The sequence below is a fragment of the Streptomyces sp. SD31 genome (genome assembly GCF_052068475.1).
In the GTDB taxonomy this organism is placed as follows: domain Bacteria; phylum Actinomycetota; class Actinomycetes; order Streptomycetales; family Streptomycetaceae; genus Streptomyces.
On record NZ_JBQHCX010000022.1, the window covers coordinates 1 to 55398 of the forward strand.

Annotated in this window: 53 protein-coding genes and 1 pseudogene (1 of these 54 only partly in view); 16 read left to right on the forward strand and 38 right to left on the reverse strand. The window is 69.5% G+C overall.

Going from position 1 to position 55398, the window contains the following annotated elements; translation table 11 throughout:
- Positions 1 to 120, forward strand: a pseudogene (locus tag ACTMVF_RS36695) (aspartate ammonia-lyase); the annotation flags it as partial.
- 287 nt (positions 121 to 407) lie between these two features.
- A complete protein-coding gene (locus ACTMVF_RS36700; RefSeq protein WP_441275400.1) occupies positions 408 to 770 on the forward strand; it encodes a hypothetical protein in 363 nt (120 codons plus the stop codon).
- Between the two features lie 25 nt (positions 771 to 795).
- Here ACTMVF_RS36700 and ACTMVF_RS36705 read toward each other — a convergent pair whose 3' ends face one another.
- The 4 genes from ACTMVF_RS36705 to ACTMVF_RS36720 form a co-directional block, all read right to left on the reverse strand.
- Positions 796 to 2412, reverse strand: coding sequence for a tripartite tricarboxylate transporter permease (locus ACTMVF_RS36705; protein ID WP_441275401.1), 1617 nt, complete (start codon positions 2410 to 2412; stop codon positions 796 to 798).
- A gap of 24 nt (positions 2413 to 2436) precedes the next feature.
- Entirely contained in the window at positions 2437 to 2874 is a 438-nt protein-coding gene (locus tag ACTMVF_RS36710) for a tripartite tricarboxylate transporter TctB family protein (RefSeq protein WP_302003140.1), read from the reverse strand.
- Positions 2875 to 2877: 3 nt separating this feature from the next.
- Entirely contained in the window at positions 2878 to 3897 is a 1020-nt protein-coding gene (locus ACTMVF_RS36715; RefSeq protein WP_441275402.1) for a tripartite tricarboxylate transporter substrate binding protein, read from the reverse strand.
- Between the two features lie 273 nt (positions 3898 to 4170).
- Positions 4171 to 5124: a 5-dehydro-4-deoxyglucarate dehydratase gene (locus ACTMVF_RS36720; protein ID WP_441275403.1), complete on the reverse strand. Its 954-nt coding sequence runs from the start codon at positions 5122 to 5124 to the stop codon at positions 4171 to 4173.
- A gap of 118 nt (positions 5125 to 5242) precedes the next feature.
- Between ACTMVF_RS36720 and ACTMVF_RS36725 the strand changes: the two genes are divergently transcribed.
- Entirely contained in the window at positions 5243 to 6034 is a 792-nt protein-coding gene (locus tag ACTMVF_RS36725) for an IclR family transcriptional regulator (protein WP_441275404.1), read from the forward strand.
- 49 nt (positions 6035 to 6083) lie between these two features.
- Here ACTMVF_RS36725 and ACTMVF_RS36730 read toward each other — a convergent pair whose 3' ends face one another.
- Positions 6084 to 6398 carry an enoyl-CoA hydratase/isomerase family protein gene (locus tag ACTMVF_RS36730; RefSeq protein WP_441275405.1) on the reverse strand — a complete coding sequence of 105 codons (315 nt, stop codon included), beginning with the start codon at positions 6396 to 6398 and terminating at the stop codon, positions 6084 to 6086.
- Between the two features lie 99 nt (positions 6399 to 6497).
- Between ACTMVF_RS36730 and ACTMVF_RS36735 the strand changes: the two genes are divergently transcribed.
- Entirely contained in the window at positions 6498 to 6698 is a 201-nt protein-coding gene (locus tag ACTMVF_RS36735) for a hypothetical protein (RefSeq protein WP_441275406.1), read from the forward strand.
- 165 nt (positions 6699 to 6863) lie between these two features.
- On the opposite strand, the gene ACTMVF_RS36740 is transcribed toward ACTMVF_RS36735, so the two are convergent.
- The 3 genes from ACTMVF_RS36740 to ACTMVF_RS36750 form a co-directional block, all read right to left on the reverse strand.
- Positions 6864 to 8540: a CocE/NonD family hydrolase gene (locus ACTMVF_RS36740; protein ID WP_441275407.1), complete on the reverse strand. Its 1677-nt coding sequence runs from the start codon at positions 8538 to 8540 to the stop codon at positions 6864 to 6866.
- Positions 8541 to 8645: 105 nt separating this feature from the next.
- Entirely contained in the window at positions 8646 to 9524 is an 879-nt protein-coding gene (locus ACTMVF_RS36745; RefSeq protein ID WP_441275408.1) for an alpha/beta fold hydrolase, read from the reverse strand.
- A 280-nt stretch (positions 9525 to 9804) separates the two neighbouring features.
- Positions 9805 to 10374, reverse strand: a complete 570-nt coding sequence (locus ACTMVF_RS36750) for a TetR/AcrR family transcriptional regulator (RefSeq protein ID WP_441275409.1) — start codon at positions 10372 to 10374, stop codon at positions 9805 to 9807.
- Positions 10375 to 10859: 485 nt separating this feature from the next.
- Here ACTMVF_RS36750 and ACTMVF_RS36755 point away from each other — a divergent pair, with 485 nt between their 5' ends.
- From ACTMVF_RS36755 to ACTMVF_RS36765, 3 genes are all read left to right on the forward strand, one after another.
- Entirely contained in the window at positions 10860 to 11429 is a 570-nt protein-coding gene (locus tag ACTMVF_RS36755; RefSeq protein WP_441275410.1) for an RNA polymerase sigma factor, read from the forward strand.
- Entirely contained in the window at positions 11426 to 12034 is a 609-nt protein-coding gene (locus ACTMVF_RS36760) for a hypothetical protein (RefSeq protein WP_441275411.1), read from the forward strand. The genes ACTMVF_RS36755 and ACTMVF_RS36760 overlap by 4 nt, the downstream gene beginning before the upstream one ends.
- A 404-nt stretch (positions 12035 to 12438) precedes the next feature.
- Positions 12439 to 12630, forward strand: coding sequence for a hypothetical protein (locus tag ACTMVF_RS36765; RefSeq protein ID WP_441275412.1), 192 nt, complete (start codon positions 12439 to 12441; stop codon positions 12628 to 12630).
- Positions 12631 to 12708: 78 nt separating this feature from the next.
- Here ACTMVF_RS36765 and ACTMVF_RS36770 read toward each other — a convergent pair whose 3' ends face one another.
- Both ACTMVF_RS36770 and ACTMVF_RS36775 read right to left on the reverse strand, forming a co-directional pair.
- Positions 12709 to 13536: an SDR family NAD(P)-dependent oxidoreductase gene (locus ACTMVF_RS36770; protein ID WP_441275413.1), complete on the reverse strand. Its 828-nt coding sequence runs from the start codon at positions 13534 to 13536 to the stop codon at positions 12709 to 12711.
- 41 nt (positions 13537 to 13577) lie between these two features.
- Positions 13578 to 14423 carry an LLM class F420-dependent oxidoreductase gene (locus ACTMVF_RS36775; RefSeq protein WP_441275414.1) on the reverse strand — a complete coding sequence of 282 codons (846 nt, stop codon included), beginning with the start codon at positions 14421 to 14423 and terminating at the stop codon, positions 13578 to 13580.
- Positions 14424 to 14620: 197 nt separating this feature from the next.
- On the opposite strand from ACTMVF_RS36775, the gene ACTMVF_RS36780 reads away from it, so the two are divergent.
- On the forward strand, positions 14621 to 15559 hold the full coding sequence (locus ACTMVF_RS36780) for an AraC family transcriptional regulator (protein WP_441275415.1): 939 nt from the start codon (positions 14621 to 14623) through the stop codon (positions 15557 to 15559).
- Here the strand turns inward: ACTMVF_RS36780 and ACTMVF_RS36785 are convergent.
- The 8 genes from ACTMVF_RS36785 to ACTMVF_RS36820 form a co-directional block, all read right to left on the reverse strand.
- Positions 15545 to 16375, reverse strand: a complete 831-nt coding sequence (locus ACTMVF_RS36785) for a citryl-CoA lyase (protein WP_441275416.1) — start codon at positions 16373 to 16375, stop codon at positions 15545 to 15547. The genes ACTMVF_RS36780 and ACTMVF_RS36785 overlap by 15 nt on opposite strands.
- Positions 16368 to 17546: a CaiB/BaiF CoA transferase family protein gene (locus ACTMVF_RS36790; RefSeq protein WP_441275417.1), complete on the reverse strand. Its 1179-nt coding sequence runs from the start codon at positions 17544 to 17546 to the stop codon at positions 16368 to 16370. Before ACTMVF_RS36790 ends, ACTMVF_RS36785 begins: the two co-directional genes overlap by 8 nt.
- Positions 17547 to 17549: 3 nt before the next feature.
- Complete coding sequence (locus ACTMVF_RS36795) at positions 17550 to 19025, reverse strand: amidohydrolase family protein (protein WP_441275418.1); 1476 nt, start codon at positions 19023 to 19025, stop codon at positions 17550 to 17552.
- Positions 19026 to 19029: 4 nt separating this feature from the next.
- The gene (locus tag ACTMVF_RS36800; protein ID WP_441275419.1) at positions 19030 to 19548 is read right to left on the reverse strand and encodes a DoxX family protein; all 519 of its coding nucleotides are present in this window, start codon (positions 19546 to 19548) and stop codon (positions 19030 to 19032) included.
- On the reverse strand, positions 19545 to 20426 hold the full coding sequence (locus tag ACTMVF_RS36805) for a dioxygenase family protein (protein WP_441275420.1): 882 nt from the start codon (positions 20424 to 20426) through the stop codon (positions 19545 to 19547). Before ACTMVF_RS36805 ends, ACTMVF_RS36800 begins: the two co-directional genes overlap by 4 nt.
- Positions 20427 to 20642: 216 nt before the next feature.
- A complete protein-coding gene (locus ACTMVF_RS36810; RefSeq protein ID WP_441275421.1) occupies positions 20643 to 21623 on the reverse strand; it encodes a nuclear transport factor 2 family protein in 981 nt (326 codons plus the stop codon).
- Positions 21624 to 21716: 93 nt separating this feature from the next.
- Complete coding sequence (locus tag ACTMVF_RS36815) at positions 21717 to 22424, reverse strand: YceI family protein (RefSeq protein WP_441275422.1); 708 nt, start codon at positions 22422 to 22424, stop codon at positions 21717 to 21719.
- A gap of 127 nt (positions 22425 to 22551) precedes the next feature.
- Positions 22552 to 23517, reverse strand: a complete 966-nt coding sequence (locus tag ACTMVF_RS36820; protein ID WP_441275423.1) for an SDR family NAD(P)-dependent oxidoreductase — start codon at positions 23515 to 23517, stop codon at positions 22552 to 22554.
- 101 nt (positions 23518 to 23618) lie between these two features.
- Between ACTMVF_RS36820 and ACTMVF_RS36825 the strand changes: the two genes are divergently transcribed.
- A complete protein-coding gene (locus tag ACTMVF_RS36825; protein ID WP_441275424.1) occupies positions 23619 to 24194 on the forward strand; it encodes a TetR/AcrR family transcriptional regulator in 576 nt (191 codons plus the stop codon).
- Positions 24195 to 24724: 530 nt separating this feature from the next.
- Here the strand turns inward: ACTMVF_RS36825 and ACTMVF_RS36830 are convergent.
- From ACTMVF_RS36830 to ACTMVF_RS36875, 10 genes are all read right to left on the reverse strand, one after another.
- Positions 24725 to 25564, reverse strand: a complete 840-nt coding sequence (locus tag ACTMVF_RS36830; protein ID WP_441275570.1) for a class III extradiol dioxygenase subunit beta — start codon at positions 25562 to 25564, stop codon at positions 24725 to 24727.
- A 1-nt stretch (position 25565) separates the two neighbouring features.
- Positions 25566 to 25922, reverse strand: coding sequence for a protocatechuate 4,5-dioxygenase subunit alpha (ligA, locus tag ACTMVF_RS36835; RefSeq protein ID WP_441275425.1), 357 nt, complete (start codon positions 25920 to 25922; stop codon positions 25566 to 25568).
- 32 nt (positions 25923 to 25954) lie between these two features.
- Positions 25955 to 26707 carry an SDR family NAD(P)-dependent oxidoreductase gene (locus ACTMVF_RS36840; RefSeq protein WP_441275426.1) on the reverse strand — a complete coding sequence of 251 codons (753 nt, stop codon included), beginning with the start codon at positions 26705 to 26707 and terminating at the stop codon, positions 25955 to 25957.
- Positions 26704 to 26985, reverse strand: coding sequence for a muconolactone Delta-isomerase family protein (locus tag ACTMVF_RS36845; RefSeq protein WP_441275427.1), 282 nt, complete (start codon positions 26983 to 26985; stop codon positions 26704 to 26706). Before ACTMVF_RS36845 ends, ACTMVF_RS36840 begins: the two co-directional genes overlap by 4 nt.
- Before the next feature lie 18 nt (positions 26986 to 27003).
- Positions 27004 to 27720 carry an alpha/beta fold hydrolase gene (locus ACTMVF_RS36850; protein ID WP_441275428.1) on the reverse strand — a complete coding sequence of 239 codons (717 nt, stop codon included), beginning with the start codon at positions 27718 to 27720 and terminating at the stop codon, positions 27004 to 27006.
- The gene (locus ACTMVF_RS36855; protein WP_441275429.1) at positions 27717 to 28775 is read right to left on the reverse strand and encodes a Rieske 2Fe-2S domain-containing protein; all 1059 of its coding nucleotides are present in this window, start codon (positions 28773 to 28775) and stop codon (positions 27717 to 27719) included. Before ACTMVF_RS36855 ends, ACTMVF_RS36850 begins: the two co-directional genes overlap by 4 nt.
- Before the next feature lie 121 nt (positions 28776 to 28896).
- Complete coding sequence (locus ACTMVF_RS36860) at positions 28897 to 29934, reverse strand: PDR/VanB family oxidoreductase (protein WP_441275430.1); 1038 nt, start codon at positions 29932 to 29934, stop codon at positions 28897 to 28899.
- Positions 29935 to 30076: 142 nt separating this feature from the next.
- Positions 30077 to 30415 carry a hypothetical protein gene (locus ACTMVF_RS36865; RefSeq protein WP_441275431.1) on the reverse strand — a complete coding sequence of 113 codons (339 nt, stop codon included), beginning with the start codon at positions 30413 to 30415 and terminating at the stop codon, positions 30077 to 30079.
- Positions 30412 to 31161, reverse strand: coding sequence for a PIG-L deacetylase family protein (locus ACTMVF_RS36870; protein ID WP_441275432.1), 750 nt, complete (start codon positions 31159 to 31161; stop codon positions 30412 to 30414). Before ACTMVF_RS36870 ends, ACTMVF_RS36865 begins: the two co-directional genes overlap by 4 nt.
- 461 nt (positions 31162 to 31622) lie before the next feature.
- The gene (locus ACTMVF_RS36875; protein WP_441275433.1) at positions 31623 to 33263 is read right to left on the reverse strand and encodes an AMP-binding protein; all 1641 of its coding nucleotides are present in this window, start codon (positions 33261 to 33263) and stop codon (positions 31623 to 31625) included.
- A gap of 371 nt (positions 33264 to 33634) precedes the next feature.
- Between ACTMVF_RS36875 and ACTMVF_RS36880 the strand changes: the two genes are divergently transcribed.
- The 3 genes from ACTMVF_RS36880 to ACTMVF_RS36890 all read left to right on the forward strand — a co-directional run bounded on the left by ACTMVF_RS36880 (position 33635) and on the right by ACTMVF_RS36890 (position 36977).
- Positions 33635 to 35290: an ATP-binding protein gene (locus ACTMVF_RS36880; RefSeq protein WP_441275434.1), complete on the forward strand. Its 1656-nt coding sequence runs from the start codon at positions 33635 to 33637 to the stop codon at positions 35288 to 35290.
- A gap of 17 nt (positions 35291 to 35307) precedes the next feature.
- Positions 35308 to 35925 carry a response regulator gene (locus ACTMVF_RS36885; protein ID WP_441275435.1) on the forward strand — a complete coding sequence of 206 codons (618 nt, stop codon included), beginning with the start codon at positions 35308 to 35310 and terminating at the stop codon, positions 35923 to 35925.
- Positions 35926 to 36065: 140 nt separating this feature from the next.
- Positions 36066 to 36977, forward strand: coding sequence for an SDR family NAD(P)-dependent oxidoreductase (locus ACTMVF_RS36890; protein WP_441275436.1), 912 nt, complete (start codon positions 36066 to 36068; stop codon positions 36975 to 36977).
- 53 nt (positions 36978 to 37030) lie between these two features.
- Here ACTMVF_RS36890 and ACTMVF_RS36895 read toward each other — a convergent pair whose 3' ends face one another.
- On the reverse strand, positions 37031 to 37822 hold the full coding sequence (locus ACTMVF_RS36895) for an IclR family transcriptional regulator domain-containing protein (RefSeq protein WP_441275437.1): 792 nt from the start codon (positions 37820 to 37822) through the stop codon (positions 37031 to 37033).
- A gap of 285 nt (positions 37823 to 38107) precedes the next feature.
- On the opposite strand from ACTMVF_RS36895, the gene ACTMVF_RS36900 reads away from it, so the two are divergent.
- Positions 38108 to 39589, forward strand: coding sequence for an aldehyde dehydrogenase family protein (locus tag ACTMVF_RS36900; RefSeq protein ID WP_441275438.1), 1482 nt, complete (start codon positions 38108 to 38110; stop codon positions 39587 to 39589).
- A 129-nt stretch (positions 39590 to 39718) separates the two neighbouring features.
- On the opposite strand, the gene ACTMVF_RS36905 is transcribed toward ACTMVF_RS36900, so the two are convergent.
- Positions 39719 to 40663: a superoxide dismutase gene (locus ACTMVF_RS36905; protein WP_441275439.1), complete on the reverse strand. Its 945-nt coding sequence runs from the start codon at positions 40661 to 40663 to the stop codon at positions 39719 to 39721.
- Positions 40664 to 41041: 378 nt separating this feature from the next.
- Here ACTMVF_RS36905 and ACTMVF_RS36910 point away from each other — a divergent pair, with 378 nt between their 5' ends.
- Together ACTMVF_RS36910 and ACTMVF_RS36915 are read left to right on the forward strand one after the other, a co-directional pair.
- On the forward strand, positions 41042 to 42502 hold the full coding sequence (locus tag ACTMVF_RS36910) for an aldehyde dehydrogenase family protein (protein ID WP_441275440.1): 1461 nt from the start codon (positions 41042 to 41044) through the stop codon (positions 42500 to 42502).
- A gap of 223 nt (positions 42503 to 42725) precedes the next feature.
- Positions 42726 to 43532, forward strand: a complete 807-nt coding sequence (locus ACTMVF_RS36915) for an SGNH/GDSL hydrolase family protein (RefSeq protein WP_441275441.1) — start codon at positions 42726 to 42728, stop codon at positions 43530 to 43532.
- A 268-nt stretch (positions 43533 to 43800) separates the two neighbouring features.
- On the opposite strand, the gene ACTMVF_RS36920 is transcribed toward ACTMVF_RS36915, so the two are convergent.
- The 8 genes from ACTMVF_RS36920 to ACTMVF_RS36955 form a co-directional block, all read right to left on the reverse strand.
- Positions 43801 to 44376 carry a PadR family transcriptional regulator gene (locus ACTMVF_RS36920; RefSeq protein ID WP_441275442.1) on the reverse strand — a complete coding sequence of 192 codons (576 nt, stop codon included), beginning with the start codon at positions 44374 to 44376 and terminating at the stop codon, positions 43801 to 43803.
- 224 nt (positions 44377 to 44600) lie between these two features.
- The gene (locus ACTMVF_RS36925; protein ID WP_441275443.1) at positions 44601 to 47510 is read right to left on the reverse strand and encodes a glycoside hydrolase family 3 C-terminal domain-containing protein; all 2910 of its coding nucleotides are present in this window, start codon (positions 47508 to 47510) and stop codon (positions 44601 to 44603) included.
- A 112-nt stretch (positions 47511 to 47622) separates the two neighbouring features.
- Positions 47623 to 48627: a LacI family DNA-binding transcriptional regulator gene (locus ACTMVF_RS36930; RefSeq protein ID WP_441275444.1), complete on the reverse strand. Its 1005-nt coding sequence runs from the start codon at positions 48625 to 48627 to the stop codon at positions 47623 to 47625.
- Positions 48627 to 50879, reverse strand: a complete 2253-nt coding sequence (gene yicI / locus ACTMVF_RS36935; protein WP_441275445.1) for an alpha-xylosidase — start codon at positions 50877 to 50879, stop codon at positions 48627 to 48629. The genes ACTMVF_RS36930 and yicI overlap by 1 nt, the downstream gene beginning before the upstream one ends.
- A 13-nt stretch (positions 50880 to 50892) precedes the next feature.
- Positions 50893 to 51657 (reverse strand): carbohydrate ABC transporter permease, encoded by a 765-nt coding sequence (locus ACTMVF_RS36940; RefSeq protein ID WP_441275571.1) that lies wholly within the window; start codon positions 51655 to 51657, stop codon positions 50893 to 50895.
- A 107-nt stretch (positions 51658 to 51764) separates the two neighbouring features.
- Positions 51765 to 52739, reverse strand: coding sequence for a carbohydrate ABC transporter permease (locus ACTMVF_RS36945; protein ID WP_441275446.1), 975 nt, complete (start codon positions 52737 to 52739; stop codon positions 51765 to 51767).
- Positions 52736 to 54031, reverse strand: coding sequence for an ABC transporter substrate-binding protein (locus tag ACTMVF_RS36950; protein WP_441275447.1), 1296 nt, complete (start codon positions 54029 to 54031; stop codon positions 52736 to 52738). The genes ACTMVF_RS36945 and ACTMVF_RS36950 overlap by 4 nt, the downstream gene beginning before the upstream one ends.
- Positions 54032 to 54501: 470 nt before the next feature.
- Positions 54502 to 54975 (reverse strand): cupredoxin domain-containing protein, encoded by a 474-nt coding sequence (locus ACTMVF_RS36955; protein WP_441275448.1) that lies wholly within the window; start codon positions 54973 to 54975, stop codon positions 54502 to 54504.
- Positions 54976 to 55129: 154 nt separating this feature from the next.
- Here ACTMVF_RS36955 and ACTMVF_RS36960 point away from each other — a divergent pair, with 154 nt between their 5' ends.
- Positions 55130 to 55398, forward strand: the 5' portion of a protein-coding gene (locus ACTMVF_RS36960; protein WP_441275449.1) for an RNA polymerase sigma factor. The gene runs 313 nt beyond the window's last position; the window shows 269 of its 582 coding nt (coding positions 1-269); it begins with the start codon at positions 55130 to 55132; its stop codon lies off the right edge, out of view.

The following is a 55398-nucleotide window of genomic DNA, read 5'->3' on the forward strand; positions in this document are numbered from 1 at the left end:
CTCGTCACCGGCCGCGGCGTCGCCGAACTCGTCCTGGAGAAGGGCCTGTTGCCCGCCGAGACCCTCGCCGACCTGCTCCGCCCCGAGGTCGTGGCAGGTAGAGGCCAAGCCCTGGCCTGACATGCCCGGCGCACCGGCGTACCGACTCGGCGGGCAACGGACGCGCGCCAAGGCGGCTTCGTTGGGTCGGGCCGTGCAGCGTGGGTGGCGAAGGCGCCCCGACCGTTGACCGATCTGCGGCGTCACCGCGCCGGGCTCGATCCAATCGGGCTCCTCGCCCGGTGCCGCAGCCAGGGCCCGTCGATGAATTGGTAGTGCGTGTCGTGTCAACTCGTGCCTGACGTCGCGTTCATGACGTATCTGGCCAGTGCGGTGGGGTCGATGAGCCGGACTGGGAGCGGCTCGCTGTGGTGGCCGTGCCGTTGGAGCACGGGGCGGGTCTGCTGGATGAGGGTGCGCATCTGGTTTTCGCCGATATGGAAGAAGTGGGCGAGAAGCGAGGGGGGCAGGCCGCGCTGGTCCAGAACGGCGGCCCAGATGATGTTCTCGACAGCCAGTTTCCGGTGCCGGGGCCGTTGGGCCGGCGGCATCGCGTCGATCATGTCGCGGAGCTCGGCGACGAGGCGGTCCAGCGCCTGGCGGGTGATGCCGGTGAGGGCGGCGTGGGTGGTCAGGGCCGTGTCGAAGGTGTGGGCCGTGCGGGGGTGAGCGCGGCGGTGTCGTGGTCGGTGCCGACTACGACGAAGCCGGCGTTGCGTCCCACGTCGTAGATGCCTGGCCCGGTCCAGGGCGGGCTCAGCCCGGATGCTGTGGCTCCTCGCTGTGGCCGCCGGGTTCGGCCGCCGTACGGGGGTGGTCCGGGGTTCGCTCCGGGGTGGTCGTGGTGGCGGGGTGGGGGACGGTCGCGGCGGTGTCGGGAGGTCCGGGCTGCCGGAGCTTCTTGCGGAGGCTGAGGAGGGGTACGGCGACCGTGAAGACGACGACGAAGGCGAGCAGCGTGGCGGAGACGGGGCGGCCCAGGAAGCCGGTCACGTCGCCGTCGAACATCCGCATCGAGCGCCGGAAGTCCGTCTCCAGCAGGTTGCCGAGCACGAAGGCGAGGACGAGCGGGCCGGGCGGCAGACCGACCTTCTTCATCAGGTAGCCGACGACGCCGAGCACGATCACGGCGAGCATGTCGAACATGCTGGAGCGGATCGTGTAGACGCCGATCATGGTGATGAGCACGGTCAGCGGCGCCAGGATGCTGGCCCGGACGCGCAGCACGCGGACGAACAGCCCGATCAGCGGCATGCTGAGGATGATCAGGAACAGGTTCCCGATGTACATGGAGTCGATGACGCCCCAGAACACCTCGGGATGTTCGTCGATCATCTGCGGGCCCGGGGTCACGCCCGCCAGCAGCAGGGCGCCGAACATGACGGCCATGGTCGCGTTGGCCGGGATGCCGAGGGTGAGCAGCGGGATGAACGAGGAGGTGGCGGCGGTGTTGTTGGCCGCCTCCGGGCCCGCGACCCCCTCGATCGCGCCCTTGCCGAACCGCTCGGGCGTCCTGGAGGAGCGTTTCTCGACCGTGTACGCGACCATCGAGGACATCGTGGCGCCGCCGCCGGGAAGGATGCCGAGGAAGAAGCCCACCACCGTCCCCCTGGCGATCGCCCACCTGGACTGCACGAACTCCGCCCGGCTGGGCCGGGCCCGGCCGACGCGGGGCTTCGGCGGGGCGCCCTGGCGGAGGCGTTCGAGGCTGTGCAGGATCTCGCCGATGCCGAACAGGCCCATGGCGAGGATGACGAAGTCGAGCCCGTCGGCGAGTTGGTCGCTGCCGAAGGTGTAGCGAGCGCTGCCCAGGAGCGGGTCGCGGCCCACGGTGGCGAGCAGCAGCCCGATGCTGCCCGCAAGGAGGCTGCGGCGCAGGGATCCGGTACTCAGGGTGGAGATCATCAGGATGCCGAGCAGCGCGAGCGCGGCGTACTCCGGCGGGCCGAAGGCCAGAGCCCAGCCCGCCACCAACGGGGCTGCCACGGTCAGTGCGACGATGCCTACGGTGCCGCCGATGAAGGAGGCGATCGCGGCGATGCCGAGCGCGGATCCGGCCCGGCCCGTGCGGGCCATCTCGTAGCCGTCGATGGCGGTCACCACCGTCGAGGCCTCTCCGGGCAGGCGGAGCAGCACCGAGGTGACCGTGCCGCCGTACTGGGCGCCGTAGAAGATGCCGGCGAGCAGGATGATCGCCGAGGCCGGTTCGAGGGTGTAGGTGACCGGCAGCAGGATGGCGATGGTGGCGGCCGGGCCGAGGCCGGGCAGCACGCCGACCAGCATGCCGAGGGTCACCCCGATCAGGCAGTACAGCAGGTTCTGTGGCTCGAAGACCACGCCGAAGCCGTCGAGAGCGGGAGCGAGGAAGTCCATCGGGTTCTCACAGGTGTCGAGGGATCAGAACGCGACGAGATGAGGCAGCGAGACGCCCAGCGCGACGATGAAGAGCAGATAGGACGCCGCACACGCGGCCAGCGCCACGGCCAGGCTGAGCCGCCAGCTGTCCCGGCCGAAGCCGCGCATCCACAGCACCAGCAGGAGCACCGTCATGACCTCGAAGCCCACCTGCTCGATGAGCAGGGTGTACGCGACCAGCGACAGGGCGCCCAGGGCCACCACGGCGGTTTGCCGGCTGAACGGTTCCTGCTCGGTGTCTGCGCCGGGATTGAGGAGCAGCGAGGCGGACAGCGTCACCATGGTGAGGCTCACGATCAGGGGCCACAGCCCGGGGCCGGGGTCGGCAGGCGATCCCAGCCCCATCGATACGGCCGCCAGGGCGGCGAGGGCGCCGATACCGAGCGGCACCAGCGCCCCCAGTCGTGCCTGGGTCCTCATGCCTCAGCCCTCGCTCTTCAGGTCCAGACCGAACTTGTCGATGAGCTCGCCGTAGCCCTTCTTGGCGGTCTCGACCTGCTTGACGACGGCGTCCGGCGAGGCCTCCCAGCGGCCGATGTAGTTGTTCTCCAGGAACTTGCCGTACTCCGGGTCCTTGACGGCCTTCTTCAGCGCCGCTCGCAGCTCGGAGACGACGTTGTCCGGCAGTCCTGCCGGGCCGGCGACCCAGCGGCGCTGGTCCACGACGACGTCGTGGCCGGACTCGACAGCGGTGGGCACGTCGGGCAGGAAGTCGATGCGCTCCTTGGCGAAAACCGCCAGTGGACGCAGCTTTTCGGACGTGAGATGGGGAGCGGCCTCGGCCACATGGACGGCGCCGACGTCCACCTGGCTGCCCAGCAGCGCGGTCACTGTGGGCGCGCCGCCGTCGAACGGGATGCCGCTGGCCTTGACGCCGGCGTCGCCGAAGAGGAGGGCCTGGGCCAGCTCGCTGCCGGTGCCGGCGCCTGTGGTGCCGTACTTGACCGACTTCTTCGCGAGCAGGTCGTCGAGGGTCTCGATGTCCGACTGCGCCGGGACGACGAGGACGTAGTCCTCCACGGTCAGCCCGGAGATGACGTCCATGTCGGACATCTTGATCGGGTCATCGTCGACGACGGTGTGCGGGCCGATCGACATGAGCGACTGGGAGAGCATGACCAGGCTGTAGCCGTCGGGCTTGCGGCCCAGGATCTCCTTGCCGCCCACGGCGCCGTTGGCGCCGGCCTTGTTCTCCACGACAACGGACTGCCCCAGGGGGTCCTCCAACGCCTTGGCGGCGGCGCGCGATATCAGGTCGGTGCTGCCGCCCGGGTCGGAAGGCGCGGTCCACTCCACGGTCTTGGTGGGATAGTTCTCGGCGTCTTCGCCGTTGCCCCCGCCGCCCTGGACCCCTCCGCACGAGGTCAGGGTGAGAAGAGCGGCGGCGCAGACAGCCGCGCCGGCGAGGTGCCGGCCCTGGCGCAGTCGGGCCTGGAACATCATTGTTCTCCTTCATGGGTGGGGTTCTGGCCGGCCGGGGTCACCATCGCGGGAGCGGTGGCTGCGTCCAGTCGGTGTGCTCGCCGCCGCATGGCCGCGACGTCGTCGCGGTTGTGGCACTGCGGCGTCCGGTTGAACCGTTCGTGCAGGCGGGCTGGCACTAGGGCAGGGCGTGGACGGCCGCGATCTCCTCGTCGGGGTCACTGGTGAGGATGGGGGTGACGGTCACCTTGACGATGCGAGGCGCGCTGCTGAGCACGACGGTCCCTCACTTCCTCACCTGTCCGTTGCGAGCGCCAGGCCGGTGTGCAGGAGGGCCTCGAGTTGCTCCAGGTGGTCAGGGGCCGGTTCCATCAGGGGCGCGCGGACCGGGCCGACCGGGGCTCCGCGGAGCCGGGCCGCCGCCTTGACCAGGGACACCGCATATCCCGTGCCCTGGTCGCGCAGTTCGACGAGGGGCAGGTAGAACTCCCTCAGCAGGTGTTCCATTCTTGGGTGGTCTCCGGCCCGGTGCGCCGCGTAGAAGGCGCCCGCGATCTCGGGTGCGAAGGCGTGAACCGCCGAGGAGTAGGCCGGGATGCCGATGCTCGAGTACGCCCGTGCCTGCATCTCGGCGGTGGCCACGCCGTTGAAGAACAGCCAGTCGTCGGGCGCCACCAGCCGCAGCCGCTGCATCTGGTCGAGGTCGCCGTGCCCGTCCTTGAGGCCGACGACGCCGTCGACCGTGGCCAGTTCCCTGGCCGCGGCGGTGCTCAGCTTGACCTGCCCGCGCTGGTAGACGATCAGGGGAAGGGGCGAGCCGCCCGCCACCGCCCGGACATGGTCCACATATCCGCGCTGCGGGGCGGAGACGAGGTAGTGCGGCATGAGCAGCCCGGCGTCCGCGCCGGCCCCCTCCGCGAGCCGGGCGAACTGCAGCCCGAGCGACCAGCCGTACCCGACGCCGGCCACCACCGGGACCTGTCCCGCCACCACCTCGACGGCGGTGCGTACGACGGCGTGGTACTCCTCGGCGGACAGCGAGAAGAACTCACCGGTTCCGCAGGCGACGAAGACGGCACCCGGACCGGCGGCGAGCTGCGCAGCCAGGTGGGTGCGGAAGCCGTCGAGGTCGAGGCCGCCTTCGGTGTCGAAGGATGTCAGCGGGAAGGACAGGACACCCTGCGCCATCCCTTTGCGCAGCCGATCCGCCGTCTCGCGGTCGCGCTCGATATCCCGAGTCGTCTCCATGCATGCCCCCTGTCTCCGTATGTAGACAGTCGTCTCGTGATGGAGAGCATGGCTACATGGCTGATAACCGTCAAGCATCGGTGCAAGAATTCTTCGAGTGCGTTCGGAAGGGGTGGCGATGAGTGAGCCTGAGGCGGTCAGTGGCGTACGGGGCGTGAAGTCGGCAGCCCGTACGGTCGAGTTGCTCGAGCTCCTGGCCGCGCGGCAGAACCGGCCCGCTCGGCTGCGAGAACTCAGCGAGGCCCTCGGCGCCCCACGCAGCAGCGTCTACGCTCTGCTGCGCACCCTGACGGAGCACGGCTGGGTCCGCACCGATCCCTCCGGCACGCTCTACAGCGTCGGCATCCGCGCCCTCCTCGCGGGGACGACCTACCTGGACGCGGACCCTTATCTGCGCATCGTCCAGCCGCTGATCAACGACCTGAGCGCCAGACTCGACGAGACCATCCACTACGGGCGACTGGACCGCACGGACATCGTCTATCTGGCGACGCACGAATCCAGCCAGTACCTCCGCCCTTTCAGCCGGGTCGGCCGCCGGCTCCCGGCCTTCAGCACGGCACTGGGCAAGGCGCTGCTCGCCGAGCGGCTGGACACCGACCTTGCCGACCATGTCCCCGACACGCTGAAGCCCCTCACGCCGAACACCCACGCCGACCACGACGCTCTGATCAAGGACCTGCGGGCCACCGCCGAGCGTGGATACGCCATCGACAACGGGGAGAACTTCGTCGGCGTCGTCTGCTACGGATTCGCACTCCGGTTCACCACACCCCCGATCGACGCGATCAGCTGCTCGATCCCCATCGACCGGCTGAGCCCCGCGAGGACCGAGGAACTCATCGAGGCCATGCGACTCACCCGGCTGTCGATCGAGCGGATGGCGCCGATCGACCACACAATGCCGTAGGGCGTTCGCCCGACGGGACAGCCACGAGTCGCCCTCATCGACATCGCCGTCACCCCCAGCTCGAAAAGGGGCTGCTTCGATCCATCCGGACCGCCCCTGACCAGACGATGAGGGTGGTGTCGGCGGCGGCGACGACATCGCAGGCCAGCGCCAGTTCGAGGCCCCTGGCGACAGCGTGACCATGCACTACGGCGACCCATGGTTTCGGGCTGGCCGCGATGCGGCTGAAGCGGGCCGACACGTCGGCCAGGAAGTCGACCGGGTTGTCGCCCCGCTCGTGCAGCTCCAGGAACTGGCGGAAGTTTCCGCCGGCACAGAAGCTCGGTCGCCGGCCTGCCACGGCGATGACGAGGAGAGGTTCCATGCCGGTCAACGTGGCTCCGGGCCGACGAGTTCGGTGCGCCGGCGGTTGCGCAGCAGGTAGCGCTGGGTCTTGCCGCTGGGGGTCTTGGGCAGGGCGTCGATGAAGTGGATCGTGGGCGGCGTAGCGGGCCTTGACCAGCAGTTGGAGTTCGGTGGCCAACTCTGGCATCAGATCGAGCAGGCGGGCCACTCGTGCCCCCTTGGCCAGGCCCTCGGTGCCGTACTCGACCGGATGGCCGCCGCCTCCGGATCCGGCCCCGTCATCGCAGGCCGGTCGAGCGGAACCTGGTCGGTCTGCTGACCGAGGAATCTTCACCGCGGCGTTTGCCGAGGGGCAGGCGCCCGTGGGAGGGCATCGCCTCCGCCACAGGATGCCTGCCGCCCTTCGACCGAGCCGACATGGCTACTTCGGCGCCCTTGCCCACCGGAGCAACGGATCGGCGGGCTCTTCCATTGCTCCTCCCGGTCAGGCTGGAGGCACCACGGGCAGGACGATGCGGGACGGCCGGGCGGGGTCGTGGAAGACCTGCTGGCGGGCCACTCGGGCCGTGGTCGCGTTCTCCTCGGGTTCGCCCGTGTTGAGGTTGCGGTCCCAGCGGGGGAAGTTGCTGGAGGTGACCTGGACCCGTATCCGGTGACCCGCCCGGAAGACGATGCTGGTCGACCACAGGTCCACGACGTGTTCGGCCGCCTCGCCCGGTGTCGCCGCGCGCACCCGCACGATGCCGTCGGCCACATTGCGGGAGACACCGTTCTCGTCGACGTCACACAGGCGTGCCACCCAGTCGGTCGAGGGTCCGTCCGTGGCGGCGAAGAGCACAGCCCGGACGCGGCCGGTCACCTCGACGTCCTCGGCGAGCGGTTCGGTGGTGAAGACCAGGACGTCCTCGCGCGCCTCCACGTCCCTCTGGTCGAGAGGCCCGGGACGGAACTCGTCGGTCATCAGCAACGCGCCGCCGGTGGTGGGCACCGGGTCCATGGGGTCGTAGGTGAACTCCTCGGCCTGCTCGGCGACAGCGGGCGGCTCCTGCGTCAGGCGTCCGTCGGCGCGCAGGTGGAAGTCCGTGTCCACGGCCCGCGACAGGGGCCACTCCGTCTCCTCGCGCCACTGGTTGATGCCCATGACGAACAGCAGCACCTTGCCCGTGTCCGGCTCCAGCGCCTCACCGTCGCCGATCGTGCGCTGGAACCAGTCGAGCTGGAGGCCGTGCAGGGGTCCGCGCATGCCCATGAAGGCGGAGTTCGCGCCGAACCCGAAGTTGACGTCGCCGATGACGTGCTGCTGGTTGGCGTGGCTCCACGGGCCCATGATCAGCGTGGCGGACCGGCCGGCGCCGCGCATGGCGGTGAAGTTGTCGAGGGTGCCCTGGCAGAAGATGTCGTACCAGCCGCCGACCTGGAAGGTGGGCAGGTCGACCTCGTCGTGCCGGCCCGCGACACGGGAGGAACGCGCCCAGTCGGGCTCCCGTCGGGAACGCTCGTAGCCCAGCTCGGGCAGGTCGTGCCGGGCGAACGCGGGAAACCGCCCGGCGGGCAGTTCGCCGTAGCCGCCGTCGGTCAGGCCGTCGAGATCCTGCACGAGCCTGCCGAGGCTGCCGCCGAGCGTGGCCGGGTCGGTGCTGTGACGGCGCATCAGCGCGTCGGCGCCCATCATGAGGGACCAGGGCGCGGTGATGCCGAGTTCGATCGCGCCGCCGCGCGTCCACAGTCCGTCGTCCGGGTCGGACCACGTGACCATCGGCGCGATCGCCTTCAGCTCCGGCGGCTTGGACAGCGCCGCCATCCACTGGGTGTTGCCGAAGTAGCTGGCGCCGATCATGCCGACGGAGCCGTTCGCTCCGGGAAGGGCGGCGGCCCACCGTACGGTGTCGTACCCGTCGCTCTCCTCGTACGTCCACGGCTCCCACTCCCCATCGGAGGCGAACCGGCCGCGGGTGTCCTGGAGGACCACCATGAAGCCACGCCGAGCCGCCGCCAGGGGATCGAGGAGACTGATCGCCAGGGCCATCTGCTTGCCGTACGGCAGTCGGCTCAGCAGCACCGGCCACGGCCCCGTGCCCCCGGGCCGGTAGACATCGGCGCGCAGCACCGTGCCGTCACGCATCTCCGCCGGAACATCGAACTCGATCTGAACCTCTGCCACGCGCTGCTCCTCTGCATGCCACGACGCTGTCAGGCACATGGTCGAACCTGGTCCCCGTCCCGCACTACACCCGAACGGGGGTGACTACGGCGCTCTCGGGGGCGGTCACGCCACCGCGTTCAGCAGGTCGGCCAACAGGTCGGGCCGTTCCAGGGCGATGAAGTGGCCTGCTCCCGGCACCTGCGTGAAATCGGCGGCCGGCAGCAGCTCCTTGTCGGCTTGCCGGTCCGATGGCCGCGACCAGTCCTTCTCCCCGTAGACGAGGTGGACGGGTGCCTTGACCTCGGGGTAACGCGAGCGGGCGGCGATGAGACTGGGCAGGCTCTGGTACACGGCCCTGGCGACGGTCGAGTAGCCGGGGCGGCTGCCCACCTGGAGGAGTTCGTCAAGGTAGTCCTCCCGCAGCGCGGTCTTGTCGACCAGCCCGCCCTGCAGGATCCTGCGGACGACGGCCTTGGGCTCCACCCCGGCGACCACCGGGCCCACCCCCGGAGTGAGGACACCGCTGACCACCACACGGGCGAGAAGACTGGACCGGGCGATACCGCCGGGGAAGTCGTACGTGTTCACCGCGACGACGCGTCGGACCCGCTCGGGCAGGTCGGCCGCGGTGGTCAGGGCGAGCACCGCCCCCATGGACTCCCCGACCAGGGTCACGTCGTGGAGGTCGAGTTCGGTCAGGAGCCGTTCGACGCCCGCGCGCATGGCCGGCTCGTCGTACGACGCGCCGGGCACGATCTCGGAGTAGCCCATCCCCGGCAGGTCGAGGGCGTACACGGTGTACTGGTCCGCGATCAGGGGGATGAGGTGGCGGAAGTGCTCGGCCTGGGTGCGCACGGTGTGCAGCAGGACCACCGGAGCGCCGGTGCCCGCTCTGAGGTAGCGCAGGGTCCCCTCGTCGCTGCGGTGTCCTGCGCGCGGGGCGATGGTGTGGCTGGTGGTTCCCGGGATCTGAATCGTGGGACGTGGCTCTGTGCTGGGCATCTCGCTGGCTTCCCTTTGTGTGAACTGCTGCGGACGGGTGATTCGGACAGGGTCCGCCCGAAGGGGGCGTGACCACGGACCAGCCCTCGGATTCATTGAGAAACCGACCGGTTTCCATCATCGTAAACCGATCGGTTTCCGAGCGCAAGGCTGAGGTTGCCATCCGCAGCAATAGGGTCAGCGCACAGGGGGGGCGCGAGAGTGTCACGCACAGTGGTCGCCGATTCCTCCATCGGCCTGGCGAGGGCACGGTCACGGCGCCTGCTCGAAAGGGGATGCGTCAGTGCATGCCTGCCGCATCGAGCAAGGTGGCCACTGTGGGCGTGACGAGCCCTGTCAGCTTGTCGGCTCCGATCCCCGCGCGGGCGCTGGCGCCGTCGAAGACCAGACTGAGCTGCCGGGCCAGCAGATCGGGATGGCTTGCCCCGCCCCGTTCGGCCTCGGCACGGAAGAAGGCGGTCAGATTCTCTTTGACCCGGTGGGCCACCTGGCTCGCAGGGTGGCTCTGGTCTTTGAGCTCGATCTGAGCAGCCAGGTGCCGACAGCCTTGGAAGTCGGGCGCACCCGCCTGCCCCTCCAGCTGGTCGAAGACGTGCAGGATCCGCTCGCGGGGTGAACGGCCGTCGTTCGCCGCCGGCAGGAGCCCGGCCGTGAAGGCGGAGGCGCGTTCCCCCAGGCTCGCCGCCAGCAGTTCGTCCTTGCTCTCGAACAGCTGGTACAGGGAACGCTTCGACACCCCCGCCGCCTTGCACAGCGCCTCGACGCCGATGCCGACACCGTCTCGGTAGGTGAGGAGGGCTGCCGCCTCCAGCAGCCGCTCTCTGGTACTTGGCTTCACTTCGGTGGTCATGCCGCGAGGTTAACTCGATGTGGAGGAAATGAAAACCGATCGGTTTACGGTGCTTCACCGGGGCGATCTCGCGCCGCCCACGGGCCGGGCGGGCATGTGAGTACGGTTCCGCTGCGCCGGGGCGGCGGTCTTCTGAGGCTCCGTCAGGGCGCGGGGACGCGGTGCAGCCCCTGGCGGCCGCCCGTCACCCCGACGCCGGAGAGTGCGGCCGCGATGAGGCCGACGGTCATCCTCACCCAGACCCTGGCCAGGCCCGCGCCCGCTGGGCGCCGTTGTAGAGGATCTCTGCCGCAGCGGCTTCCAACTCTGGGAGGACGCGCGCGAAGGGTTGTGGCCGACCTACCCGTGCCGGACCTCGCAGGCCGGGACAGCCGGAAAGCGGCCGTCGCCTCGGCCGGCGCGACGGACCTCACTGGGGCCGGGTAAGTACAGTGCCCGCGATGAAAGGAACAGTCCCCGGCCGGACAGGTGGGGGTGTGGAATCCATGCTGGAGCAGGAACTTGCCCGGGCCCGAGAAGCCCGCTTCGAATCGCTGGCCCGCGCCGTGGCGGAGCCGCTGCACCGGTATCTGCTGCGCCGGGCGGACGCCGACGCGGTAGACGACATCCTCTCGGAGACGATGCTCGTGCTCTGGCGCCGCCTCGAGGACGTGCCCGGGCTCGGGAAGGGCCCCGTGATCGACCCCGACAGCGTGCTGCCCTGGTGTTACGGCGTCGCACGCGGCTGCCTGTCCAACGCCCGCCGGGCGGACGGGCGTCGGCTCCGGCTGGTGGAGCGGCTGACCCGTACCGCACCGCCGCCCATGCCCGGGGAAGCCGACCCCCCCGAACTTCAGGCCGCACTCGGCACACTCGGTGCCCTGGACCGTGAGGTGGTGCTGCTCTGGGCATGGGAGGGGCTGACCCCGCGCGAGATAGCGGAAGTGACCGGACTGACCGCCAACGCCGTCAGCATCCGCCTGCACAGGGCAAAGAAGAAACTCGCCGCTCTGCTTGACCGAAAGAATGACGACAAGGCCGGACATGAGATGGGTGAAGGAAGGAGCAACCGGTGAACGACGAGGAACTGCTGGCCCGGCTGAGGGCCATCGACCCGGCGCGGACCTCTGATGCTCCCCAGCCCGACATCAACCGTCTCCTGGAGGCCACCATGACCGCCGACACCACAGTCCGCACCTCCCCCCGCACAGCGAACCGCCCCCGCCGCCCCCTGCTGCTGGCCGCAGCCGCCGCCGCTGTGCTCACGGTGGGAGCCGGCATCACCTGGGGAGTCACGGCGACCCGCGACACTCCTCCGGCCGCGGCCGCCCCGCTGGTCCTGACCGTCCAGCAAGACACCGGCGGCGGCCCTGCCACATCGTGCGCCGAGCTCGACGTCACCACCCTGCGCCAGTACACGACCGCCTTCGAGGGCACCGCGACCTCCATCGACGGCGACCAGGTCACTCTCCGAGTGGACCACTGGTACCGCGGCGAAGACGCCTCCACCGTCCGGATCGACAACACCCACGAAGGACAACTGGAGTCATTCGGCCAGGAGTTCTCTGTCGGCCAGACCTACCTCGTCTACGCCAAGGACGGCAAGGTCCCGGTGTGCTTCGGCGATGCCGAGGCCACCCCGAAGCTGCGGAGCCTCTACGACCGAGCGTTCGGGCAGTGAGCGCACCAGCTCGGCGGCTGTTCCGTCGCGCAAGGTCTGCCGTTGCCTCGTTGCGAGGTTCAGCGGGAGCCGGTCGGTAAACGCGTCACCGCTCGCATCGCCCCTGCCCGACGACCTGGGCGGGGAGGTCACCGGACGCCGCCCCCCCTGTAGCAGCCAGCGCTCGCCCTCGGCCCCCGCCTTCACTGGCGGTCTGATGAGAAGCGGGCGCGCTACAGGGGGGGCGATGTCGGTGGGGGAGAGGTCGGGGCGGGCGCGGTGCCGGCGTGCGGGGTGGCGCCACCGGCCGGAGGCGTCGCGGGCGACGTCGACGCCGAGTTCCCCACCAGTTCAGGTTCCACCAGCGTGACGTTCAGCGTCTCCCGGCCGCCCCACCCGGCGGAGAACGACCAGCCTGTCCACGGATGACCGCGCCGCCCCGCAGCGAGCAGGCCGGCGACCGCAGCACCTGCCGCCTGGGTGAGGGTGGTGCGGCCGACGTACGGAAAGCGGCCTTCGGTGTCGTACCTGCCGAGCAGCAGCGTGCGGGAAACGGCCAGAGAGCCGGTGATCGCGCCGACGGTCGCCTCGCTCGTCTCGCGGACCTCACGACCTGAACGGCGATCTTCCCTCAGCGGGAGCTACATCCGATTCCTATGGTGTGCGGGAAGGAGGGCCGGAGAGGTCCGGCTCGGTCACGCGGCCTGTCCGCCCTGCGCCCGGATCGACAGGTCGCCCCAGTCGGCCCAGGTCTTGAGCCGGTCGGCGTAGACCTGCGGGAGCATTTGGTTGCCCTGGGTGCCGAAGAAGACGCGCAGCGGCGGGTTGTCGGAGTCGACGATCTCCAGCAGCGCCTCGCTTGCGGCGGTGGGGTCGCCGAAGTCGAGGCTCTGGACGAACGCGTCGAGTTGTTCGCGAACGCCGTCGTAGGCGGGGTTGGCGGAGACGTGAACGGCGGAAGGACCGCCCCAGTCGGTGGCATAGGCGCCGGGCTCGACCAGTGTCACCTTGATGCCGAGGCCGGAGACTTCCTGGGCGAGCGATTCGGTCAGGCCCTCCAGGGCCCACTTGGAGGCGTGGTAGCCGCCGAGCAGTGGCCAGGCCGCCACACCGCCGGTGGAGGAGATCTGCACGACGTGGCCGGAGCCCTGCTCCCGCAGGTGGGGCAGCGCCGCCTGGGTGACCCACAGAGCGCCGAAGAGGTTGGTTTCCAGTTGGTCGCGCAGTTGCTGTTCGGGCAGTTCCTCCACGGCGCCGAACAGGCCGTAGCCCGCGTTGTTGACGATCACGTCGAGGCGGCCGAAGTGTGCGTGGGCCCGCTCGACGCTCGCGAAGACCGCGGCCTTGTCGGTCACGTCCAGTTTCAGGGGCAGGATTGCCTCCCCGTGGGCCGTGAAGAGGTCGGTCAGCGTGGTGGTGTCGCGTGCGGTGGCGGCCACTTTGTCACCGCGGGACAGGGCGGCTTCGACGAAGCGGCGGCCGAAGCCGCGGGAGGCGCCGGTGACGAACCAGACCTTGCTCATGGGGTATTTCCTGTTCGGTTTCAGTGTCTCGTGGTGTTCGGTCAGTGGGAGAACGCGGCGGTCAGTGGAGCCACCTGGTCCAGGAAGCGGTGTACGGCCTCGGCGTCGGCCGGGGGCGCGTAGAGCACCGCCCGGTTCACGCCGATGTCCCGCAGCTCCGCCAGGTGCGCGGGCTCCGGCTCGGCCCCGAAGACGGTCACCGGCACGTCATCGGCGCGTCCGGCCGCACGTCCCGCGGCACGCAACTTCGCGACGCGCTCGGCCAGTTCGGCCACGGGCATGCCGGCGTGCGGCATCCACTCGTCGCCGAAGTCGAGCACCCGACTCGCCACGAGGGGCCCGGAACCGCCCACCAGAACCGGCGGGCCGGACGGCCGGTGGGGCTTGGGCCAGGACCACAGGGGTCCGAAGCGCACGTGCTCGCCGTGGAACTCGGCGACGTCGTCCTCCCAGATCCGGCGCATCGCCTTCACCCGCTCGGCCATGACACTCCAGCGGCGCCCCGGATCGGTGCCGTGGTGGGCGATCTCCTCGCTGATCCATCCGGCGCCCACCCCGAACAGCACACGTCCGCCCGACAGGGCGTCCAGGCTGGCCACCGCCTTGGCGGTGACGATCGGGTCGCGCTGGGGCACCAGACAGATGCCGGTGCCCACCCGCAGGGACCGGGTGGCGGCCGCGGCATAGGTGAGAGCGACGAACAGATCGTGGGTGCGGGAGAAGTGCGCGGGCAGCTCCCCCACCTCGGCACGCGTGCGCTCGGTGGCGGGCATGTGGGTGTGCTCGGGAAGGAACAGCGACTCGAAGCCGCGGTCCTCGACCGCACGCGCGAGTTCGTCGGGGCGGACGGCGAAGTCCGCGGGGAACATGGCAATGCCCAGTTTCATGTCTTCCGTCCTCGGTGGCAGGCGGCGCGCGCTCTTCCGGAGGTCGCGCAGGGCCGTCCTGCGCCGTCGCTCGTCGGCAACCCTAGGCATCGGCACCGAGAGCATCCATGACGGAGACGCTCAGCAATTTGCCTCAGAGTCTCACTCGTCGATCCTCTGCATCATTCCGGCGTTAGGTCGACGTTAGGGTGTGGGGCATGGACGTGCTCGCCGACGTACTCGCCGCCACCGGCTTCAGGGGCGTACTGCTCGCCCAGCTGCGGTCGTCCGGATCCGGCTGGGGCTGTGCCGTGGACCGGCTGGGCACCGCGGGGTTCCATCTCATCGCCGAGGGCGTCTGCTGGCTGCGGACCGCCGAGGCGCCACCGGTGCAGCTGGTGTCCGGGGACGTGGTGCTGTTGCCGCGCGGCGCGCCGCACCGGCTGCTCGGGGCCCCCGACGAAGAGGCCCTCCCGTACGCGGAGTTGGAGGCCGCTCACCCGCCGGGCGCGGAGGGCGTCGTCGACCTCGGCGGGGCCGGGCCTGTCGTGCGGGTGGTGTGCGGCAAGTTCCACTACGCCGGCAACACCGACGGGCATCCGGTGCTGTCGGCGCTGCCGGAGGTCATCCATGTGCCCGGCATGAGCGCCGACCCCCAGTTGCGGGATGTCGTCCGGATCCTCGCCACCGAGACCGCGGGCGGGCAGCCCGGCTCCCGGGCAGTGGCCACCCGTCTGACCGAGGTGCTCTTCGTGCTCGCGATCCGCGCCTGGATCGAACGGGCCGACACCGCCACCGAGACGGGACCGTCCTGGCTGACCGCCCTGCGCGACCCGCGCATCGGAACCGCCCTGTCACTGATGCACGAAGAGCCGCACCGCGACTGGACGGTGGAGAGCCTGGCCCGCACCGTCACGATGTCCCGCCCGGCCTTCGCCCGCCAGTTCAAGGAGGTGGTGGGCCTCACCCCGCTGGCCTACCTCTCTCGCGTGCGGATCGACCTGGCCGCCCGCCTGCTGCGCGACACCGACGATCCGGTCGGCGACATCGCGCAAGCCGTCGGATACCGCTCCGAGTTCGCCTTCTCGCGGGCGTTCTCCCGGGAACAGGGCATCGCGCCCGGCCGCTACCGTCGTACGGCATCAGTCCCTTCCTGATCTGCCGCTCGCTGAGGCTTCGCCTCCGTCGGCAGGGTGCGGCGGTACGGCGCGGTTGTTGAGGTCCACCGAGAGGAAGATGTCGTTCGCGACGGGGTTGCGGATCTCCTCGGCGAGCTGGCCGATGAGTCCGGCCGTGCGGGCGAGCAGGGCGAAGGCGCGCAGCAGTTCCAGCGGGAGGCCGAGGTCGGCGAGCGCGGCGCCGCAGACGCCGGCGCCGTTCAACGGCAGTGTTCTGCCCAGGACTTGAGGGTGTATTCGGCCGATGGCCGCGAAGAGCGACAGGTGCGGACCGACCAGCTCTTCCTCGGCGGCGATGTGGAACAGCCTCGGTGTGCGGGGGTCGCCCTCTTTGTGAACGTGGTGCCCGAGACCGGGGATCACCCTGCCCTCCGCTCGTGCCGAGCGCACGGAGGCGAGGGCCAGTTCGTCCCAGCCCGCCTCGTCGGTCGGGGGGCCACCCCGCGCTGTCGACAGGGCGTCGTGGAGGAACCTGCCGCAGTCCTCGGTCACGCCGAGGAAGCGTGAGCCGCCGCCCAGGAGCCCGGCGGCGAGGGCGCCCTGGACCGAGTCGGGGGCCGACAGGTACGTCAGCCTGGTCGTGATCGCGGTCGGGGTGAAGCCGTGGTCGGCCAGAGCGGCGAGCACGGCCTCGAACACCCGTGTCTCCCCGGGGGTGGGGCGGCGCTGCGTGGCCAGCCAGAACGCCAGCTCGCCGAAGCCCACCTCGCCCATCACATCGGCCGCGAGGTCCTGGCCGAGCAGGGTGATCTTGTCCAGGGAGGACGCACCGAGCGCGGTCGGGTACTCAGGCATCGTCGTCCTCCAGAAAGTCCTGCAGCCACTTGCGCAGTTCGGCCCCGTGTTCGTCCAGCTCGGGCGGGGGCAGCCGGTAGGCGGCGGGCGTCTCGGAGAAGCGGATCGGGTGCCGTGTCGTGGGTACGGCCCGGTCGCCCTCGCCGACCTCGACGACCGGGTCGAGTCCGAAGCGTTCGGCCATCGCGAATCCGCCGTCGATGGTGTTGATCGGTCCGCAGGGGACCCCGGCGTCGACGAGCAGATCGAACCACTCCAGGGCGGTCCTCGTCTTCAGCCGTTCGAGCAGGAGGGGCCGGAGTTCCTCCCGTCGCTCGGTACGGTCGGCGTTGTGCCGGAAGCGGGGATCGTCGGCGGTCTCGGGGATCTCGAGTACTTCGCACAGTCTGCGGAACTGCCCGTCGTTGGCCGCGGTGACGATCAGGTCCTGGTCGGCCGTCGGCAGCGGTTCGTAGGGGAAGACGCTGGGGTGCGCGTTGCCCATCCGGTAGGGGACTGTGCCGCCGGCGACATAGGAGGAGCTGTGGTTGACCAGCCCGGTCAGTGCCGAGGACAGCAGGTTCACCTCGACGAGCTGGCCCTGGCCGGTCGCGTCGCGGTGCCGCAGCGCGGCGAGGATGCCGATGGCGGCGTGGTTGCCCGCCATCACGTCGAAGACCGAGATGCCCGCCCGGTACGGCGGCCCGTCCGGATCACCGGTGAGGCTCATCAGCCCGGAGATCGCCTGCACCATCAGGTCGTAGCCGGGTACGTTCCGGCCGGGTCCGGCTCCGAAACCGCTGATCGACGCGTACACCACGCCCGGGTTGACGGCGCTCACCGAGGCGTGGTCGAGGCCGTACCGTGCCAGTCCACCCGGCTTGAAGTTCTCGATCACCACGTCCGCGCGCCGAGCGAGCTCCCTCGCCAGCCGCGCGTCCGCCTCGTCGCGGAAGTCGAGCGCGATCGACCGCTTCCCGCGGTTGATCCCCAGGTAGTAGGTCGACACACCGTTGCGCACCGGCGGCGTCCACGTGCGAGTGTCGTCCCCCTGGGGGCCCTCTACCTTCACCACGTCGGCCCCGAGATCGGCGAGCAGCATCGTCGCGTACGGACCGGCGAGGATGCGGGAGAAGTCCGCCACCAGTAGCCCGTCGAGCGGTCCGCGTGAGCCGCCTGAACCGCCGCTCATGGGCTACGCCCCCTCGTTCTGCACGGCGACGCCTTCGCCGCGGTACTCGCTGTAGGTGTAGGGGTTGGAGATCACCTCGGTTGTCGGGATCTCCGGCTCCACGGCCTGACGCCACGCGTCCTCGCCCATGGTGGTCCGCGCGTAGTCCACGGTCGCGGCGACGGCGGTGCGGGCCCGCTCCAGGTCGACGCCGACCAGTTCGTGCGCGTACTTCACCACTGTTCCGTTGACCAGCACGGTGTGCACGTCGGCGCGGGTGGCCTGGTAGACCACGTGCCCGTAGGGGTGCAGGATCGGGTACATCGCCGGGCTGCGGTCGTTCTTGAGCAGGACGAGGTCGGCCTTCTTGCCCGGCGTCAACGAGCCGATGGTGTCGGCGAGCCCGAGCACTCCCGCGCCGCCGATCGTCGCCCACTCCACGACGTCCCGCGCCCGCAGGCGGTGATGCACCACCGTCTCCCCGGCCGCGTGGGCCGCCATGTGCTCGCGCGTGCGGTCGGCCGACAGGGTGGCGCGCATCGCCGAGAACAGATCGGCGCTGAACCACACACTGGTGTCCATCGACAGCGACACGGGGATGCCGTGGCGCCTCAGCCGCCAGGTGGGAGGGTAGCCCTGGCCGGCGTTGTGCTCGCTCTCCGCCGACACCGAGACCGTGCCGCCCGAGGCGGCGATCCGGTGGTACGAGTCCTCGCTGAGCGTCGCCGAGTGGACATAGGTGACGTCGGGCGTCATGAACCCGTGGTCCCACATCAGGCGTATGCCGTTGTCGTTCGTCGCGCCCCAGACTCCGGCGTGAGTGGTGACCGGCAGGCCGAGTTCGCGGGCCGCCTCGAACGCCGCCTTCTCGGGGAAGGCGTCGTCACCGGTGACGTCGAAGGCGAGTTGCAGGCCGAGCATGTCGTCACGGCCGGAGAAGTGGCGGTCGACGAAGGACCGGAACTCCGGTGACTTGGTCCACTCCCAGGGGGCGCCGAGCAGGTTGCCGTAGGCCAGTACGAAGCGGCCCGGCACCGCGCGCAGCGATTCGACGGCCGCGTCCCCGTGCTCGGGCGTCTGCAGCCCGTGCGACCAGTCCACCGTGGTGGTCACACCCGCGTCGAGCGCCTCGATGCCGGACAGCAGGTTGCCGGCGTGGATGTCCTCGGGGCGGAAGATCTTGCCCCAGTTGAGGTAGTAGAAGACGAAGTACTGCGACAGGGTCCAGTCGGCTCCGAGGCCGCGCAGCGCGGTCTGCCACATGTGCCGGTGGGTGTCGACCATGCCGGGCATGAGGATGCCGCCGGCGCAGTCCACCACCACGGCATCGGCGGGTGCCTGAAGGTCCCTTCCGACCTGTTCGATCCGTTCGCCGCGGACCAGCACGTCGCCGCGGTCGAGCAGGCCGATCGCGGGGTCCATGGACAGTACGGTCGCGTCGCGGAACAGCACGGGGCGTCCGGGGGTGAAGTCTTCTCGGCGTGGTTGTTCGATCGTCATGTGGTCACCTCGTTGTGGAGTCTGTGGTCCGGGCCCGCAGAACACGGGAGCGGGCGGTCAGTAGTACGGCCGCGGTGGCCAGGCCAAGGGCCAGTGCCGCGCATCCCCATGCGTAGCCGTCGAGTTCCGTCAGCCCGAGGGCGTGGTCGAGTGACCAGGCGCCGGGGCCGGTGAAGGCGAGGACCGCGGCCACCGCGCCGTAGCAGAAGGGCACTTCACAGCCGCCCTTCTGGGCCCAGAAGCCATTAGGCGCGGTCGCCGCCGCCGCGACCGCCATGGTGCCGACGATCACCGCGCAGCCGCCGGGAGTCAGCAGGCCGGCCGCGACCGAGACCGCTCCGGCGAGTTCGGCCGCCCCGGCGACGAGCACCATCCGCCGGCCGGGCACGAAGCCCCATCGGTCGAAGACCGCGGCGGTTACGGCGCGCCCGGCGCCGCCGAACCAGCCGCACAGTTTCTGGGTGCCGTGGCCGAACAGCAGCGCGGCGAGTAGCAGTCGCAGCAGGAGCAGCCCGAGATTCACGGCTGCGGCTCGTCCGTCGTCCGGGGCTGCAGCACGAAGTCGAACTCGGCGCGCAGGTATGGCTCGTCGATGGTGCCGCCGTCGGGGGAGGAGCCGGCCGGTTCCTCGGTGAAGCGCACGATCAGCTCGTCCTTCGTGCCGAACACGACATCGGTGTCGAGGAATTCGGAACCCTCCCGGAACAGGTGGGTGATGAGCTTTTCGTGGCCGGGGTGGTCGATCAGGAAGTGGATGTGCGCGGGACGGAAGTGGCTGATGTCGGTCCTGCCGATCAGGTCACCGACCGGACCGTCCATCGGGATCGCGTAGCCGCGTGGCGCGATGGTGCGCACGCAGTACGTGCCGTCCGCTCGCGTCCGGTACAGCGCGCGCAGCCGGGCCTCGTCGATCTCCGGCAGCTGCGCCTCGTAGGCGCCGTCGGCGTCGGCCTGCCATACGTCCAGGACGACGTCGGGCAGAGGCGTGCCGTCGAGGTCGAGGACCCGACCCGTGATGAACACCGGCGTGCCCGGGATGCCGTCCGACATGTCGGCTCCGAATCCGGCCGTCGGAGAGCCGTCGATGTGAAAGGGACCGAGCACCGTCGCCGGAGTGGCCTTCGCCGAGAAGTGATGGTTCAGCTGGACGACGAGCGTGCTCAGACCGAGGACGTCGGAGGCGAGGATGAACTCCTGGCGCTTGTCGTCACTGATCCGGCCGGTCGCCGTGAGCCAGTCGACGGCCGCCGCCCACTCCTCCTCCGTCAGCCGGACCTCGCGGGCGTACGCGTGCAGGTGCCGCACCAGCGCCGTCATCAGCTCGGCGAGCCGGGGCGAGTGAGCGGTGGCCCACCGCTTCACCGCCAGGTCGCTGAGGTTGTCCTCCGTCACGAAGGCCATGGAATCCTCCTCGATTCATTCCGGGCTCGACCGCTGTACGGACGATCATCCGCACAGCGGACACAGTGGTGCATGAGTGACTTGTAAATCAAGCCCTTGGATGGCTACATCCAAAGCTGCAATGGGGTGACTCGGTCGGACTCATGTCCGCTGCCGAGAAATGAGTGGCCCGTCACCGACCGGTGACGGGCCACGGGACCGCGAGGATCGAAGAGGTCAGAACATCGTGTTGTCGTTGGCGGAGGTGGCCGGGACATCCTGTAGGACGTCCCAGTGCTCGATGATCTTGAGCTCGCCATTCTTCTGCTTCTTGACCCGGAAGATGTCCACGACGGACTGCCCACGGTCCTCGGGGTTGAGGCGGTAGTGCGCGTGGATGGCGACGTAGTCCTTGTCGGCGATGACGCGCTTGCGTTCCACGATCAGGTTCGGGAACTGGCGGAAGAAATTGGTGAACTGCTCACGCAGGCCGGCCGAGCCGTTGGGGATGGTGGGGTTGTGCTGGTAGTACTCCGGCGCGAGGTACCTGACGGCGTCGGGGTTCTTGTCGACGAGGAGGGTGTCGAAGTAGCTGGTGGCGATCTTCTCGCTGAAGGGCGTCTGCCAGCGGGGGCCGCTGGGCTGGTTCGTGTGCGGGTTGCTGACCGTGCCGAACATGTCATTGCCGTTGACCGTGGTCGCCGGCACGTCCTGGACCGTGTCCCAGTGCTCGGCGATCATGCCGCTCTTGGGGTCGAAGCGGAAGATGTCGACCACGGCCGAGCCACGGGTGCCGGGCTCGTAGACGGGGTTGGAGTGCACCAGGACCAGGTTGCCCTGGGCGAGGACCCGCTTGACGTTGTACTGGTGGTCCGGGAAGCGCGCGGTCCAGTCGCGGATGAAGTTCTTGATCGCTTCCCGGCCGTTGGGCGCGGCGGGGTTGTGCTGGATGTAGTCCTCGCGGATGTACCGGTCGGCGACCGCGAGGTTGCCCTCCTCGAAGAGCTGGGTGAGGACGTGGACGGCGACGCGCTTGTTGCGCTCCTGCGTGGCGGGGCTTGTGTACGGGGCGTCGAGGCCGAGGTCCAGGCCGCTGTGGGACGGCGCGGAGGCGGTGGCCGTGGCGGCGGGTGCGAAGCCGGCCACAGCTCCTACGGTCGCCGCAGCCAGGAGGGTGGCTATGGCCTTACGGGGCAGCCGACTGGTGCTGTGCGACATGCGGGTTCTCCAATGCTGTGCGGACGGCGGTGAACGCGCCGGTGGGTGTCTGGTGGGAGATCGGGAGTAAAGGGCGAGGGTGCCCGTGTGGGCTCAGGCGCGGTCGAAGGCGAGGAGGAACTCGATGTTTCCCTCGTCCTCCACCGTGATCCCGCCGAAGTTGGGTGCGTCGACGCCGTAGTCGGCGAAGGTGACCGGGATGGAGCCGTTGACCCGGAAGCCGTCGGCGGTGCGCTGGGCGTCGAGCTCGAAGGAGACCGTGTTGGTCTCACCGTGGACGGTCAGCTCGCCTGTGGCCTTGGCGCTGACCTGCTCGCCCACCGCCGGCGCAGAGCCGAAGTCGACGGGCTCGGTGAGCTCGAAGGTGGCCTCCGGGTACCGCTCGGTGTTCATGATCCGGCCGCGGAACTGGCCGTCGCGCTGGTCGGAGTCGCTCTTCACCGAAGCGAGATCGACGGTGAAGGATCCGCTGACCGCCCGGTTGCCTTCGATCTCCAGCTCTCCGGTGACCTTTTCGGTACGGCCCACTGCCGTGACGTTCTGGCCGAAGAGGACTTCGTCGACCCGGTAACCGGCCTGCGAACCGCTGCCCACCCGCCAGGCACCTTCGACATCCTCCCCCGAACCCGAGGGACTGCCCGAGGAGTCCGAGCCTGGCGGGTCGTCGAGCGAGAGGGCGGCCGGTGGTTTGTCCTGGACGTAGTTGATGTAGATGTAGGGGCCCGCCGTGCACAGCACGGCGACGGTGGCCACACCGGCGATGAGCCAGCGCTTCCAGTGCCTGCGGATGCTGCCTGCCATGGTGTCCTCCTATATGCTTTCGTAATTCAACTGAAGTTTCAAGTATTTGGTCGCGGGTTGTCCTGGTACGTGAGGGGTCCCTACGGGGCGTGCGCGGGCTCAGCCGTGGCCGGCGAGCGGCATGAGGTCAGTCCAGGAGCTGCTCGGAGACCTGCCAGAGTCGCTCGGCCGCCTCCGGGTCCAGGGCGTGCGGCGCGACTCCGGTGTTGGTGCCCGGCTGGTGCAGTGGGGCCTCATTGCAGTCCTCGAAGTACCGGCCGCTGATGCCGTCGAGCAAGGGTGAGGCGGCCAGCAGGACGGAGGTCGCGGCGCCCTGTTCGACCGATTTGAAGGACATCTCGGGCAGGGGCGTTCCTTCGCCGAGGACGGCTTGCAGGTGAGTCATGAACAGGCCCATCCGGGCGTCGTCCATGTAGCGCCCCAGGTTGGTCTGGATCCCCCCGGGCATCAATGCGTTGGCCGTGATCCCGTCTGCGGCCCATCGCCGGCCGGCCTCGACCGCGAACAGCACGTTTGCGGTCTTGGACTGGCCGTACGCCAGCCACGGGTCGTAGGGCCGCTCGGTGAAGTGGAGGTCGTCGAAGACGACGGGTGAGAACAGGTGCCCGCTGGAACTCACCGACACCACCCGGGCGCCGCCGGCCGCCGCGAGTGCCTCGTGCAGCCCGGTGGTCAGGGCGAAGTGCCCCAGGTGGTTGGTGGCGAACTGCAACTCCCAGCCCTGGGGTGTGCGGCTCTCCGGGGCCGCCATGATCCCGGCGTTGTTGACGAGGATGTGCAGCGGACCCTGCCACGCGGCCGTGAACGCGCGGACGGATGCCGGATCGGTCAGGTCCAGCGCGGCGACCCGTACGCCTTCGTTGCCGGTGGTGGCCCGGATGGCCTCGGCGGTGCGGTGGCCGGCCTCTGTGTCTCGTACGGCGAGCGTGACCTCCGCGCCGGCGCCGGCGAGCGCCCGGGCGGTCTCCACGCCGATGCCGGACGCGGCCCCGGTGACGACGGCGCGGCGGCCCGTGAGGTCGATGCCCGCGATGACGTCGGAAGCCGTGGACCGGCTGGTGAACGGAGTGGTGATGCCTGTCCTCGTGGCCATTCTCGCAATGCTCCCTGTTTGCTACGCTCGAAGCGGAGGTGCCTCCGTTTGCTTGAACTTTAAACGGAGGGTCCTCCGGTTGTCCAGAAGGAAGGAAAGCTGTGACCAGCACCACACGTGGACTGCGTGCCGACGCGAGACGCAACCGGGAACGCCTGCTCGAAGTCGCGGGGCGCGCGTTCTCCGAGGTCGGCACGGACGCGTCCCTCGAGGCCATCGCGAAGGACGCCGGCGTGGGCATCGGCACGCTCTACCGGCACTTCCCCACCCGCGAGGCCCTGCTCGAGGCCGTCTACCGCAACGAACTCGCCCGGGTCTGCGACAGCGCCACGGAACTGCTCGCAAAGCTCCCTCCCGACCAGGCCATGCGGCAGTGGATGGACCTGTTCATCGACTACCTGGCCACCAAGCAGGGCATGGGCGACGCGCTGAAGGCAGTCATCGCCTCCGGCGACGAGGATCCGTTCGCCGAAAGTCTGGAACGGATCAGCACCGCCATCAGCACCCTGCTGCACGCCGGGGCCGAAGTGGGAGTCCTGCGCTCGGACGTGGACCCCCTGGACGTCGGCTTCAGCCTCGGCGGTGTTCTGCTGATCACCAGCGACAAAGGGCTGCGCGACCGCGCGGGCCGCATGCTCGACCTCCTGCTCGACGGGCTCCGCTACCGCTCCGGCTGACGCGCCCCGGTGCGAAGGATGTCCAGGACAGGCCTTGTCGCGCGGCACACGCGTGCCGGGAGCGGTAGGGCCGTCGGGCTCCGTTCGGTCGCGAGACCCACACCGGAGGAAACCCGGCCCGCGGTCCACGCCGGACCGGGTCACACGCGTCTTCCGCCACAGCGCCGAGCGACCTGCGTTCTTCCCTCGTCGGAAGGGGCTCGGCGTGCGCTCCCGCAGGGGCGGAACCGACTCCGGACGCGTCCGACAGCGCACCAACCACTCAGGAAACGGCGAACCGGAGAACACCGAGCGGCTGGGCGTACACAGCAAGCACCGCGAGATCGCCTCCATGGACGCGGGGGCAGTTGCCCATCGTCGTGAACCGCGCCGGTCATCCACGAGGCCGTCGTCACGCCGCCGTTCGGGGCTCCGACCAGCGGATCGAGCGTCATGTCGATCACGCCGGGCGAAACCCCGAGCAGTGGATCCAGCACCCTGTCGCTCCCACGTCACCAGCGTCGGCGTCGGCCGGTCGGGACTGCGGTGAATCACCGGCTCAGGTTCTCGAACAACACCATGCCGGCCGCCGTGTTGGACGCGGGTACGTGGTAAGTCTCGTGCACACGTCGGATCCGTGGCCCCAACGCACCGCGCATGATCAGCCACATGATGAGCTCGATGCCCTCGGAGCCGGCCTCGCGGATGTACTCCTCGCGCGTCAGTGCGGCGAGCTTCTCCGGCTCGTGCTCGATCGCGTCGAGGAACATCCGGTCGAAGTCCTGGTTGATCAGTCCCGCGCGGGCGCCCGCGAGTTGGTGGGACATGCCGCCCGTACCGAAGACGGCGACCTTGAGGTCCTCGGGGAAGGACCGGATCGCCTCGCCGAGCGCGCGGCCGAGGGCCAGGCACCGTGCGGCGGTCGGCTGCGGGTACTGGATGACGTTCACCAGGAGGGGCACCACCGCGCAGGGCCAGCGTTCGCCGGGATCGGGGCAGTACACCGACAGGGGAACGGTCAGGCCGTGGTCGACGTCGAGTTCCTGATAGACGGTGAGGTCGAAGGAGGCGTCGATCAGGCTGTTGACGAGGTGGTCGGAGAACTCGGGAGCGCCCGTGACCGCGGGCACCGGGCGGCTGCCCCATCCCTCGTCCGCCACCCGGTACGACTCCGCCGTTCCGAGCGCGAAGGTCGGCGTGACGCTCATGTCCACGGCGTTGGCGTGGTCGTTGTAGACGACGACCGCGACGTCAGGGGTGTGCCGGGTCATCCACTCCCGCGCGGGCGTGTACCCGTCGAACAGCGGCTTCCAGTACGGGTCTTCGGTCTTCCCGTGGTCCATGGCCGCACCGATCGACGGCACGTGCGAGGTGGCCAGACCCCATATCACCTCAGCCAAAGCTCCGCCCTCCCGCTTTCAGCGCCTGCGCGAACTCCTCGGTGGTCATGCCGGTGAACACCCCGCCGAGGTACTGCATGGATCTCTGGTCGACCATGGCGAGCTTGAAGACGTAGAAGATGGAACCGCCCAGCTCCATCATCCGGTTCCAGTCCCGTCGCAGGACGGCGTCCCGCTGCTGGACCGTGAGTCCGTACGTCTCGCAGTACGCCGCTTCGTCGGCTTTGAACTTCTCCCGGTTCTCGGCCTCCTTGAGGGACCCGCAGAGCCGGTTGAGGGCCCGGGCGCGGCGGCTTTCCGCGGCGTCGAAGACGTAGGTGCCGGGGACCTGGGGCGTGGTACTGGACATGCCGTTCCTCTCCTCTCCCGTGTTGTTGCCGGTCAGTGCAGGAGTCCGCCGCCGTCGCAGACGAGTGTCTGGCCGGTGACCATGGCCGCGTCGGGGGACGCGAGATAGGAGACGAGTCCCGCGAAGTGCTCCGGGGTGACGAACTCCTTGATCGCCTGTTGGCTCATGGTCGCGGCGAACACCTCGTCGTCGGAGTGCGCCCGGGTGCCCGGAGTGGCCACCTGCGCGGGTGCCACCGCGTTGACGGTGATCCGGTGCTCGCCCAGTTCGCGGGCCATCACCCGGGTCATGCCGATGAGTGCGCCCTTGCTGGCCACGTAGGCGATCTGGCCCGGCGCTCCCGTGAAGAAGGTGCGGGACGCGACATTGATCACCCGCCCGCGGTGTGGGCTGCCGCGCAGCCAGGGCACGCACGCCTGCACCATGAGCAGCGGGCCGACGGCGTTGACGGCGAAGAAGCGGTGCAGTTCCTCCGGGGTCGTCTCCAGCAGTGGTGCCCGGCCGGAGAGCAATCCCGCGTTGTTGACGAGTACGTCGATCCGGCCACCGCCGTACGTTTCGGCGATCTCGGTCACGGCCTGGCGGGTCGCGGCCGGATCCGTGACGTCGCAACGCCAGGCCCGGACACCCGGAGTCGGTTCCGTGTCGTCGGGCTCGGCGATGTCGAGGGCGGCGACCGTGAATCCGTCCGCGGCCAGTCTGCGGGCGACGGCGAGCCCCAGGCCGCCGGCGGCGCCCGTGACCACCGCGACCCGTGGCCTCCGGCCGTCGGGGCCGGCGGTCACGGCGCCTTCTCCTGCGGATGGGTGGCGAGCGCCTCGACGGTGATGTCCATCCACTTCCACATCGGAAGGGAGACCAGCGCGTCGTGCAGCTCCGCCGGATCGGCCGCCTCGTACAGGCCTATGGTCGCGTTGCGGCCCGGGACCCGCCACAGCCGCTTGAGGATTCCCGACTCCCTGAGCTGCAGGGCCCGTTCGCGCTCGCCCTTGCGCAGGGCTTCGCGTACGTCGTCAGGCGTGTCCGGGGGCAGCGTGTTCTCGGTACGGACGAGGAATTCCATGGGGCGTTCCTTCACGGGTCAGGCTGCCGCGATCTCCAGCAGCAGTTCGGCCAGTCGGCCCGGGGCGGTGACCATGGCCTCGTGGCCGGTGGCGATCTCGTGGACCGGCCAGCCACGGGCGGCGGCACGTTCGGCGTGCGGGGTGAACACCCGCATCCAGTCGGTGCACTCGATGAAGGCGCCGGGTACCTGGTCGGCCTTCCCGGTGAGACGGAGGGGTTCGGTGTAGGTCAGCCAGGGGTGTGGGGTCAGCCGGGGGCCGAGCCAGTCCAGGTCCGACTGTTCCTCGACACCCAGCACACTCAGCGAGCGCACCGGGATGAGCCAGCCGAAGCCGGGGCCGGCCACGGACTCCCGGTAGTGCCCGGCGATGCGTTCGGGAAGGAGGTCGATCGCCGCCTCTTTGTCGTCGCCGACGAAGGCGTCGAGGTGCACGCGCTGGGCCAGCCGGTCGGGGATCCGGTCCGCGACCCCGGTGACGACCTGGCCGGCGTAGCTGTGCCCGACGAGGACGACGTCCCGGGCGTCATGGGCCTCGATCAGCGACACGACGTCCTGGATGTGGGTGCTGAGCCCGACCTGCGGGCTGAGCAGATGGGCACGGTCGCTCACCCCGGTCAGCGTGGGGGAGTGCACTTCGTGCCCGGCCGCACGCAGCAGCGGTGTGACGTGCTGCCATACCCATCCGCCGTGCCAGGCTCCGTGGAGCAGTACGAAGACACGGCGGCCGCTCATACGGACGCCCTGCTGTGAGGGATGCGGGCGTCCTGCTGTGCGCGCTGTTCACGGGCGAGCATCTTCGCCACCGCACGGCGTCCGCGGAGTGCGGCGAGGTCGGACTTGATGCTGGACTCGGCGGTGCCGCCCGGATCGGTGGCGTACATGATCTCCTGCGCCTCCAGGGCGTCGACGTCCTCCTGCATCACGGCGAGTTGCTGCTCGTGCTGGAACTTCGTGAGCTCCTGGTCGTCGATGAGGTAGTCGCGGCCCAGTGCGTAGAAGTCGTGCGTCTCGTTGCCGCGCCCCGGTGTCATCCCGTAGAGCACCTTCATGTGGAAGCCGTCCGGCTCCTCGGTGCCGGTGGCCGCGACGCGGATGTTGAGGACGAAGATGCCCGGCGGGTAGAAGTCGCCGTCCTGCCAACGGTCCACAGGAGAGGTCAGCCCGCAGGACTTCTCGTAGAACGGAGGGGCCTCGATGCCGATCATGCGTCGGCTGAAGCCGACCCGGTCGCCGTCCACGGTCACGTCGATCGGGGTCGCGGCGACGGCGGCGTTGCCGATGCTCGTCGGATGCAGGAACGTCTCATGGGTGAGGTCGAGCAGGTTCTCCAGGAGCAGCATGTGCCGTGCCTTCAGCGGGACGACGCCGTGCACATGGGTCCAGCTCGGGTCGGTCAGCCACGAGGTGTCGGGCAGCAGGCTCTCGTCGGCCAGTTCGGGGTCTCCGGGCCAGATCCATATGGCACCGTCCCGCTCGACCAGGGGAAACCGGCGCAGTGCCGCCTTGGGCCGGTCGGCCTGCTCGGCGACCCCGACGCACACGCCCTGGCCGTCGAAGCGGTAGCCGTGGTAGTCGCACTGGAGAGTGCCGTCGTCGTCGAGATGGCCCAGGGACAGCGGGTACTTGCGGTGGGGGCAGCGGTCCTCGACGGCCGTGACGGTCTGGTCGGGCAGCCGGTAGAAGCAGACGGGGATGTCCGTGATCCAGCGCTGCTTGAGTGTTCGGCCGATCTCGTCGGACCAGGCTCCCAGGTACCAGCCGTTGCGCACATGCTGTGTCAATGTCATCGCGGGTCCTTTCTTCGGCGTCGGCCGTCCGGCTCGGGCGTGTGCCGGGTCGGTGATGGGTACTGAGGTGTACCGGTCCGCTTGCGACCGACAGGGCGCTGTCCGGACCGAGTCGGGGGTGTCAGAGATCCAGGACGAGGCGTCCGCCGCGCGCCCGGGAGACGCAGATCAGCATCGTGTCGTTCGCGGCGCGCTCGTCCTCGGTGAGCAGTGAGTCGCGGTGGTCGACCTCGCCCTCCAGGACGGAGGTCTCGCACGAGCCGCAGATGCCTTCCTCGCACGAGGTCAGGACAGGGACGCCCGCCTGCTCCACGGCCTTGAGGACCGACAGGCCGGGCGGCACGGTCACTGTGGTCCCGGACGCCCGCAGTTCCACCTCGATCGGCTGCTCGGCCGTGTCGTCGGCGGGCTGTCGGACGGCCGCCGCGGCGAACCGCTCGATGTTCAGCGCACCGGTCGGCCAGTCGGCGCAGTGCGCTTCGACCGCGTCGATGAGCCCTGCGGGGCCGCAGCAGTACACCAGGGTGGACGGGTCGGGATCACCGAGGAAGCCGGCGAGGTCGAGCAGTCCGTGCTTGTCCTGCGGCCGCACTGTCACGCGCTCGCCGTGGCCCTCCAGTTCGGGCAGGAACGCCATGGAGGAGCGTGTGCGGCCACCGTAGAGCAGGGACCACTCGGCCATGGCGGCATCGGCCTCGGCGATCATCGGGAGCAAGGGGGTGATGCCGATGCCGCCGCCGACGAACAGGTATCGGGTGGCGGGCCGCAGCGGGAAGTTGTTGCGCGGGCCGCGCACCCGAAGTTCGCCGCCCGCCTCGACGTGGTCGTGGATCCACTGCGATCCGCCGCGCCCGTCGGGCTCCCGGAGCACCGCGACACGCCAGTGAGCCGTGTCTCCCACCGGGCCGCACAGCGAGTACTGCCGGGTGGCGCCCGTGGGCAGGACGACGTCGATGTGCGCGCCCGGCTGCCAGACCGGCAGCGGTTCGCCCGAGCTCGCCGCGAGCTCCAGCGACACGACGTCGTCCGCCACCGCATGCCGGGCCAGCACCGTGACGGTGCCTTCGAACTCGGTGCCGCGCCGGGTCCCGGTCGGCGTTCCGGCCGCGGCGGAACCGAGAGGGTGCGTGTCCGGGGCGGTGGCTGATGGGCTCGTCACGTTCGTCATCTCCTCGGTACGGTCGGCAGGGCGGGCCGCCCGGTGTCGGTGGCGGCACGATCGACGCTAGCCATCGCAGGATGCCCAGGTCATCGCTCGAATGACCGGACCGGGGCGGCGTATGGTCGTGGCCCGGACTACGTCATCCGTCGCGCGGGCCGGGCATGTCGTCGGCCCTGCCTGCCTGCGGGGCCTGGTCGAGGTGGATCCGCACCTGGCGGTCGTCCTCGTTCCAGAGGGCTTCCACGACGGCGTGCAGCCGTTCGACGTCGGTGCGCCACATCACTACGCCGTAACGGTCGTCGCGTGTGAGTGCGTCCTCGGGGACGGCCTCGGCCAACAGACTCCGGGGGTCGTACGTTCTGGCCGTTCCGTGCACCCTGTCGGTTTCGTCCGTGAACTGCACGTACAGGGACGTGTCGAGGAAGGGAACCCAGACGTGTGTGGCCTCGCGGGCACCCGTCGCGTTGTGCGCCGTCATGCCAGGACATCCGTCGTTTGCGGGTAGAGCCGCACGTACGCCTCTGCCATGGTTCCGTGCGCGAGGCCGAGGTTGGGGCCGGCGTTGCGCTTCAGCTGGACGCCGCGCCGCTTGGCGAGGTCGGTGTAGTAGTCCCACATGTGCTGCTGGGCGGCCAGGCACTCCATGGCCTTGCGTTTCTTGTCGAAGACGGGGGTGATGTCCAGCAGGACGTTCGGCTTGAAGTCGCACTGCTCCGGCTGGTGCGGCTCGAAGAAGAACACCGGGGGAGCGCCGAGCGGTTCACCGGGCGCGTCGTAACCGACCGCCTGGGCGAGCACGCGTGCCTGGAGCGCCATGCGGGCGGCGGCCGGATGGTCGCCGTTGTAGGGGTCCGTGAGGGTGTGGGTGAGGACGACCGCGGGATCCACCTCCCGGTACACGCGCACGACGCGGTCCACCAACTCCTGGGTCTCCAGCAGCGGGTAGTCCCCGGCGTCCAGGAACTCGATCTCCGCACCCAGCGCGGCCGCGGCGTTCGTGGCCTCGGTGCGGCGGAGTTCCTTGATCTCGTCCAGGCGCAGGCCGTCCCGCCAGGCACGGGCGGACTCGCCGCGCTCGCCGAAGCTCAGGCACAGCACCTTCGCGCGCTGACCGCGTTCGGCGGCCAGGGCAATGGCGCCGCCGGCCCGCCAGACGAAGTCGCCCGCGTGCGCACTGATCACCAGCAGCGCGCCTTCGGACGTAGTGGAGGCGTCGTGGCTCATCAGGACTCCCTGGGTCGAGTGGGGTGGGTGGGTGAGCAGAGGGAAAGGCACGTGGGCCCCGGATGTGGGCCGGAGACGGCCGGGATCGCTGTCGGCGTGCCGGGGCGGAGAACTCGGATGCCGGCCGAACTCCCATGCCTTCGCACGGACTTGACCGATGTTGCGACGCCGCAGCCGCCGTACGGGACCATGTGGCCGGTGTGGTGGAGGCACCGCGGACGCTCGAAGCCCGACAGGAACGCGCGAGCTGAGCCCGGCCGTGGCAGCAGACCACGGCGGACCCGCGGCACCCCCAGTGCCTTCCGCCTTCCGGGAGCGGGAACGAGGCCCTTCCGTCCATCGGGTCGGGACCGAGGCCGTACGCCTCCTGCGGACCGAAGCTGCCGCTGGAACGCCGCGTGGACCGCCGTACGAGCCGCGCGGCGGCGTGATGGTCGGCCATGGCTGCTCGCACCCGACTGTCACACTCTGTCGCCCGCGTCGGACTCCTGGACGGTCTTCTTGGCCCAGGCGACTTCGAGCTTGCCGGTGGGCGTTCGGGGCAGGACGTCCGTCAGGACCACGGAGCGCGGCACCTTGTAGCCGGCGAGGCTCTGCCGAGCCCAGTCGCGCAGCTCCTCCCCGGTGACGGTCGTGTCCGCCCGGACCGCCACGACGGCGGCGACCCGCTCGCCCCAGGTCTCGTCAGGGACGCCGACGACGACACAGTCGGTCACACCGGGGTGGGAGAGCAGGGCATTCTCCACTTCCTGCGGGTGCACCTTCTCGCCGCCCGTGTTGATCACGCCCGAGCCGCGTCCGAGGAACCGGATCGCGCCGTCGGCCTCAAGACGGGCGAGGTCACCGGGGATGGCGTACCGGACTCCGTCGATGGTGCGGAACGTCGTCGCGCTCTTCTCGGTGTCCTTGTAGTAACCGAGCGGCATGGGCCCGCAGTAGGCGAGCTTCCCGACGTCGTCACTGCCGGGTTCGACGAACCGGTCGTTGTCGCCGATAACCCTCGTCGCGGGCACGGGGAAGAATCGGGCGGGCAGGTCTCTGAGGGAGGAGGTGATCGCGAAGGCGAAAGGTCCCCCTTCGCTCGACGCGATGGCATCGATGACCGTGATCTCGGCTCGCTCGTGCAGTCGCCGCTTGAGTACGTCGCTGAGAGCCGTGCCGGAGCTGAGGACCCTGCGCACGGAGCCCAGAGCGTGCGGCGTCCCCGCCTGCTCCGCCCGCACGAGCTCGTCGACGAGCGGTCGGCACACGGCATTGCCCGCGACGATGACCGTCGCGACCCGCTGCTCGGCGATCGTGCGCCAGACGTGCTCCGGGTCGAGCCCGCCCTGCCGCGCGGTGACCGCCCTGCCGCCCACCATCAAAGCGCCCATGGTGTTGAACAGTCCGGTGGCGTGCATCAGCGGCACGACGGGCATCGTGGTCGGCGCGCTGCCTTCGCGGTGTGCCTCGACCGCGATGGCCACGGCCTCGTCGAGCGTCGCCGGCAGCTCGGTGACACCGAGCGGATGGAAGATCGGGACCACCAGGGAGTGCAGCAGATCGCTCTGTCGCCACACCACGCCCTTCGGCTTGCCGGTGGTCCCGCCGGTGTACATGAAGAGCCGGTCGGATCCGGGGCGTGGCTGCGGCTTACGCGGTTCATGCGCCGCCAGCAGTTCTTCCAGCTCGGGTACGACAGGCCCGGCCGGGCCGTCGGCAGGCTCAGCGCCGTCCCTCACGAGCAGCTTCAGCGTGCTCACATGGTCGGCGGCATGCGTGACCCGGGCGGCCAGGGCGCCGCTGAAGACGACCACTGCCGCGTCGGCGTCGGTCAGGAGTTCGGAGAGCTCCTCGCCGGTGTAGCGGTAGTTGGCGTTCACCGGTACGGCACCGAGCTTGAAGGCGGCGAAGACCGTCTCCAGGTAGGTGGCGCCGTTGTACAGGTAGCAGGCCACGGTGTCGCCCTCGCCGACCCCGGCCTCTTCCATCGCGGTGGCCAGCCGTGACGCCCGCTCGTCGAACTCACGGTAAGTGATCTCGCGCCCGGGCTCCGTGATGGCGATGGCATGGGGCAGCGCATGGCACACCGCCTCCCAGATCGTGCCGATGGACACGTCCACGTCTCGGACCTCCTCGTCCTCTATGGCTCGCGCGGACCACATGATCGAGCAGGCCGCTCGTGCGGCCCCGTGGACCCTTGGGGGGAGTAACGGTCCACGGGGCGCTCTTCCAACCTAGGCAGCCGCCCTCAGCAGGGGGAACGCGAGCATTGACTGAACCTGATCGGCGCTTCGTCCCGCCGATGAACAGGTCGAATGACGTAGGACCGCCCGGAATCCGCCGGGCTACGATGCTGTGACCGGCCCCGAGTCGGCTTCGTCCCCAGGCCGACCGACGCCTGCCGCGGAGGCACCCGGTTCCACGCCGCGTCCGCCTGGCACAGCGGGCTTCCGGGCAGGTTCATCGTTCGTCGACCATGAGGAGATCGGTCATGTCCGCGTCGCCGCTCGTGGGGTGGGACGACATCGCCGCCGCCGCGCCGGACGGCCTCGCCGTTCTGGACTGCGTGGGCCGCTTCGTACGGCTGAACCCGGCGGCCGCCGCGCTGCTCGAGGCGGACTCGGAGGGTGAGCTGATCGGTGGGCCGTCCCCGTTCACGCCGGCGGAGGGGGTCGGCGCATGCCGGGCCGGGCTGCTGGAAGCTCGATCGGATGAGCAGGTGGCCCACTGGGAGCCCGCATCCGGACCCCGTCGCGAGTTCGCCTACCGGACCCGCAGTCTGCCGACCGACCCGAAGTTCACGGTGGTGTCGTTCCGCGACGTCACCGACGAATGGCATCGGCAGCGCAGGATCGCGGCGATCGCCAGGACGTCGATCGCACTGGCCTCGGAGGGCTCGCTCGGCTCGACACTGGACGCCGTGGCGCAGCAGATCGTCCAAGCGGACGGCCTGGCCGGCGTGCAGATCCTCACCCTCGACAGCACCGGCCGAGAACTGAGGCTGATGGGTTCCGCGGGGCTGCGGCACTGGGACGGGTTCCTCGACCGTCTCCTGGAGTGCCGTGACCGGGGCGCCCGGCTGTGCATGCTGGACACCCTGAAGGAGCGCAAGCCGATCGTCGTGCCGCACCGATGGGCCCAGATCCTCGAAGACCCCGCCTGGGAACCGCTGCATGCGTACCTCGGGGAGCTGAACTGGGACTCTTTCGTCAGTGTGCCGCTGATGGCGCGCGGCCGCCCCGAAGGGGTGCTGAACGCCTACTTCGCCCCCGGCCAGAAGATCGGCAGCCGGACACTGGAGTTCCTCGCCGCCATGGCGGAACAGGCCGCCCTCGCCGTCGACCACGCCACCCTGCTCCAGACGGAGCGTGAGGGTGCCCGCCGCAACGAGCGTCAGCGCCTCGCCCGCGACCTGCACGACTCGATCGTTCAGCAGGTGTTCTCCATCGGGATGCAGGCCAACGCCGTGGGAGTGCTGGGTGCGCGGGGCGAAGCGGTTTCCGCGGTGGCGGTCCGGAACTTCGCCGACGAAGTCGGGTCCCTGTCGCGGACCGTCCTCGCCGATCTCCGGGCCATGGTGCACGAACTCCGTCCGTCCGCCTCCCTCCGGCTCGGGCTGGAGGACGCGGTGACCACGCTCGTCAAGAGCACCGAGAACCGGACGGGTCTCAGCATCGGGCTGGAGTGCGGGCAGGAAGTGGACGCGGTCGAACCCGAACTGGCCGAGGACATGTACCGGATCGTCGCCGAGGCCATCCACAACGTGGTCAAGCATGCGGAGGCCACCGCCGTCACCATTCGTCTCGGCATACGCGACCACACACTGACCGCCGTGATCCGCGATGACGGCTGCGGATTCGCGGACTCCGGCGGACGACGGGACGCGCCGGACAGCGAAGGGGGCCGAAGGACCGGTCCCCACCGGCACCACGGCTATGGACTGACGACCATGCGCGAAAGGGCGGAGCGATGGGGCGGCACCATGAGGATCAGATCCGGCGCGAAGAGCGGCACGACCGTACGGGTCGTCGTACCCCTTCCGGTACGAGTGCCCCAGGCGCCGCCCACGGAGTCGGAGTACGGCCGGAACGCTCCGTCGGCAGTCCCGCTCACGGAGACGGAGCACTCCGCCCGGTCCGGGTCCTGATCGTCGACGACCACGCCGTGGTACGCCGCGGAATCCGCGCCTACCTCGAGGTCCTGGACGACATGGAGGTGGCTGCGGAGGCCGCGGACGGCCAGGAGGCGCTCACCAGGCTGGACGCGATGGCCGCGCACCGGGAACTGCCGGACGTGGTGCTGATCGACCTGCTCATGCCCAGGATGGACGGGGCCACGGCGATCGGAGCGATCAAGCAGCGTCATCCCGGTGTCCGGGTCGTGGTGCTCACCAGCTTCGGCGAGATGGAACGCGTCCACGCGGCGCTCGCCCAGGGAGCCGCCGGCTACCTGCTCAAGGACGCCGAAGCGGGTGAGGTGGTGGCCGCGATCCGCGCGGCCGCCCGGGGCGAGGTCTTCCTCGACCCCGCGGTGGCCAGGGGGCTCACCCAGGAGATCGTTTCGCCACCGACCGGGCTCGCCTCGCTCACCGGCCGGGAACGCGATGTCCTCGTCCTGGTCGCCGAGGGCCGGTCGAACCAGCAGATCGCCGACGAGCTGGTGATCAGCGAGCGCACCGCCCGCACCCACGTGAGCAACGTCCTGCGCAAACTCCGGCTCACCTCCCGGACCCAGGCCGCGCTGCTCGCGGTACGGCAAGGGCTGGTGCCCCCGAAGAGCTGACCGCTCCGCCGACCGCGACGGATGTCCCGGACCGGACGGGACACAGGTCGGCCACAGGTGCCGTCATCAGCGGGATCCTCACGGGCCCCGGCGTTCCTACGCTCAAAAGGACGCCGTATCGACCAGCTCAGGAGGACATCATGCTCGACGGCAAAGCCGCCATTGTCACAGGTGCGGGCCGAGGCCTGGGACGTGCCTACGCCCGTGCCATGGCGGCGGCGGGTGCCTCCGTCGTCGTGAACGACCTGGACGCCGACGTGGCCAAGGAGACGGTCGGTCTGATCACGGACGCGGGCGGAGCAGCTGTCGCGCATGTCGGGGCGGTCGGCGGTTCCGAGTTCGCCGACGAGCTGGTGCGGCGCGCGGTCGACGAGTTCGGCCGGCTCGATGTGATGGTCACCAACGCCGGTGCGCTGCGTGACAGGACCCTGCGCAACACCACCGACGACGACTTCGACGTCGTCGTCAACAGCCATCTGCGCGGTACGTTCACCTGCGGCCGCGCGGCGGCGGCCCACTTCCGGGAACAGGGCGAGGGCGGTCGGCTCATCCTGGTGGGATCGCCGGCGGGGCAGCGCGCCAGCTTCGGCCAGACCGCGTACTCGGCCTCCAAGGGCGCGATCGTCGCGATGACCCGCACCTGGGCGCTCGAACTCGCGAAGATCGATGTCACCGTCAACGCCATCGTGCCCACCGCGCTGACCCGCATGGTGGCGACCATGCCCCGGGTCGGTGACCTCGTGGCGAAGGTCGACGCGGGGGAGTCCGTTCCCGACGCCCTTCGGCGACAGGGGCTGGGATCGCCGGACGACGTGGCACCGGTCATCGTGTATCTGGCGTCGAAGGAGTCGGCCCACATCACCGGACAGGCCATCGCGGCGGGGGGCGACCGGATCGCTCTGTGGACGCACCCCGGTGAGGTCGAGGAGCGGTTCCGGCAGGACGGCTGGACCGCCGGATCGGTCGCGGAACTCTTCTCCGGCACCTATGCGGACCGGCTTCAGGACTTCAGGCCCACGCCCCTCGATCTGGCGGCCTTCGAGGAGGCGTGACGCGCACGCGGCCCCTCGACGGCCCTCAGGTCCGTGCAGTGGGCAGTGGCTCCTCAGGCTTGCGGCACCGCGGCGACGCGGGCGAAATCCGCGCTGATGTCTCCCGCCGTCTGCAACAGCGATGGCAGATGCTCCTCGACAAGTCGCTCGACCGATGTCTCGGCCGCGTGACAGTTGACATTGAGCGCCGCGATGACCTGGCCGGAGCCGTCACGCAACGGGGCCGCGACCGACCGGATACCGGGCGCCAACTGCTGGTCCGTCAGCGCCCATCCCCGTGCTCGCACCTCGCGCAGGACCGCGTCGCGTTCGTCGGGGCTCGGCTGCCAGCACGGCGTCAGCCCCGAGCGTGAGGGTTCGGCGAGCACCTTTTCCAGCTCATCGGCCGGCAGTGCCGCCAGCAGTACCTTTCCCAGGGAGGTCTGCAGTGCCGGAAACCGCGTTCCGATCTGCACCGACAGGGTCACGAGCTTGGGGACAGCCACCCGGGCCACGTAGATGATGTCCGATCCGTCCAGCTGAGCCACGGAGCACGACTCGCCGGTTCGCTCCACCAGGCGCTCCATATGCGGCCGCGCGATGTCCCACAGACCCATGGAGCGTACGTAGGCGACCCCGAGTTCGAGCACCCTGGGGGTCAGCGCGAACCCCGCCTCACACGAGCGGACATAGCCCAGTTCCTCCAGGGTCAGCAGAATCCTGCGGGCGGTCGGCCTGGCGAGCCCGGTGGCGCCGGCGACCTGAGCCAGTGACATCTGTGGCTGCCCGGGCGGAAACGCGGCAATGACCTCGAGCCCTCTGGCCAATGCCTCGATGAAATCCGGTCCTGTTCCCTGGCGTGGCACGCGACTCCTCGGCTGCGGTCGAGCTATGGGTTCCCGCAGTCAGCCTAACGCCTGTCCGTACTGCGGACATGAGTTCAAGCGGGACTTCCCAGCGAAGGGGTTGACACCGGAAGGGTCCGAAGTGACGCTGACCCAAAGCTGTCCGCCAGGCGGATGATTGTCCGACAGGCGTCATCGCCCCTTCCTTCTCGCGCTTCCTGGTCATCGACGTCCTGCACGCCGAGAGGCGGGGAACGGCGCAGAAGCACGGAACGGTGGGGCAAACCTGATCCTCTGGAGGGTCACATGTCCGAAAGAGTCCACACAGCACCGGCGGAGACCTGGGCGGCACCTGTCCGTACCGGACTGCTCATCGACGGCAAGACCGTTGAGACCGAAGACTGGACGGCCGTCCACAACCCCGCGGCCCCTGATCAGGTCGTCGGTCATGCCGCAGCGGCCACCGTTGAGCAGGCCCGGGCGGCGGTAGCCGCCGCGGACGCGGCGTTCCCGAGCTGGGCAGCGATGCCCGCACGCCGGCGAGCGGAGATCATCGGCCAGGCGCTCACCCTCCTCGACGGCAGTGAGGCCGAGCGGGCGGCCCTGATGACCAGGGAGAACGGCAAGGTCTCCTTCGAGAGCCAGGTGGAGATGGGGGTTTTCGTCGCACGCACCCGGGCGGCGATAGACCTGGCCGACTCCCTCGACCAGGTACGACGCCTTGACGGCCCGCCGCTGACCTCGCACATCCATCGGCTCCCCACGGGCGTGGTCACCGTCATCGTGCCGTTCAACTGGCCGATCGCCATCCTCGGGGCGAGCCTGCCGTACGCGCTGCTCGCCGGGAACACGGCCGTGGTCAAGCCCCCGCCCACCGTGCCGCTGGCCATGGTGCGCACGCTGGAGCTGTTCGCCGCGGGGCTCCCGGCGGGGGTGCTGAACGTGGTGACGGGCAGCAACGACGCGGTCGCCCCACTGCTCACCGACCCGCGTGTCCGAAAGATCGTCTTCACTGGTAGCACGGCCGCCGGCAAGCACATCATGGCGGCCGCCGCACAGAACCTCGCCTCGGTGACGCTCGAACTCGGCGGCAACGACCCCGCGATCGTCCTCGACGACGCCGTACTCGACCAGGAGCACATCGGACGGCTCGTCCAGGGCGCTTTCCTGACCAGCGGCCAGGTCTGCATGGCGGTCAAACGGGTGTACGTCCATCGCTCCCGCTACGACGAGCTCGTCGACGCGCTGACCTCCGCCCTCGACACCCATTGCGTGGGCGCGGGAACCGATCCCGCCTCGACCATGGGCCCGCTCAACAGCGCCGCCCAGCGCGACAAGGTCACCGCCATGCTGGCCGAGGCGGCCGACGCCGGAGCCGAGGTGCGCGAACGGGGCACCCTGGCCCCCGGCGCCGCCACCTCCGCGGGCCACTTCCTGCGTCCCGCACTCGTCCTCGACCCCGACCCCCGCTTGCGGATCGTCACCGAGGAGCAGTTCGGCCCCGCCCTGCCGATCCTGCCTTTCGACGACGTCGATTCCGTGGTGGACCGGGTCAACAACGACTGGTCGGGACTGTGCTCCTCGGTCTGGAGCGGCGATCCCGCCCACGCGGGCAGGATTGCGGAAAGGCTGCGTACCGGAACCACCTGGATCAACCACGCCAACGCCGTCGCGTGCGACGACCGGGCTCCCTTCGGCGGCTTCCGCCAGAGTGGCATCGGACGGGAGATGGGCTCGGAGGGCCTGCTCTCCTTCACCGAAGCGCACACCATCACCACGCACGGATAGAAACGGCGATTGCGGCTGTACCCCGCCGGCCCTGAGTGGGCGGGGTGCAGCCGCACTCCGGCCGTACGTCAGAGCAACGGACCCCGCCCGCTTCGAGCGGACGGGGTCCAGCCGTTCTCCGGCCGTACGTCACATCAACGGCACGGACACCGCGTTGTAAGGGGTGTTCTCGTCCCGGCCCGGGGTGGTGAAGCGGGAGTTGGGGAGGTACAGCCGACCCTGGTAGGCGGCGGCCGTGGTGGGCAGGTCGAAGCGGTCGTCCCTGATCACCCCGACCGCGGTGCCCCGCGTACCCGACCGGTTGAGCCGGATCACGTCCACCTGGTTGGGGTTGGGCTGGACGACGTAGAGGGTGCGGCCGACGAGTGCGAGCCCGTCGCCGCTGGGCAGTGTGGTGTCACCCAAGTCGACCTTGCGGGCCACGCCGGTGTGGGGGTTGACGCGCATCAGCGAGCCGCCGTCCGCGGCCGCGTTGGTGACGAGCAGGGCGCTGCCGTCGGGGGTGAGCGAGATGCCGTTGGACGTGAAACCGGACTGCACCCAGTCACCGCTCAGCGTGAGGCTCTCCGGGGCGCCGATGCGGCCCTGCCTGCCCAGGGGCAGCTTGAACAGCTGTGCGCTGAACGACTCGGTGAACCAGGCGGCGTCGCGGGTGAGCAGGACGTCGTTGACGAAACTGTTCTCTCCGGCGACCACGTGGTTGGCGAGCAGCGCACCACTGTGGGCGTCGACGACCCGCAGTTCACCACTGCTGCCACCCGCCAGGAACAGCCGCCCCCAGGAGTCGGCCTTCAGCCCGACCGTCATGCGTCCCAGGCCGCGGTGGACCACCTTGCCCTTGCCGTTCGTGAGGTTCACCCGGTACACGCCGCCGGTGGCGATCGATCCGAAGTAGGCGTACGGCCCGGAGCCGATCGCGACTCCCTCCGGCCCCCACCCGTTGGGCAGCGAGAACTCCATGGGCCAGGACCTGGCGGTGCCCGGGGCGGCCTGTGCCGCACCACCGATCAGTGTCGTCGCCCCCAGCGCGATGCCCGCGCCGAGAATCTGCCTGCGTGCGAGAGAACTTGTCATCGATCGTCCTTCCACGGAAAAAAAGACGGGCCGTGCCGTTCCGGCTGGGCGCCTGGAGTCAATTATTGATAGTTCAAGTAGATGGACACAGCGACGAATGTCCTGACTCTCAGACTCCCTTCGTCCCACCGGAGGGAAAGCGGCCGGATCGGTGCGAGCCCGGACCGTGAAGGCGGACCACTCGACACCAGACCGACCTCGCAAGGCCGAACGTCGCGCACGAGATACGTCATTCGTCCTTACTTCCAGCGCTCGTCTCCCGGCTCTCTGTCCAGGCCGTCACCGCTGGGCCATCATCCGAAAACCTGCCGGCCGCAGTGGCGCGACCGGCGTGAGCACGGTGACGGCTCAGCGCCGCACCGGGAGGGCGAGCGGGCCATGAGCGTGCAGCGACCGCACATCGAACCGGGCAGGCTGTTCATCGGCGGAGAGTGGCGGGACGCGGAGTCCAAGGAGCGGCGCGACGTCATCGACCCGTCCACCGGCAAAGTCGTCACCACGGTCGCGGAGGCCGACGGGACCGATCTCGCCGTCGCGGTGGCCGCCGCCCGCGAGGCCTTCGACGCGGGGCCGTGGCCCCGGACGCCGGCCCGCGAGCGCGCCCGCGTGCTGCACCGGGTGGCCGATCTGGTGCGCGAACGGGCGGACGAGATCGCCGCCGTGGAGAGCCTCGACGTCGGCAAGCCCGTCTCGCTGAGCCGAGCGGTCGACGTGGAGACCGTGGCCGAGACATACGAGTACTACTCGGCGCAGGCGCAGAGCCTCGACGGGGCCACGCGGCAGCTCCCCATACCCTCCCACGCCTACACCTGCAGGGAGCCCATCGGCGTGGTGGGAGCGATCACCCCGTTCAACTTCCCATTGATCCTGAGCACATCGAAGTTCGCCCCCGCCCTGGCGGCCGGCAACACCATCGTCCACAAACCGGCCGACGAGACCCCCCTCAGCGCGCTGCTGATGGCGGAGATCCTCGCCGACGCCGGCGTTCCCGCGGGTGTGGTGAACGTCGTCACCGGCAGCGGCCCCGTCCTGGGTGAGGCACTGCTGCGTCATCCGGGCGTCGACAAGATCGCCTTTACCGGGTCGACGAGGATCGGCCGCCTGGCGGCGAGCACGGCCGGCGAGCAACTCAAGCCGGTCACCATGGAGTTGGGTGGCAACGCGCCGCACATCGTCTTCGAGGACGCCGACGTCGGGAAGGCGATCGGCGCGATCATCAAGGCCTTCGTCTTCAACACCGGACAGTTCTGCATGGGCGGACCCCGGCTGCTGGTCCACCGGTCCCTGTACGACACCACGCTGGGCATCCTCGCCGACGCGGTTCCGGCGGTCCCCGTCGGCGACCCCTTCGACCCGGCCACCGTCGTCGGGCCGATGGCCGGCGAGCGGCACCTGGAGAACGTCGAGCGGTACGTGAAAGCGGCCGCCGAGGACGGCGGCCGCATCGTCGTCGGCGGTGAGCGCTTGGAACTCAACGGCGGTTACTACTTCAAGCCCACCGTCATCGCCGGCCTGGACAACGACGCCCGCACCGTCCAGGAGGAGATCTTCGGCCCGGTGCTGACGGTTCAGCCCTTCGACACCGAGGAAGAGGCGATCGCGCTGGCGAACAGCACGCCGTACGGACTCGCCGCCGGTCTGCAGACCTCCGACCTGGCGCGCGCCCACCGCGTCGCCGCGCGCCTGGACGCCGGCATCGTCTGGGTCAACGACTGGGCCATGCTCGATCCCGCCGTGCCCTTCGGCGGCGTCAAGCAGTCCGGCTACGGACGCGAATCCGGGCCGGAGGCGCTGCAGGCGTACATGAGGACCAAGTCGGTCGTCATTTCCCTCGCCTGACCCCTCGACAGGGCCCGCTCCGAGCGCCCGGCCGCCGCCGGCGGGCCCTCCCGGCCGGATCGGCCGGGTGAACTCCGTCCCCGGCTCTTGGAGCCGGAGTCACTTTGCAGGAAGGCGAGCCCGCAGCTATCGTCATATTCAACAATGCGACTAGGTGCCTAGTTGTTTAGCGATGGCCGTGTGCCACTTCCATCAGCAGCGTTGACGAGAGGCGGTCGGCCCCGTGTCGAGCAGTGCGTATCTGCGCTATGTCGCCCTGGGTGACAGTCACACCGAGGGGCTCGGGGACGGCGACGACGTCCGTGGTCTTCGGGGCTGGGCGGACCGGCTCGCCGAGCAGGTCGCCTGCCACAGCCCCGGGCTGCTCTACGCCAACCTCGCGGTGCGCGGCCGTAAGGCCGGTCAGGTGCGCGCCGAGCAGCTGGCTCCGGCCCTCGCGATGCGGCCCGACCTCGCCACCGTGGTGGCTGGGGTCAACGACGTGTTGCGCCCGGGCTGCGACCTCGACGAGGTGGCCGGCCATGTTGAGGCGATGTTCGCCGCTCTCACCGCGCAGGGCGCCACCGTCGCGACCCTCATGTTTCCCGATGTCGGGCGTATCACGCCGTTGGCCCGCCCGATCGGTCACCGTGTTCTCGCACTCAACGCGCGCATCCGGGAGGCCGCCGACCGCCACGGCGTGGTGGTGGCGGAGACGGCCGCGCACGCGGCGGCGACCGATCCGCGGTTGTGGAGTGCTGACCGGCTGCACGCCGGCCCGCTGGGACACGCGCGCATCGCGGCTGCCGTGGCCCAGGCGCTCGGTCTGCCGGGCAGCGACGACAAGTGGACCCTTCCCCTGCCGGCCGAGGGGACAGACATCTCTGTCTGGAGGACCGTGGGTGCCGAACTGCGCTGGGCCGGCACCTTCCTCGGCCCTTGGGTCGGCCGCCGCCTGCGTGGCCGCTCCTCCGGCGACGGCCGCCAGGCCAAGCGGCCGGCGCTGCTTCCGGTGGCCGCGTCCGCTGGGGACACCTCCCCATCGGTGTGATGCGCTGGCTTGCGACGACGCCGACGGCTCCTCGTGCTGAACTGCTCTTCAGTCGAGTTCCAGCCCCTGCGTCAGATCACCGGCGTCGTCCGCTCCATCCTCTAGACCCGGTTCTACGACCGCAAGGAACTGCATCGCGATCCCGCCGACAAGGAACCGCAGCTGGTCCTCGCTCGGACACAGACCGACGACCCCTGAGAGGCCGGGCTGCTCACGACCGTCCAGCTACTAACTTTGTTGACTAACTGTGTGGGTGGGGTCGCCGCAGTCAGCCGTCGGCCCCGAGCGCGGCCGTGCGCTGTTCGAGCCTGCGCAGCGCCATGTCCCCCCACTGGAGGTTCTCCCGCTCGAACGACATCCCGCGCAGCAGGGTGAGATACGGGCCGATGCGCTCGGCCTCGGCGAAGTACGCCTCCTCAGAGCGCCCCTCGAGCAGGCGCTGCCGGAGCCGCTCGTAGCGGGCCAGCTTGGCGGTGGCCCACTCCATGCGCTCGGTGATGGCGGTCCGGACCGCTTCCATGTCGCCCGCGTCCAGGCACTGCACCTTGACAAGCAACTCGTCCCGGATCACCGCCGGTTTGACCAAGGGCTCGGCGGTGTAGGCGTGGACGGCCTTCCGCCCGGCCTCCGTCAAGGAGAACAGTCGCTTGTTGGGGCGGCGCTTCTGCTCGACGACGCGGGCCGTGACGAGTCCTTCGGCCTCCATGCGATCCAGCTCCCGGTAGAGCTGCTGGGGCGTCGACATCCAGAAGTTGGCGACCGTCGCGTCGAACGCCTTCGCGAGGTCGTACCCGGACGCCTCGCCCTCCAGCAGCGCGGCCATCACCGCGTTCCGCAAAGCCATGGATGCACGCTAGCGGATTAATCAACAACGTGACTAATAGTCACCCCTTTCCTGAGTATCAGACGTGGGCGCATGCATCCTTCCGCAAGGCCGTCGAGAGCGGCGACCTGGACGCTGTGTGCCGGCAGAAGGACGATCGGTGCGGCCCAGGACGGCCTTTCGGTGCGCGCCCTGGGCCGCGGTGTCACATGGCGGGTCGGCGAGTTGGCGGGTTGGCTGTCCGGTCAGCGCAGCGAGAACGTCGACAATCTCTGGCCCTCGCTCAGCACGAGGTACACGTCCTGGCGCCCCTTCGCGGCGGCGGACAGGGAGGCGTTCACCGTCTCGTACGTGTACACCGACCCCGTTGCGGACGCCGTCGCCGTACCGACGAGTGTGCCGGTCGGTGAGCCGAGCCGTATCTCGACCTTGCCGGCCGCTCCGGCCACCCGCGCACTGAACTTCGCCGCGCCGGAGCCCAGTTGGGCATCGGCGAACTCGAGCCAGGCCCCGTCGGCCGAAGCCCCCACCGAGGTTCCCCGGACCTTCGACTCGTCCACCAACCGGACACCCTCGTAGTCGTCGAAGTTCTCGGCGCGGGTCACCCGTGACAGATCCCGGGCCGGGATCGTCTCGCCGCGCACCTTCAGGGAGGTACGGGAGCGGATGTCCTCGGAGGACGCGCCCACGAGGACGTCGTACGTGCCGCTCTCGACCACCCACTTGGAGCGGGTGACGTCCCAGTGCGCGAGGTCCTTCGTCGCGAGCTTCAGCTTGACGGTCTTCGTCTGGCCCGGCTTGAGCGAGATCCGCTGGAACGCCTCCAGCTGTTTCAACGGCTGCTTGTCGCGTGAGACGCGCTGGTGGGTGTAGAGCTGCACGACCTCGTCCCCGGCACGCTTGCCGGTGTTCGTGACGGCGACCTCGTATCCATCGTCGAAGCGCTTCAACTCCCCGTAACGGAAGGAGGAGTACGAGAGTCCGTAGCCGAACTCGTAGAGCGGGTCGCCCTTGAAGTACTGGTACGTGCGGTCGTGCTTGATGTTGTCGTACTCCAGGATGGAGGGGAGGTCGGCCTCAGACTCGTACCAGGTCTGGGTGAGCCGCCCGGCCGGGTTCACGTCGCCGAAGAGGACGTCGGCGAGGGCGTTGCCGGTCTCCTGGCCCGCGTGGGTGGTCCAGAGGAGGGCCGGGACCTCCTTCTGGAGGGCGCCGAGGGTGGTCGGGTAGCTGTTCTCGACGACCACGACCGTCTTCGGGTTGGCCGCGCGCACCGCCTTGACCAGGGCTTCCTGGGACGGGGCCAGGCCCATGTCCTCACGGTCGTCGTTCTCGCGGCCGTTGATCGCGGGCATGGATCCGACCACCACGACCGCCGCGTCCTTGCCCTTCACGGCGGCCACGGCCTCCTCGGTGCCGCTGCGGACGACGTCCTTGGTGTAGTGCGCGGCCTCCTCCTTGGTGACGAGACCGAGGGTGCCGTCGGGGCCGGTCGGGCCGAGGTAGACCGGGTTCGACCACCAGGGCTCCCGGGTCTCGTAGCCGGCGTACCGCAGCAGGTGGGTGCCGTCGGCCTGCTCCTCCAGCGCGAACTGCTGCTGCACGAACCAACCGTTCGGCTGGACCTGGTCGTTGACGAAGTTCGACCAGTTGTAGCCGACGTACTTGCCGTTCGCGGCCGACCGCAGGGTCACGATGCCGGAGCCCCAGTCGAACACGTCGAACTGGGCCTCGGCCCCACTGGACGCGCTCTCCTTCAGCGCCTCGCCGTCGGCGTCCGTCCCCGCCGTCACGTACGTCCCGCTCTCCGCGTTCTTCAGCGTGATCCGGTCCACGCCTTCACTGCTCGCGACCGACGTGCCGAGTTTCGCGGCGATGCCCTCCTTGGGCGTCACGGCGTACGGCAGGGTGCCCGAGTACCAGTCGGTGTAGAGGGTGTCGGCGAGCGGACCCACGACCGCCACGTCCTGGGACGCGGAAGCCTTCAGGGGCAGGGTGGCGGCCGAGTTCTTCAGCAGCACCGCCGCATCGGCCGCAGCCTTCCGGGCCAGCTTCTGATGGGCCGGACTGTTGATGACGGACTTGTCGATGGAGCCGTACTTCCCGCCGCCCGGGTCGAATTCACCGAGCCGGACGCGGATGCTCAGGATGTGCCCGGCCGCCGTGTCGACGTCCGACTCCTTCAACAGGCCTGTCGACACTGCCGACTTGATGGCCATCGTGGTCCGCTCGGAGTTCATGTCGTCCGTCGTGAAGCTGTCGATGCCCGCCTTCAGCGTGGCCGCGTTGCCCTCGGTCAGGGTGCCGTAGTACTTCTGACTGCCGGTTCCGATCAGGTTGTTGGGCGCGTGGGCGTCGGTGACGTTCAGGAGGTCGTGGGAGGTCCAGGTGCGTACGTCGTCCAGCGCCGGATTGACTGTCGCCGGACGGCCGTTGACGAGGTTGTACGACGACATCACGCCGGTCGCCGCGCCCGCCTCGATCGCCGGTCTGAAGGCCTGCTCCTCGTACTCCTTGAGGACGCGTGGGCGCAGGTCGGACGAGGTGGTGGTGCGGTCGGCCTCGTTGTTGTTGGCGAGGAAGTGCTTGAGCGTGGGCGCCGTCTTGAGGTGGTCGGGGTCACCGCCGGTGAGGCCGGTGCCGTACGCGGTCGCCATCGCGCTCGTCAGGTACGGGTCCTCGGAGTAGCCCTCCTCGTTGCGTCCCCAGCGCGGGTCGCGCAGCGGATTGACCACCGGGGCCCACAGGTTGAGGCCCCAGCCGGGCGGGCGCTCCTGCTGGAAGCCGCGCGCCTCGTCGCCCACCGCCGAGCCGACCTTCTTCATCAGCGCCGGGTCCCAGGTCGACGCGAGGCCCACGGCCTGCGGGAAGACGGTGGTCTCGCCGAGCCAGGCGACGCCGTGCAGGGCCTCTGTGCCGGTCTTGAACGACTGGATGCCGAGGCGGGGGATCGCGGGCTGGTACTGGTGGAGCAGAGAGATCTTCTCGTCGAGAGTGAGGCGGGCGAGGAGGTCGTCGACACGGCGGTCGACGGAGAGTTTCGGGTTGCGGAAGGCGTACGCGGAGTCGTCCGCCGCGGCCGTTCCCGTGGCCGTGACGCCGAGTCCCGCGACCAGGGTCAGGCCCAGGGCCAGGGCGGGGATACCCCGTCCCACGGGGGTTCTCCGTCTTCTCTTGCCTTTCATGGCACGGCTCCTTCAACTAGGGCCTTGCATTGGCGGCTTGGACAGGATTGCTTCCGTGGGGGGAGTGGGGTTGGGGGGTGGTTCAGGGGCGGGGCATCGTGCTGGCCCGCACGGTCAGCCGCGGTGAGAGCAGAGTCGCCTCCGGTGCGGAGTCGCCGCCGAGTATCTTCATCAGCAGATCCACCGCCCCGGCGCCCACCTCGGCGGCCGGTATGGCGATCGAGGTGACGGGGACGCGGGCGCGCTCGGCCAGTTCGTCCGGGCAGATCGCCGTGACCGACAGATCCTTCCCGACCCGTAGGCCGAGGCCCTCGAACGCGTCGATCAGCGGCTCCAGGATCGGTTCGTTGTGCACCACGACGCCCGTCAACGCGGGCTGCTCCCGCAGGAGTTGCTCGGCGATCCGGCGGGCCGCCGCGGGCGTCGACTCGCACGGGTGGACCGAGGAGGACAGCCGGTTCCGGTCGGCCGCGGCGGTGAAGCCCTGGACCACGCGCTGGGCGAACCCCGTCTCCCGTACGTACACCTCGGGCGGCGACCCCACGAGTCCGATCACCCGGTGCCCGAGCCCGGCCAGATGCTCGACGCACAGCTCGCCCGCCGCCCTGAAGTCCAGGTCGATGCAGGTCAGCCCCTCCGGTTCCTGAGGGAATCCGATCAGCACCGAGGGCCGGTCCAGGGCGCGCAGCAACGGCAGCCGGGGATCGCGGAGTTGGACGTCCATCACGATCAGCGCGTCGACCAGCGCGGTGTCCGCGACGCGCCGCAGCCCCGCCTCGCCCTCCTCCTGCGTCAGCAGCAGCACATCGTGGTCGTGGGCGCGGGCGGCGGTGACCACCGACACCGCGAACTGCATCACCACCGGCACATGGATGCCGGCCCGTAAAGGGATCACCAGCGCCAGCACGTTCGACCTGCTGCTCGCCAACGCCCGGGCCCCGGCGTGGGGGCGGTAGCCGAGCTGGCGGATGGACGCCTCGATGCGCCGCCGGGTCTCCTCGGAGATCGGGCGCTTGCCGCTCAGGGCGTACGAGACGGTGCTGGGGGAGACCCCGGCGTGCCGCGCCACATCGGTGATCTTGACCATCAGCCCAGCTTCACCGTCAGAAACCCGGTACCGGCCTTCGCCCGCACCTCACGTCCACCCGCGGCCAGTCCCCAGGGCGCCGAGGGATCACTGCAGGAAGCCCGCAGCACGTCCCCTTCTCGGACGACGGTGAAAGTCACGTCGCCCACGGCTACGGTCACCTGGGCGCCGCGTCCGAGCCCGTACGCGTGCAGGGTGACGCCGTCGGCGTACGCGTAGTCGGGCCGGTCGTCCACGGCCCCCACCGGGATCACCGCACCGGGCCTGACCAGCAGCGGAACGCTCAGGAAGCCGTGTCGCTCGCGCACCCAGCGCGGTCCCGTGACCGACTGCCCACTGAGGAAGTGGGTCCAGGTGCCCTCGGGGACGTAGTAGGAGACGTCTCCCTCGTCGGAGAACACGGGGGCGACCAGCAGGTCGGGGCCGAGCATGTACTGCCGTTCCAGATGCGCGCACCCGGGGTCGTCCGGGAACTCCAGGACCATCGCGCGCATCATCGGCACGCCCTCGGTGTGCGCGGCGCGGGCGGCCTCGTACAGGTAGGGCATGAGGCGCAGCTTCAGGCGGGTGAAGAGGCGCAGCACGTCCACGGCCTCCTCGTCGAAGAGCCAGGGGACGCGGTAGGAGGAGCTGCCGTGCAGCCGGCTGTGCGAGGACAGCAGCCCGAAGGCGATCCACCGTTTGAAGAGGGCGGGCGTCGGCGTGCCCTCGAAGCCGCCGATGTCGTGGCTCCAGTAGCCGAACCCCGACAGGCCGAGGGAGAGCCCGCCCCGCAGCGACTCGGCCATCGACTCGTACGTCGCCTCGCAGTCGCCGCCCCAGTGCACGGGGAACTTCTGGCTGCCGGCGGTCGCCGAGCGGGCGAAGACGACGGCCTCGGACTCGCCCCGGTGCTTGCTGAGCACGTCGAAGACCGTGCGGTTGTACAGGTACGTGTAGTAGTTGTGCATCCGCTCGGGGTCGCCGCCGTCCGCGTAGGCGACGTCGAGCGGGACCCGCTCCCCGAAGTCGGTCTTGAAGCAGTCGACGCCCTGCGCGAGCAGTGCCTCCAGCTTCGACGCGTACCACGCGCGGGCGGCCTCGCTCGTGAAGTCGACGAGCGCCATCCCCGGCTGCCACAGGTCCCACTGCCAGACACTGCCGTCCGGCCTCTTCAGCAGGTGCCCGAGGGCCTTGCCCTCCGCGAAGAGCGGCGAGCGCTGCGCGATGTACGGGTTGATCCACACGCTGATGTGCAGCCCGCGCTCCTTGAGGCGGGCCAGCATGCCCTCCGGGTCCGGGAAGACCCGCGGGTCCCACTGGAAGTCGCACCAGTTGAACTCGCGCATCCAGAAGCAGTCGAAGTGGAAGACGGAAAGCGGGAGTTCGCGCTCCTTCATGCCGTCGATGAAGGAGCTGACGGTGGTCTCGTCGTAGGAGGTGGTGAAGGACGTCGACAGCCACAGCCCGAACGACCAGGCGGGCGGCAGGGCCGGACGCCCTGTGAGGGCCGTGTACTTGCGGAGGATGTCCTTCGGGGTCGGGCCGTAGATGACGTAGTACGTCAACTGCTGTGTCTCGGCGCTGAATTGAACCCGGGACACCGCCTCCGAGCCGACCTCGAACGACACCCGGCCCGGATGGTCGACGAAGACGCCGTAGCCCGCGTCCGTCAGATAGAACGGCACGTTCTTGTACGCCTGTTCCGTGGCCGTGCCGCCGTCGGCGTTCCACATGTCGACGACCTGGCCGTTCTTGACCAGCGGCCCGAAGCGCTCGCCGAGCCCGAAGACCTGTGTGCCCACGCCGAGGTTCAGCTGCTCGCGCAGATAGTGGCCGCCGGTGCCGGCGTCCCGCATGATGCCCATGCCCTTGGGGCCGCTGGAGGTGAGGGTGCGGCCGTCCGCGAGGAAGTCGACGTGCCAGGGGCCGGTGCGGCTGACTCTGACGGACAGGGCGCCCGCGGTGAGGGTCGCTGACTCCTCGTCGTAGCCGGTATGGGCCGTGAACTCGTCCTTCGCCAGCTCGAATTGGGGCCCGTGCGGCTCCTCGCCCTCGAAGTGCGTGAACGTGATGCCGATGACGTCCGGCATCGGCGCGTGCGCGCTGATCGTCACGACCGGTCCCTTCAGCAGGTCGCCGCGGTGGCGGATGGGCTGGGTCGGCGCATGGATCTCCAGGGCGCCGGCCCCGTCGGTCACATCGAGGACCTCGACCGGGTGAGCTGCGGTCACCCCCTCGCGCAGCAGCCAGTAGCCATCGGTGAACTTCACGGGCCACACTCCTTCATTTGACCGCACCCACGGCGATCCCGCGGGTGAGGGTCCGCTGGAAGACGAGGAAGAAGACGATGGCGGGCAGGACACCCAGCAGCGCGGCGGCATTCGTCATCGTGGCGTCCATCAGACGCTGGCCCTGGAGCACGCCCAGCGCCACCGACACGGTCTGGTTGTCGTTGGAGATCAACATGACCAGGGGCAGCAGGAACTCGTTCCAGGTCCAGATGAAGAAGAGGACCAGCAGCACGCCGATGGTGGGCCGGCTGACGGGGACCACGATCCGCCACAGCACCTGCCACTTGTTGGCCCCGTCGATCTTGGCGGCCTCGATGATCTCGCGCGGGAACTTGCCGAGCACGGCGGAGAGGAGATACGTACCGAACGCGGCCTGGATCACGGTGAAGACGATGATGACGCTCAGCCTGGTGTCGTACAGGCCGGCTTCCTTGCTCAGGTAATAGATCGGATAGACCAGCGCCTCCTGCGGCAGCATGTTCGCCAGCACGAAGAAGGCGAGCACCCAGGTGCGGCCCTTGATGCGGCCGATGCCGATCGCGTACGCGTTGAGGACGGACAGGACGACGGCCAGGAGAGCCACACTGCCGCTGATCAGTACGGAGTTGACGAGCTTCTGCCCGAAGTCGACGCGCTCCCAGAAGTCCTTCAGGCCGTCGAGGTAGAGGCCCTCGGGGAGGCTGAGCGGGCCGTTCGACGAGTACTCGGCGGGCGACTTCACCGCGTTGAGCGCGACGATCAGGAACGGCAGGACCATGAACAGGGCGCCGATGAACAGGGCGACGAGGACGGGATAGCGACCGACGACGGAGCGGACGGGCCGGCGTGCATCGGTGCGTACGGCTGTCTCGGTGCGTACGGCTGTCATGTGCGGAGCCCTTCCTCGGTGTCCTCGGCGCGGGTCTGGAGCTTGAGGCCGATCAGCGCCAGCACGAGGATGACCACGGTCAGCACGGTCGAGATCGCGGCGCCGTAGCCGACCTGGGTCTTCTCGAAGAAGGTGGTGAAGGAGAAGTAGGAGGGGACGTTGGTCGCACCGCCGGGCCCGCCCTTCGTGAGGACGTACACCGCGCCGAACACCTTGAGCGCGGCGATCGTGCACCAGAGGAGGACGACGTAGATCTCGGGCCGGATCTGGGGGAGGGTGACGTGCCAGAACCGCCGCCACCAGCCGGCGCCGTCCAGCTCGGCGGCCTCGTACAGCTGCGGGTCGACGCGTTGCAGCCCCGCCATGAAGATGACCAGCGGGAAGCCGATCTGCACCCACACCATCACGCCCATCACGCTGTAGAGCGCGAAATCCGGGTCGCCGAGCCAGTCCTGCTGGAGGCTGCCGAGTCCGATGGCCTTCAGGAGTTCGTTCAGGGAGCCGTTCTCCGGTGCGAGAATCCAGCTCCACACGATGCCCGCGACCGCGATCGGCAGGACCTGCGGGAGATAGAAGCAGGCGCGGAGCACGGCGACCGTCTTCGTACCGAAGTGCTTGCCGACGAAGTCGAACAGGGCGGCCGCGAGGACCAGCCCGACCACCGTCGGCACCGCCGCCATCGCCATGACCATGAAGAGGCTGTGCCGGAAGGACGCCCAGAACTCCGAATCGTCCATCAGCTCCCGGTAGTTGGCGAGCCCGGCCCACTTCGGAGTGCCGACGCCCTGCCACTCGGTGAAACTCACGCCCGTGTTCATCAGGAACGGCACGATGATGATCGCGAAGAAGGCGAGGATCCCCGGGAGCAGGAACAGGGTGTACGAGTCCCGGGGGCGGCGCGGGCCCTTCGCGTGCTGGTCCTGCTTGGTGACCCGGCCGCCCCGTTCTCCCCGCTTGACGGTGACCGTCATGTCTTCGGTACGCCCTTGTCGTACGCCTCCTGCACCGCGTCCAGGTAGGCGTCCGGTGTCGCGCTCCCCGTGATCAGCTTCTGTGTCTCGGAGACGAGGACGTCGTAGAAGCCGGGAACGGGCCAGTCCGGGTAAAAGGCCAAGCCGTCCCTATCGGAGAGGGTGTTGAAGTTGGCGATGAGCGCCTTGGCCTGCGGGTCGGTGATGGCGGCAGGGTCGGCCGCCACGGGGACGCCGCCCTTGTTGCCGAGCAGGTTCTGGATCTTCTCCGACATGGTGATGTCGATGAAGTCGTACGCCAGCTCCTTGTTCTTGGCGCCCTTGGGGACGACCCAGAGGTTGCCGCCGGAGCCGGCGGTCATGTCCGAGTCCGGCCAGAGGAAGGTGCCCCAGTCGAACTTGTTCTCCGCGGCGAAGCGGCCGTACCACCAGCTGCCGGAGAACAGGATCGGGCTCTTGCCCTGGATGAAGGAGACCCCGGCGTCCTCCGCCTTCGTGCCGCTGGACTTCTTGCTGATGTAGCCCTTCTTCACCCAGTCCGCGAAGGTCTCGGCGCCGTAGGTCCAGGCGGCGTCGTGGAAGTCGGTCTTGCCCTTGTAGAGCTGGTACGAGTCGACCCACGCGCGGTCGGCCTTCGACAGGGCGAGCTGGTAGAGGTACTGGCCGGCCATGTACTCGGCGCCCGCGTTGGCGAGCGGGGTGATGCCCTCGTCGACGAACTTGTCCATGGCGGCGGTGAGTTCGGCGAACGTGGTGGGTTCCTGGATCCCGTACTTCTTGAAGAGGTCCTTGTTGTAGAACACCATCGTGTACTCGGCGTAGTTGGGGATCCCGTACCAGTTCCCGGAACCCATCACGCCGTTGGTGTCGTACTGGCTGGTCGTCCGCACCCCGGCGCTGAGCTTCTTGTCCCAGCCGCGCTCGGTGGCCTCGGCGGTGAGATCGGTCAGGAGCCCCTGCTTGGAGAGGAGTCCCGCCGTCGCGTTGCCCTTGTTGTACTCCATGAGGTCGGGTGCGTCGCTCGAGTTGAGGACCATCGGGGCGGTCTTCTGGATCTGTTCGAAGCCCTTCTCCTCGAACTCCACCTTGACGCCCGGATGGGTCTTCTCGAACTCCTTGATGGCCGCGTTCCAGGCCACGCCCATCGCGCTGTCCGGACCCTCGTAGTGCCACAGTCTCAGCGTCTTGCCGTCTGATCCACCACTGTCCGAGTCGCCGCAGGAGGCCAGGAGCAGAGCCCCGCTCAGAACCGCTGCGGCGGTCGCCACCACACGCCTTCGTGCCGTCAACATCCAGTGCCTCCAGGGGAGTCGGATGGCTCACTGTCCCGTGAGTCGTGCTCGTCACGCTCGTCGTGGGGGGCGTCACGCAGGGTTCATCGAATCGTTTCGATGCGGGACGTCGAAGCGCTTCGACGAGGAAGGTATGTGGGGGCTGGGGGCGCGTCAATGGGGCGCGTCGGAATTGGGACGGGTGTTCGGTTGGGCGGACGGGTCCGTCAGTAGACGTGACCCAACATGTCGCGTCTATTCAGCAAGGCCGGCGCCACCAACAGAACGCACCCTGCGGCTTCGACGGCGAGGGTCGGCTTGACCAGGTTCGCGTCGAGAGCAGCCCGGCCCCGATCGCATTGAGCAGGAACAGCGTGCCGATCGTGTCCAGATACCGGTAGCCGTCGTATCAGAGGTGGAGGTGGATCGCGCCCATGGCCACGGCCGTTCCCGCCGCGGCCGGCCGCAGGGCGACGAGCACGAGCGTGCGCTCAGTAGCCATTGCGGTCGGTCGTGTCGGTGCCCGGTGAGGCGGTGTCACCGACGGTGAGCTCAGTCTTCATGCCCAGGTCCTTGTGCCCGCCGACGGGACAGTAGACCTCGTACGTGCCGTCCTTCAGCGTGATGGTGAGATGCGCCGACTCTCCGGGTTCCAGCGTCCGCGTCTTCTCTTCCGTTCCGGAGCCCTCGATCTCCAGGGCGTGGTCGTGGCGTCCGTCGTTCTTGGCGACGAAGGTGTAGTCACCCGCCTCCAGCGTCGTCCTGGACAGCTGCATCTTGAAGTCGGTCATCTTGACGTCCACCTGAGTGGTTCCCGGCTTGCCGCTCTGCTCCGGGGTCGACGTGGACGAGCCACCACCGTTGTCGTCTCCGCCTCCGCACGCCACGAGGATGCCCGCCAGTGCTCCGGCGGCCAGCCCGGGCCCGACGTTCTTGCGCACCAACGTCATGAGCGTCGTCGCCATGTCTCGGCCCTCCGTGAGAAATCGTTCCTGACCAGAGGTACGGACGGACTGCGCCAGGGGATTTCCGGCAAGCGGGAGCAAGCGGAAGAATGGGGCCGTGTTCCCGCGTGGAAGCGGGGGAATCCGTTCGGCGAGGTCCGCCGTATCCACTGGTATGCGGAGATCGGGCCTCCCCCTCGGGCGGCTCTCGGACGAGGCGCTGCTGGCGGGAATGGCGACCGGCGCCCCGGAGATCGCCCTTGCGTTCGTCCGCCGGTTCCAGCACATGGTCTTCGGTATCGCCATCGCTGTCGTCGACGACCCCCAGCTCGCCGAGGACATCGCCCAGCAGACCTTCGAAAGAGCTTGGCGTCACGCGCAGGTCTACGACTCCCGGCGCGGATCGGTGAAGACCTGGCTGGGGACCATCGCGCACAACCTGGC

Bases quoted from the DNA above. Each gene is read 5' to 3' on its own strand.
- ACTMVF_RS36705 (WP_441275401.1), bottom strand. From the start codon at position 2,412: ATGGACTTCCTCGCTCCCGCTCTCGACGGCTTCGGCGTGGTCTTCGAG.
- ACTMVF_RS36710 (WP_302003140.1), bottom strand. From the start codon at position 2,874: ATGAGGACCCAGGCACGACTGGGGGCGCTGGTGCCGCTCGGTATCGGC.
- ACTMVF_RS36715 (WP_441275402.1), bottom strand. From the start codon at position 3,897: ATGATGTTCCAGGCCCGACTGCGCCAGGGCCGGCACCTCGCCGGCGCG.
- ACTMVF_RS36720 (WP_441275403.1), bottom strand. From the start codon at position 5,124: ATGGAGACGACTCGGGATATCGAGCGCGACCGCGAGACGGCGGATCGG.
- ACTMVF_RS36725 (WP_441275404.1), top strand. From the start codon at position 5,243: ATGAGTGAGCCTGAGGCGGTCAGTGGCGTACGGGGCGTGAAGTCGGCA.
- ACTMVF_RS36730 (WP_441275405.1), bottom strand. From the start codon at position 6,398: ATGGAACCTCTCCTCGTCATCGCCGTGGCAGGCCGGCGACCGAGCTTC.
- ACTMVF_RS36735 (WP_441275406.1), top strand. From the start codon at position 6,498: ATGAAGTGGATCGTGGGCGGCGTAGCGGGCCTTGACCAGCAGTTGGAG.
- ACTMVF_RS36745 (WP_441275408.1), bottom strand. From the start codon at position 9,524: ATGCCCAGCACAGAGCCACGTCCCACGATTCAGATCCCGGGAACCACC.
- ACTMVF_RS36750 (WP_441275409.1), bottom strand. From the start codon at position 10,374: ATGACCACCGAAGTGAAGCCAAGTACCAGAGAGCGGCTGCTGGAGGCG.
- ACTMVF_RS36755 (WP_441275410.1), top strand. From the start codon at position 10,860: ATGCTGGAGCAGGAACTTGCCCGGGCCCGAGAAGCCCGCTTCGAATCG.
- ACTMVF_RS36765 (WP_441275412.1), top strand. From the start codon at position 12,439: ATGACCGCGCCGCCCCGCAGCGAGCAGGCCGGCGACCGCAGCACCTGC.
- ACTMVF_RS36770 (WP_441275413.1), bottom strand. From the start codon at position 13,536: ATGAGCAAGGTCTGGTTCGTCACCGGCGCCTCCCGCGGCTTCGGCCGC.
- ACTMVF_RS36775 (WP_441275414.1), bottom strand. From the start codon at position 14,423: ATGAAACTGGGCATTGCCATGTTCCCCGCGGACTTCGCCGTCCGCCCC.
- ACTMVF_RS36780 (WP_441275415.1), top strand. From the start codon at position 14,621: ATGGACGTGCTCGCCGACGTACTCGCCGCCACCGGCTTCAGGGGCGTA.
- ACTMVF_RS36785 (WP_441275416.1), bottom strand. From the start codon at position 16,375: ATGCCTGAGTACCCGACCGCGCTCGGTGCGTCCTCCCTGGACAAGATC.
- ACTMVF_RS36790 (WP_441275417.1), bottom strand. From the start codon at position 17,546: ATGAGCGGCGGTTCAGGCGGCTCACGCGGACCGCTCGACGGGCTACTG.
- ACTMVF_RS36795 (WP_441275418.1), bottom strand. From the start codon at position 19,025: ATGACGATCGAACAACCACGCCGAGAAGACTTCACCCCCGGACGCCCC.
- ACTMVF_RS36805 (WP_441275420.1), bottom strand. From the start codon at position 20,426: ATGGCCTTCGTGACGGAGGACAACCTCAGCGACCTGGCGGTGAAGCGG.
- ACTMVF_RS36810 (WP_441275421.1), bottom strand. From the start codon at position 21,623: ATGTCGCACAGCACCAGTCGGCTGCCCCGTAAGGCCATAGCCACCCTC.
- ACTMVF_RS36815 (WP_441275422.1), bottom strand. From the start codon at position 22,424: ATGGCAGGCAGCATCCGCAGGCACTGGAAGCGCTGGCTCATCGCCGGT.
- ACTMVF_RS36820 (WP_441275423.1), bottom strand. From the start codon at position 23,517: ATGGCCACGAGGACAGGCATCACCACTCCGTTCACCAGCCGGTCCACG.
- ligA (WP_441275425.1), bottom strand. From the start codon at position 25,922: ATGTCCAGTACCACGCCCCAGGTCCCCGGCACCTACGTCTTCGACGCC.
- ACTMVF_RS36845 (WP_441275427.1), bottom strand. From the start codon at position 26,985: ATGGAATTCCTCGTCCGTACCGAGAACACGCTGCCCCCGGACACGCCT.
- ACTMVF_RS36850 (WP_441275428.1), bottom strand. From the start codon at position 27,720: ATGAGCGGCCGCCGTGTCTTCGTACTGCTCCACGGAGCCTGGCACGGC.
- ACTMVF_RS36855 (WP_441275429.1), bottom strand. From the start codon at position 28,775: ATGACATTGACACAGCATGTGCGCAACGGCTGGTACCTGGGAGCCTGG.
- ACTMVF_RS36865 (WP_441275431.1), bottom strand. From the start codon at position 30,415: ATGACGGCGCACAACGCGACGGGTGCCCGCGAGGCCACACACGTCTGG.
- ACTMVF_RS36870 (WP_441275432.1), bottom strand. From the start codon at position 31,161: ATGAGCCACGACGCCTCCACTACGTCCGAAGGCGCGCTGCTGGTGATC.
- ACTMVF_RS36880 (WP_441275434.1), top strand. From the start codon at position 33,635: ATGTCCGCGTCGCCGCTCGTGGGGTGGGACGACATCGCCGCCGCCGCG.
- ACTMVF_RS36890 (WP_441275436.1), top strand. From the start codon at position 36,066: ATGCTCGACGGCAAAGCCGCCATTGTCACAGGTGCGGGCCGAGGCCTG.
- ACTMVF_RS36900 (WP_441275438.1), top strand. From the start codon at position 38,108: ATGTCCGAAAGAGTCCACACAGCACCGGCGGAGACCTGGGCGGCACCT.
- ACTMVF_RS36905 (WP_441275439.1), bottom strand. From the start codon at position 40,663: ATGACAAGTTCTCTCGCACGCAGGCAGATTCTCGGCGCGGGCATCGCG.
- ACTMVF_RS36910 (WP_441275440.1), top strand. From the start codon at position 41,042: ATGAGCGTGCAGCGACCGCACATCGAACCGGGCAGGCTGTTCATCGGC.
- ACTMVF_RS36920 (WP_441275442.1), bottom strand. From the start codon at position 44,376: ATGGCTTTGCGGAACGCGGTGATGGCCGCGCTGCTGGAGGGCGAGGCG.
- ACTMVF_RS36930 (WP_441275444.1), bottom strand. From the start codon at position 48,627: ATGGTCAAGATCACCGATGTGGCGCGGCACGCCGGGGTCTCCCCCAGC.
- ACTMVF_RS36940 (WP_441275571.1), bottom strand. From the start codon at position 51,657: ATGGTCCTGCCGTTCCTGATCGTCGCGCTCAACGCGGTGAAGTCGCCC.
- ACTMVF_RS36945 (WP_441275446.1), bottom strand. From the start codon at position 52,739: ATGACGGTCACCGTCAAGCGGGGAGAACGGGGCGGCCGGGTCACCAAG.
- ACTMVF_RS36950 (WP_441275447.1), bottom strand. From the start codon at position 54,031: ATGTTGACGGCACGAAGGCGTGTGGTGGCGACCGCCGCAGCGGTTCTG.
- ACTMVF_RS36955 (WP_441275448.1), bottom strand. From the start codon at position 54,975: ATGGCGACGACGCTCATGACGTTGGTGCGCAAGAACGTCGGGCCCGGG.